Below are 54,320 nucleotides of genomic sequence, written 5' to 3' on the forward strand. Positions count from 1 at the left end.
GGACCCGGGGGCCGGGGCGCCGGCGGTCGGCGTGGGGGGCGGCGGGGCGGGCAGCGGGCGGGGCAGCTGGCGGCCGAGGGCCTCCAGCCGCTCACGGCTGCGGGCATCGAAGCTCATCGGGGCGGGCTCAGCTGCAGTTCAGTGTGTCGCGGGGGAGGCGGCCACTGACGGGGTTGGTGCCGCTGGCGGCGGCACAGAGGCTGGGGAGGGCATCACCGCGCAGGGGGACGTTGGTGAAGTCGGCGCCGTCGATGAGCACGCCGCGGAACTTGGTGTTGAAGGCGAAGGCGTCGTCGAGGCGGGCGTTGCGCAGGTCGGTGCCCTCGAACACGGCCGAATCCAGGGTGGCGTCCCGCAGGTCGCTGCCGCTCAGATCAGCGTCCTGGAGCTTGGCGCCGAACAGGCTGGCGCCGCGCAGGTCGGCCCCCGAGAGATCGGCGTCCCGCAGGTTGGTGAGGTTGAAGGTGACGCCGCGCAGGTCGGCGCCGTGGAAATCGGCACCGATCAGCACCTGCTTGGCGTAGTCCATCGCCGCCGCCACCGGCATGGGACGGGCCAGCAGCAGCAGTCCATCCAGCAGCAGGGCCAGCAGCAGGGCCAGCAGCAGGCCCGGGAACCGGGACGGGGAGAGGGGGCGCGTCATCGGCGATGAAGCGGAGAAGGCCAGCCTAGGCAAGGGCTCCACGCCGCTCCAAGGCCTGTGGAGGGGTGCCGAAGGGAAGGGGGCGACTAGCGTGATGCAGGACCGCATCGGCGGCCCGTTCGCTCTCCGCACCCATTGATGACCAGGGACTTCCAGCCCAGGGGCTTCCGGCGATCAGGGCCCGGCCGCTGGCCCCGCACCACGGCAGCGGGACAGCGATGCTGAGCAGCGTCGCCGGGGCAGGGGAGGCGGGGGCCGGGGCGATCGAGGGCCTGCTGGAGAGAATCGAGCGGCCGGCGGCCCTGGCGGACGGACAGGGGGTGATCCTGGCGGCGAACGGGGCCTTCTGCCGGCGTTCGGGGCTGGAGCCGGCGGCGCTGCGCCAGCGGTCCCTGCAGGAGCTCTGTGCCGCCGACGTGGCACCGCTGCTGGCGGGGAGCGTGGCGACCCTGCGCAGTGATCTGGTCGGTGGGCCGCGGGCCGAAGCGGCGATTCCCCTGTTCCTCACCCGCCTGCCCTCCGGTGTCGGGCCGGGGACGGTCTGGTGCCTGCTGGAGCTGCTTGACCAGCGGGTGAATCTGGCGGATCTGGATGGCCTGGTGGCCGACCGCTATGCAGACGGTGCCGTGCTGATGCATCTGCAGGTGCTGCAGCTCGACCTGGTGCGCGGCCGGCTGGGCATCGCCGCCTGCGAGGCGCTGATCGAGGAGATCGCCCACCGGCTGGAGGCGGCGCTTCCGGCCGGGGGATTCTTCTCCCGCCAGGGCGGTGACCGCCTGCTGGCCCTGGTGCCGGGAGCGATGGGCATCGACGCGGTGCGCGACATGGCCGGCGGGCTGCTGGCCAGTCTGGAGAGTCCCACCACGGTGCTGGAGCACGTCATCGAGCCGTCGCTGAACGTGGGCATCAGCCGCGCTCCCGATGACGGCAGCGAGTTTCCGCTGCTGCTGGATGCCGCCACCCGGGCACTGGAGGAAACCCACCGCCAGCCCTTCCCCAGCTGCTGCATCGCGGCGCCGGTGGAGCGGTCGGTCCAGCTGCAGGAGCTTCTGGCCCGCCCCCTCGCCCTGGCGATCGAGCAGGAGCAGCTGGAGCTGGCCTTTCAGCCGATCATCGAGCTGGAATCCGGCCGGGTGATCGCCGCCGAGGTGCTCTGCCGCTGGGATGACCCGGTGCTGGGCCGCCAGTCCCCCGCCGACTTCATCGACGTGGCCGAGGCCACGGCCCAGATCTCCTCCCTGGGGCGCTGGGTGATGGAGCGGGCGTTTGAGGCCCTGCACCGCTGGGACCTCGCCGGGCTGCAGCTCGGGCGGATCTGCGTGAACGTCTCGCCGCTGCAGGTGCAGGACCCGACCTGGAGCAGCGACCTGCTGATGGCCCTGGAACGCCACCAGCTGACGCCCGACCGCATCGTGCTGGAGCTCACCGAAGGCAGCATCCTGGAGATGTCCACCCATGTGGCCGACCAGCTGCGGGACCTGAGGCGGCAGGGGTTCGCGCTGGCCATGGATGATTTCGGCACCGGCTATTCCGGCCTGCAGCGGCTCACCGAGCTGCCCTTCAGCGAGGTGAAGATCGACCGGAGCCTGATCTCCGCGATCGACTACGACCAGCTGCAGCAGGCCATGCTCAGCGCGGTGATCCGGCTCAGTGACGCCACCGGGATCATGGTGGTGGTGGAGGGGGTGGAACGCTCCCGGCAGCGCCAGATGCTGCTCACCCTCGGCTGTCGCCACGGCCAGGGGTACCAGCTCTCGGCCCCGCTCTCCGAACAGGAGCTGGAGGCCCTGCTCCAGAGCCAGATCACACCGGAGGCCTGAGGGGATCCCCGGGATGGTCTGGAGCGTCCCCCTGCTGCAGTCCATCGACATCGGCGATGGGCGCTCCGTGGCGGGGCTCTCCAAGGCGATCCAGCTGTCGGTGGCGCCGGTGTTCCTGTTCACCGGTGTCACCGGGCTGCTGAGCCTGTTCAGCTCCCGGCTGGCCCGGATCATCGACCGCACCCGTGTGCTTCAGGAGGCCCTGGCGAAGTGCCGGGCGAAGCCGGATCCCGATCCGGAGGAAGGGGATCGGCTGGAGCTGGTGCTGGCGGTGCAGCGCCGCCGCACCTTCCTGATCAACCGGGCGATCCTGGCGGTCACCGTCACCGCCCTGCTGGTGGCCGCGGTGGTGGCGGTGCTGTTCATCAGCGCGGTGGCGGCCCTGGATGTCACGGCCATCGTGGTGCCCCTGTTCGTGGCGGCCATGGGGGCCATGATCGTGGGCCTGCTGCTGTTCCTGCTGGAGGTGCAGCTGGCCATCAGCCAGAACCCGCGTCGGTACTACTGAGCCTGGCGCGGTACCGGCACCTGGTGGGCCGTGAATGGTTAGATCCGATACAGTTTGGCCATGGCTCTGGCCTTCCTCGTCCCCCTGATCCAGTCCCAGAGGCGCAAGGGGCGGGCCTATCAGCCCAGCTTCCGGCCCACCGAGGTGCTCCTCTCCTGGACCGGTGCCCTGGTCGCCATCACCCTGCTGGGCCTGATCAGCGCCGCCAGCCGCTACCCGCTCGTCGCCGCCCCGCTGGGGGCCTCCAGCGTGCTGCTGTTCGGGCATCCCGAGAGCCCCCTGGCCCAGCCCCGCAATCTGCTGCTGGGCAACGGGCTGGCCGCCCTGGCGAGTGTGGTCTGCGTCGCCTGGCTGGGGACGGCCCCCTGGGTGATGGGGCTGGCGGTGGCGCTGGCGATCGCCGCCGGACAGCTGCTGCGCTGCCTCCATCCCCCCGCCGGCGCCGTCGCCCTGCTCGGGGTGCTGCTCCACGCCGGGCCGTCGTACGTCGTCGCGCCGGTCCTGGCCGGTTCCCTGGTGCTGCTGCTGGTGGCGCTGGGCTTCGGCTGGCTGATTCCCGGCCGTCGCTACCCGCATCACTGGTTCTGAGGCCCTGATCGCCGCCACCCGCCGCTGGTGGCGGCCACCGGGAACCCTGGGGCAGAGGATCCCCTGCCCATGGCCCCCGGCCCCGCCCGCTGCCGCAGCGCCGCCCAGCGAGACGGCGCCTGGGCGGAACAACGGGTGCTGCGGCTGCTGCGGCGGCGCGGCTGGGAGCTGCTGGAGCGCAACTGGCGCTGCCGTTGGGGGGAACTGGACCTCATCGTCCGGAAGCCGGGGCGCCTGCTGCTGGTGGAGGTGAAGGGGCGTCGCGCCGGCAGCCTGGATGGCAGCGGAACGGCGGCCCTGCGCTGGCAGAAGCGCCGGCGGCTGGCGCGGGCCTGGGACTGCTGGCTGGCGGCCCACCCCCGCTGGGAGCGGACGCCGGTGGAGCAGGTGGCGGCCCTGGTGCCGTTGCCGCCGGCCCGGGCTCCGGTGCGATGGGTCCGGCTGGGGGACTGAAGCGAGCCTCCGAAGGTCCGCCGCTCCGGCGGGGGAGAAGGGGGCTCAGGGCTGGGCGGGGGCCGGGGCGGCCGTGGCCGGCGTGGCGGCCGGGGTCGGGGCTGGCGTCATCGTGTAGTACACGGTGCAGCGGTAGCGGGTGTTGTCCAGACCCACCTCCAGGTCCTCGCAGACGGTGCGGGTGACCGTGGCGCCCTTGGGCACCTGGCTCCTGGCCTGCTGCCGGGTCGCCTGACGGTCGAAGATCGATTCGGCGGTGACGCTGCCGGCCCGGGCGGGTCCCGCCGGCAGGGCCACAACGGCGGCCAGGGCACCGGCCACCAGCGCACCGGCCAGCAGGGGCCCCGCCAGCAGGGGGCCGCTGCGCCTGGCGTCGCTGCGTCGCAATGTCTGGGCCATGGGGGGAGAAGCAAACGCTGCTCCTGCTCTAGCCAGGCCGGACGGCGCTGCAATCTGGGGAGACCTGCCGGCGCCTCCATGACCTTCAGCGGCCACCGGGCCCGTAAGCGCTTCGGGCAGCACTGGCTCACCGATGGCCAGGTCCTCGATCGCATCGTGGCCGCCGCCGAGCTGCGGAGCGACGACCACGTGCTGGAGGTCGGCCCGGGCCGGGGCGCCCTGACCGAACGGCTGCTGGCGTCGCCTGCGGCCTCGCTGCTGGCGGTGGAACTGGACCGGGACCTGGTGACGGGCCTGCGGCAGCGGTTCGCTGGCGACGGGCGCTTCACCCTGATCGAGGGGGACGTGCTGGAGATGGCGCTGCCCTTCCCCGACCGTCCGGCGCCGACCAAGGTGGTCGCCAACATCCCGTACAACATCACCGGACCGCTGCTGGAGCAGCTGGTGGGGCGTCTGGGCCGGCCCGCCCCCTGCCGCTTCGAGCGCCTGGTGCTGCTGGTGCAGCAGGAGGTGGGCCAGCGGATCCGGGCCCGGCCGGGCAGCAGCGCCTTTTCGGCCCTCAGCGTGCGCCTGCAGCTGCTGGCCCGCTGCCGCAGCGTCTGCCCGGTGCCGGCCCGCTGCTTCTCCCCGCCGCCGAAGGTCACCTCGGAGGTGATCGTGATCGAGCCCGTCCCGCCGGAGTCGCTGCCGCCGCTGGACCAGGCCCTGGCGGTGGAGCGGCTGCTGACGCGCTGCTTTGCCGGACGGCGCAAGATGCTGCGCACCACCCTTGCGGGCCTGCTGCCGGCGCCCCAGCTGCTGGAGGTGGCCGCCGCCGCCGGTGTCGATCTGCAGCAGCGGCCCCAGGAGCTGGGGCCCGAGCGCTGGCTGGCCCTCGCCACCGGCTTGAATCGGGCATCGAGCGCCGATCCCGGCAGAGCGTGATCCCGATGGCAGATGTGACGGTGCGGGCCCCCGCCAAGATCAACCTGCACCTGGAGGTGCTGGGTCTGCGGCCGGACGGCTACCACGAGCTGGCGATGGTGATGCAGAGCATCGACCTCGCCGACACCCTGGTGCTGCGCACCACCGCCGACGCCATGATCCGGCTGCGCAGCGACAACGCCGACCTGCCCAGCGACGGCACCAACCTGATCGTCAGGGCGGCCGAGCTGCTGCGCTCCCGGGTGGGCCTGCCGGAACTGGGGGTGGACATCACGCTGCACAAGCGCATCCCCATCGGCGCCGGCCTGGCGGGGGGCTCGAGCGATGGGGCCGCCGCCCTGGTGGGCCTTGACGCCCTCTGGGGCCTGGCCCTGGGCTCGGAGCGGCTGCACGGGCTGGCGGCCGAACTGGGATCGGACATGCCCTTCTGCCTGGAGGGCGGCACCCAGCTCTGCTTCGGCCGCGGGGAGCGGCTCGAGCCCGTGACGGCGCAAGGGGCGCCCGGCCAGGCGGTGCTGCTGATCAAGCATCCAGAGGCCAGTGTCTCCACCCCCTGGGCCTACGGCCGCTGCCGGGACCTGCGCGGTGATTTCTATCTCGACGCCGAAGCCGACTTCGAGCAGCGGCGCCAGGCTCTGCGTCAGGGCCCCCTGGTGACGGCCCTGGCCGGCCGGGGCCCGCTGCCCCACCTGCGCAACGATCTGCAGGCGGTGGTGGAGCCGGAGGTGGCGAGCATCCGCGCCGGCCTCGACCTGCTGCGCCGCGGCCCGGGGGCCCTGGCCGTCGCCATGAGCGGCTCGGGGCCGAGCCTCTTCGCGCTCCATCCGGATCTGGCCACGGCCGAGGCGGCCCGGGAGTCCCTGGCGGAGCCGCTGGAGGCCCTGGGCTTCGACGCCTGGTGCTGCCGCTGCGGCGGATCCGGTGTCAGCCTGGTGACGGATGGATCCGCGCCATGACCGACGAACGACCCGCCCCGCCGCCGCGCAAGGGACCCCTCAGTTTCCTCTCCGGTGCCCTCACCAGCGGACTGCTGGCCTGGTTGAGCCTGGGGGTGAGCCAGCGGGTGGTGGGCTGGTACGTGACCCATCCCCCCCACTTCGACTCGGCCTTCGCCCAGAGCATCGCCACCGCCATGAAGACCCTGATGGTGGGGATGTGCTTCCTGGCCACCTTCACCTTCGCCTTCATCGGCCTGGGGCTGTTCCTGGTGTTCATCCGCAGCCTTTGGCCGGCCGAGGCCGAATCCCCTTCCTAAGCTGCCCCCCTGCCGTCCCTCCCGCCGATGACACCCCACGACCTGGGTCTGCTGGTGGTCCTGCTGCTGCCGGGCATGCTCCTGTCGGTCCTGCTGCTCAGCACCTTCGCCGCCGGCGGCTGAGATAGGTTGGCCGCGCACAGGCCCCTGCTCCGTGGCTGAAACTCTTCTGTTCAACGCCCTGCGCGAAGCCATCGACGAGGAGATGGCCCGCGACCCCCATGTCTGTGTCATGGGAGAGGACGTGGGCCATTACGGCGGCTCCTACAAGGTCACCAAGGACCTGTTTGAGAAGTACGGCGAACTGCGGGTGCTGGACACCCCCATCGCCGAGAACAGCTTCACCGGCATGGCCGTCGGTGCCGCCATGACCGGCCTGCGGCCGATCGTGGAGGGCATGAACATGGGCTTTCTGCTGCTCGCCTTCAACCAGATCTCCAACAACATGGGGATGCTGCGTTACACCAGCGGCGGCAACTACACGATCCCGGCGGTGGTGCGCGGACCCGGTGGCGTCGGCCGCCAGCTCGGCGCCGAGCACAGCCAGCGCCTCGAGGCCTACTTCCATGCCGTGCCCGGCATCAAGATCGTGGCGGTGAGCACCCCCACCAATGCCAAGGGCCTGATGAAGGCCGCCATCCGCGACAACAATCCGGTGCTCTTCTTCGAGCACGTTCTTCTCTACAACCTCAGCGAGGAGATCCCCGAGGGCGACTACATCTGTGCCCTCGACCAGGCCGAGGTCGTCCGTGAAGGCAAGGACGTCACGATGCTCACCTATTCGCGCATGCGCCACCACTGCCTCAAGGCGGTGGAGCAGCTGGAGGCCGAGGGTGTGGATGTGGAACTGATCGACCTGATCAGCCTCAAGCCCTTCGACATGGAGACCGTCGCCCGCTCGATCCGCAAGACCCATCGGGTGGTGGTGGTGGAGGAATGCATGAAGACCGGCGGCATCGGCGCCGAACTGATCGCCCTGATCACCGAGCACTGCTTCGACGACCTGGACGCCCGGCCGGTGCGCCTCTCCTCCCAGGACATCCCCACCCCGTACAACGGCAACCTGGAGAACCTCACCATCATTCAGCCCCACCAGATCGTTGCCGCGGCGCACGATCTGAAGGCGGGTCGACGCTGAGATGGGACGCCAACAGGGCTGGTTCGCCCTCATCCTGGCCCTCACCATCGCCTCCGGGGCCCTGCTGGCCAACTACGGCCTGCAGCTCGGTCTCGATCTCCGCGGCGGCAGCCAGCTCACCCTCCAGGTGATGCCGGCCGGCGCCATCACCCGGGTGGATGCCGAGCAGCTGGAGGCCGTCAAGGACGTGCTGGAGCGCCGCATCAACGGCCTGGGCGTGGCCGAATCCACCCTCCAGGCCGTGGGCAGCGACCAGCTGGTGCTGCAGCTGCCGGGTGAACAGGATCCCAGCCAGGCGGCCCGGGTGCTGGGCAGCACGGCCCTGCTGGAGTTCCGGGCCCAGAAGCCCGGCACCGAGCAGGAGATGCAAGGCCTGCTGGGCCTCAAGCGCCAGGCCGAGTCGGTGCTGCGCTCCAAGCGGCCCCCCTCCGCCCTCGACGACCCCACGGCCCCGCCACCGCCGGCGCCGGTCTCCCTGTCGGCGGAGGACCTGGCCAAGGCGCTCACCTCCCTCGGGATTCAGGTTCCCCCCGGCACCAGCGAGGTCGACCAGCTGGAGCTGCTGCTGCGGGAAACCAATCGCCGCATCCTCTCCCTCTACGGCCCTCCCCTGATCACCGGCAAGGACCTCACCAGCGCCGGCCGCCAGCAGCAGGCCACCGGCACCGGCTGGGAGGTGACCCTGGGCTTCAACCGGGAAGGGGGTGAGAAGTTCGCCGCCCTCACCCAGTCGATCGCCGGCACCAACCGGGTGCTCGGCATCGTCCTCGATGGCCGCTCGATCAGCGAGGCCAGCGTCGGCGAGCAGTTCAAGGTGGCCGGCATCACCGGTGGATCCGCCTCGATCACCGGCAACTTCAGCGCCGAGGAGGCCCGCGACCTGGAGGTCCAGCTGCGGGGGGGCTCCCTGCCCCTGCCGGTGAAGATCGTCGAGGTGCGCACCGTCGGCCCGTCCCTGGGCGCCGAGAACATCCGCTCCAGCCTCGTGGCCGGCCTCTCGGGCCTGGCCCTGGTGGCGGTGTTCATGGCCGTGGTCTACCGCCTGCCCGGGATGGTGGCGGTGCTGGCCCTGAGCCTCTACGCCCTGTTCAACCTGGCCATCTACGCCCTGATTCCCGTCACCCTCACCCTGCCGGGGATCGCCGGCTTCATCCTGTCCATGGGGATGGCGGTGGATGCCAACGTGCTGATCTTCGAGCGCATCAAGGAGGAACTGCGGGCCGGCAACACCCTGATCCGCTCCATCGACACGGGCTTCTCCCTGGCCCTGTCCTCGATCATCGACGGCCACGTCACCGGCCTGATCAGCTGCGCCGCCCTGTTCTTCCTCGGCACCGGCCTGGTGAAGGGCTTCGCCGTCACCCTGGCGATCGGCCTGCTGCTCAGCCTGTTCACCGCCCTCACCTGCACCCGCACCCTGCTGCGGCTGCTGATGAGCTACCCGGCCCTGCGGCGCCCCACCTACTTCCTCCCCGCCCGCCAGCTGCCGCCCGTCCGGGCCGGCGCGGCCCCGGCGGGCGTGGCCTGAATGTCTCCCATGACCTCCGTCCCCTCCCCCCGCTTCCGCATCAACCGCCACCGGCGGCTGGCCTGGCTGGGCTCGGGGCTGGCCTGCGGCCTGAGCCTGCTGGGGCTGGCCCTCTGCTGGCTGAACCCGGCCATCGGGGCCCCCCTGCGACCCGGCCTCGACTTCACCGGCGGCACCCAGGTGCAGGTGGAGCGGGACTGCTCCCCCTGCAAGGCCGTGACCCCCGCCGAGGTGCGCCAGGGCCTCAGCCGCCTCACCCTGCCGGCCCCGGAAGGGGAGCGTCCCCCCAGCCTGGGCAGCGCCTCGGTGCAGGTGCTGGATGGCGGCCGGTCCCTGCTGCTGCGCCTGCCGGCCCTCGACGCCGACCAGAGCACGGCCCTGGTCGGCGACCTGGCCGCCCGGTTCGGGCCGCTGCGCTCCAGCGGCACCTCGGTCAACACGATCGGTCCCACCCTGGGCTCGCGGCTGCTGCGCGGCAGCCTCATCTCCCTGCTGGTGAGCTTCGTGGCGATCTCCGCCTACATCACCTTCAGCTACAGCGGCATCTTCGCCGGGCTGGCCCTGCTGTGCCTGGCCCACGACGTGCTGATCACCTGCGGACTGTTCGCCTGGCTGGGCCTGCTCCAGGGCATCGAGGTCGATTCCCTGTTCGCGGTCTCCCTGATCACGATCGCCGGCTATTCGGTCAATGACACGGTGGTGGTCTACGACCGGATCCGTGAGCAGCGCCGCACCCTCGGGGAGCTTCCCCTGGTGGACCAGGTGGATGTGGCCGTGGATGCCACCCTCACCCGCTCGCTCTACACCTCCTTCACCACCCTGCTGCCGCTGGTGGCCCTGATCTTCTTCGGCGGCAGCACCCTGTTCTGGTTCGCCGTGGCGCTCACGGTGGGCATCGCCGTCGGCAGCTGGTCGAGCATCGGCCTGGCCCCCACCCTGCTGCCGGTGTTGTCGAAGCGATGAGGGGCCCCGAGCGCATCGAGGCGACCCGGCGTGGCTGGCCCCTGCTGCCCGTGGTGCTGCTGGTGCTGGCCCTGATCGACCTGCGGGTGGAGCTGATCCTGCTCTGGGACCACCTCACCCTCACCTCCCTCACCGCCGCCGTCCGCTCCCACCTGCTGGCCGTCACGGTGCTGGTGGCCCAGCCCTCCCTCTGGCACCACTACCGCCGCGCCCGCGGCTGAAGCGATCAGGCCCCAGGGCTGATCCGGGCGTTCAGGCCCGGTCCCAGCGGTCCATCACATCCCGGACCAGCACCTCTTCGCAGACCACCTGCAGGACCACCACCAGGGGCAGGGCCAGCAGCAGGCCGGGCAACCCCAGCAGGGCCCCCAGGCTCAGCTGGGCCATCAGCGCCACCGTGGGCAGCAGGTTGACGGTGCGGCTCAGGAGCACCGGGGTGAGCAGGAAGGCCTCGCCGTTCTGGAGAAGCAGCCGCAGCACCAGCACCTGGACCACCTTGGCCGGCGAGATCAGCAGGGCCACGGCCAGGGGCAGCAGGGTGGCGGCCGTGGGCCCGATGGTGGGCACGAAGGTGAGCAGGCCGCAGACCAGGCCGCTCAGCAGGGCCAGGGGCACCTGCAGCAGGGCCAGGCCGGCCCAGGTGGTGACGAACACCACCGTGCCTGAGATGGTCATGCCGGCCAGCCAGCCCCCGAGGGCCTCACGGCATTCCCCCAGCAGTTCCTGCATGCGCGGCCGGTAGAACCGGGGTGTGGCGGCGACCAGCAGGCGCTGGTGGCTGGCGGGATCGAGGGCCATCAGGATCGCCAGCAGCAGCATCAGCAGCAGCTGGATCGTGCTGTTGGCGGCGCCGCCGGCCACACCGAGCAGCTGGCCGCCCAGGGGCTGCAGCCGGTCCCAGAGGGTTCCTTCGGCCAGCTGCCGCTCCAGGTCCCGCAGCAGGGGGGTGCTGGGCACCACCTTGCCGAGCCGCTGGATCAGTTCGGGCACCAGCTGGCTGAACTGGCGGACCTGGTCGATCAGTTCCGGCAGCAGCAGATTGGCGAGCAGCCAGCCGATCGTCAGCAGGACCAGCAGCACCAGCGACAGGGAGGCTCCCCGGTTCAGGGGGGTGAGCCGGCGCAGCAGGCTGGTGGGCACATCGAGGGCCACCGCCAGTACCACGGCTCCGAAGAGGATCAGCAGCACCCAGCGCAGTTCCCACAGCAGCAGCAGCAGCGCCACCAGGGCCAGGGCCCCGAGCAGGGTGCGTGCCTTCATGTCCGCCGCCGTTCCCGCTTCCAGGGATCGAGGATGTCATGGATCAGCACATCCCGCAGCAGCACCTGGAGACAGACCGCCAGCGGCAGGGCCAGCAGCAGGCCGAGGGGACCGAACAGCAGGGTGAACAGCAGCTGGGCGGTGAGGGTGAGCCCGGGCAGCAGCTGCAGCTGGTGGTGCATCACCGAGGGGGTGATGACGTAGCTCTCGAGGTTCTGGATCAGGACGTACACCAGCAGCACGGCCACGGCCTTCCAGGGGGCATCCAGCAGGGCCACCGACATCGGGAAGATGGTGCTGAGCGTGGGCCCCACATTGGGGATGATGTTCAGCAGGCCGGCCAGCAGGGCGTTGGCCGCCACCAGCTTCACGCCCAGCAGGGACAGGCCGATCGCCGCCAGCAGGCCCACGCAGAGGGAGCTGATCAGCACCCCCACCATCCAGCTGCTCAGGGCGGTGCCGCAGGCCACCAGCACCTGGCGCAGGCGCCTCCGGTAGAAGGAGGGGGCCAGCAGCAGCATCGCTTCCCGGTAGGCGGTGGGCTGGGCGGCCACCATCAGGGAAACGGCCACCACGAACAGGGTCTGGAGCAGACCGGCGCCGAGGTTGCCGGCCACCCCCACCAGGCCGATGGCACCGCCGCCGAGCCGGCCCAGCAGATCGGGAGGCAGGGAGTTGGGAACCGACAGGGTCGATTTGATCCAGTCCAGGCTGCCGTCCCGGCGGCCGTAGAGCATCTGGGAGGCGCCCTCGAGGGCCTGGCGCAGCAGCTTCAGCAGCTCGTCCCAGGCCCGAGGCACCTGCAGCACCAGCTGCCGGAACTCGCTGATGAAGGGTGGGATCACCACCGTGGCGACGATCAGCACCACCAGGCTCACCAGCACCAGGGCCAGCAGCAGGGCGAGGGGCCGGGCGACGCCGATCCGCTCCCGGATGGCGCCCACCAGGGTGCAGAGGGCCATGGCGAGCACCACGGCGGCGAACAGCAGGATCAGGGCGTCACGCAGGCTCCACAGCAGCACCAGCGCCGCCAGCAGGGCGATCAGGCCCAGCCACTGGCCGAATTTCAAACCTCCTCCTGAGCCTCCTCGGCCGGCTCGTCGCCCTGGCCGGCGAAGCCCAGGCCGTGGCCGTCGGCGTAACGCTGGGCGAAGCGCATGAAGCGCTCGAAGTCGGCGGTGCTCTTCCAGGTGTAGGTGGCTTCCAGGGCGCTGGCCTTGCCATTGACGAAGCGGGCCTTCACCTCCCGGGTCACCATCTCGCCCTCCTCATCCAGCATGAACATGCCGGTGATGTCCCCCACCGACTGGGGCGCCAGGGCTTCGGGCTCCTCGAACACGAAGGTGGCCTGACCGGTGCGGCCATCCCGTGAGCGGGTCAGGCGGATGTCGGGCACGACCGTCTCGTCCACCCCGCGGAAGAACTGAATGGCGGCGGCCATGGCACTCGCTCAAAAGGTGACTTTAGGCAGAGCCCGTCCCCGCTCCCATGGCGGCGCAGACCCCAGGCCAGGGCCCATCGCTCCTGACATAGTGGGACCCACCCTGCTGCCTCTCCGGCCGGTCGTCTCCCCCATGCTCTCCGGTCCTCCGGTTTCCAGCACCGTCGATGCCGATCAGCTGCTGGAGCGCTTCCTTTCGGGCTCGGCCCGTCAGCGCCGCAGCCTGCTGTCCAGCCTCGGTCAGGCCGGCGACGCCCTGCTGGATCGGATCCCGGACCGGCTGGACCGCCTTGACGCCACCGGAGACGACTGGGCCGCCGGCCACCTGATCCAGCTGCTGCTGGCCTCCGGTGACACCGTTCGCCAGGAGGCCCTGCTGGCCCGCCATCCGCAGGGCTGGCTCGCCGTCACCAGCGTCGCCGGGCTCGACTACGGGCCGCTGCAGCACCATCTGATGCGGCAGGCGTTCGAGGAGGCCGACCGGCTCACCAGTGACCACCTGCGGCAGCTGGCCGGCGAGGGGGCCGTGCGCCGCGGCTACGTCTATTACAGCGAGGTGGCGACCATGCCCGCCATCGATCTCACCAGCCTCGACCGCCTCTGGACCTGCTACTCCCAGGGGCGCTTCGGCTTCTCCACCCAGGCCCGGCTGCTGCAGGCCTGCCAGGGGCAGTGGGAACGTCTCTGGCCCCGCCTGGGCTGGAAGACCGACGGCACCTGGACCCGCTACCCGGGGTCCTTCCAGTGGACGATCGACGCCCCCGAGGGCCACATGCCCCTGATCAACCAGCTGCGGGGGGTGCGCCTCATGGACGCCCTTCTGCAACATCCCGCCATCCAGGCGCGCCTGGAGGAGGCAGCGGCGGGGCGCCCGCGTTAGGTTCCAGTCAGGCGAATGGGACCACCTGCTTCATGCAGCTCCGCTGGGCCGACTACATCACCCCCTCCACCCTGCAGCTGGGCCCGCTGGTGGAGCTGCTCCTTGAACCCATCGGCTGCGCCCTGCGCCAGGCGGAGCTGCAGCTCGGTCTCCAGGAGGCCCTGGTCAACGCGGTGCGCCACGGCAACGGCTGCGATCCGGGCAAGTGCCTGAGGATCCGTCGGATCGTCACACCGCGCTGGGTGGTGTGGCAGGTGCAGGACGAGGGGCCCGGCCTGCCCGTCCATGCCCGCCAGGCCTGTCTGCCCTGCCAGGAGGATGCCCCCTCCGGCCGGGGCCTGTTCCTCATTCACCACTGCTTCGACGACGTGCGCTGGAGCGGTCGCGGCAACCGGCTGCAGCTTGCGGCCCGGCGGGCCGCGGTCAGCGCCCGTGGGCAGGACAGCCCGGATCGCTGATCTCGGCCCGGAGCCAGGCCTGGGCGTTCTCCAGCAGGGCGATGGCGCGCAGGCGGCCATCGCTGGGCGCGGTGGCGCCGGGGTCATCGGCGGCGAGCAGCTGCACCAGCGCCGCCGCCAGCTGTTCGGCGGCCCGCCGGGGGCGCTGACGCTTCAGGGCGTGCCACTCCCGATCGCCGATGCTGAGCTGGCGGTGCAGGCGCTCGGCCAGGGGCAGGGCCTCGGCGGGCCAGGAGCGGCTCGCCGGGAGGGCGGCGCGCGCGATGGAGGGCGATCCGGCTGGAGCGGCGGGGGCTTCCACTGGACGATCGGACCGAAGTGGATCCATCCTGTCGCTCCAGGCCTCGCCCTGTCGATCGCGCCGCCATGAGACGTCCCCAGCGCCCCCGCCGCCCCCCGTCCCCGGGAGTGCTCCACCACCTGGCGGCGGTGCTGAGCCTGGCCGGTCGCTCCGGGGCGGTGGCCGCCAGCGGCGTCAGCCTGCGCCGCAGGCGCCAGCGGCTGGAGCTGGCCCAGCGGCTGCTGGACCCGCTTCCGGAGGCCCTGCTGCCCCGCGGGCGGCACGGTGATCGCTTCTGGACGGCCCTGCGCTGGGGCGGGCTCGGGATGCTGCTGGCCTGGCTGCTGCGGCCCTGACTCAGGCGCTGGCCTCCGCGACGAACTCGAGCGGATGGGGGCGGTGCTCGAGGGCCTCCATGTCCGAACGTTTCAGGGCGATCCAGTCATCGAGCAGCTCCCGGCTGAAGACATCGCCGGCCAGCAGGTAGTCCTGGTCGGCGGCCAGGGCCGCCAGGGCGGCGCCCAGGTCGGCGGGAAGGCGCTGCCCATCGGCCGGATCCGGAGGCGCCATCGTCGGGGCGGGCTCCCGATCGGCGGGGGGGCCGGGATCGATCTGGTGGCGCACCCCGTCGAGGCCCGCCAGCAGCATGGCGCTGAAGGCCAGGTAGGGATTGGCCAGCCCGTCGGCCTGGCGCAGCACCAGCCGCCGCCGGCCGGGGTCCCCGTCCGGCTCGGGAACCGCGACCGTGGTGGCCGGGTCGTTGCGGGCGTAGGCCAGGCGGGCCGGCGCCTGGGGGCCGCTCCCCAGCCGCCGGTAGCTGTTGGTGCCCGGGTTGGTGAAGGCGGCCAGGGAGGGACCATGGCGCAGCAGCCCCCCCAGGTACCAGCGGGCGGTCTGGGACAGGTCGCCGTAGGTGCCTTCCCCGGCGAACAGGGGATGGCCGGCCCTCCACAGGCTCTGGTGCACCGCCAGGCCGGCGCAGGTGGGCTCCAGGGTGGGCCTGGGCAGGAAGGTGGCGCTCCAGCCGTGACGGCGGGCCACGTTCCGCACCACGTAGCGGCTCACCATCAGGGCGTCGGCGGTCCGCAGCGGATCGCCGCTCGCCAGCGTCAGGCTCTGCAGGGGGCCGCCCGGCGGCTGGTGCGGCAGGCGGGCCCGGATCCCCAGGGCCGCCAGGGTGTGTCCCAGCTCGTTGTGGAGCACCTGGGTGATGGCGCTGCCGCGGGCGACCCGGTAACCGCAGCCGAGATCGTCGGCCTGGGACGTGAGCTCCTGGAACAGGAAGTAGCCGGCTTCGGCGCCGAAGCGGGCGGCGTCGGCCAGTCCGCTGCCCGCCAGCAGGGCCTGGGCGTGGGCCGCGACGGTGCGCGTGCAATGGCGCAGACGCCCGGCGCTGTCGGGTGGCCCCTCGACGGCGGCGATCAGGCTCAGGCTCCGGGGGGAAAGAAAGGGGTCGATCCAGGCGCTGGCCGGGTCGGGGTGGAGCACCAGGCCGTCGAGGGCCAGGCCGTGGTGGAAGGCCCCCTCTCCAAAGCGATGGGCCTCCAGCCCGATCGACCGCCAGCGCCCCGCCAGGTCCGTCACCTTGAGGTCGATGCGCTCGATGCCGTCGTCCCCGAGGCGGCGCAGGACGTCCTGGGCGGAGGTGGCCATGGCGGGGGCGGGGGGGAAGGCTGCCGCCACGATGGTGCCCCCCCGATCGGCCGGTGGCCGCGTAACCGTTTCTGTCAGATTCCCCAGAACCAGCCGCAGCACAGGAATCTGGCGGATTGCGAGTGCTACCTTCCGCTTCAGGTGCGTCGATCCGTTTCGTCCATGCGAGATGCCATCACCGGTCTGATCGGTCGCTACGACCAGCTGGGCCGCTATTTCGATCGCTCCGCGATCGATCGGATCGATTCCTATTTCGGTCAGGCGGAGTTGCGGCTGGCTGCTGTCGAGCTGATCAACCGGGAAGCCGCCACCATCGTGCGGGAGGCGGCCCAGCGCCTCTGGCTGGAGGACCCTGAACTGCTGCTCCCCGGCGGCAACGCCTACACCACCCGGCGGCTGGCGGCCTGCCTGCGCGACATGGATTATTTCCTGCGCTACGCCAGCTACGCCCTGGTCGCCGATGACTTCACCATCCTCGACGAGCGGGTGCTCAACGGTCTCGACGACACCTACAAGAGCCTGGGGGTGCCCACCGGTCCCACCGTCCGCAGCATCGCCCTCCTCGGTGAGGTGATCGCCGAGATGCTGGCCGATGCCGGCATGGCCGACACCGGCCTGGTGCGGGCTCCCTTCGAGCACCTCTGCCGCGGCCTCTCCTCCAGCAATGTCCGGGCCCGCTGAGGCGACCGTTTCCTAATCTCCCTTCACCTCTGCCGCCCCGCCAGGTCTTGCCTCCTCTCCCAGTGCCTCCATCCGTCAGCAGCGTCCACCGCCTCACCCTGGACCCCATTGCCACCCCCGAGCGTCTGCTGCTCGGTCCGGGTCCCTCCAACGCCCACCCCACGGTGCTGCAGGCCCTGGCCCGGATGCCGATCGGCCACCTGGATCCCCTCTACATCGATCTGATGGGTGAGGTGCAGGAACTGCTCCGCTACGCCTGGCAGACCGACAACCGGCTCACCATCCCGATGAGCGGCACCGGCAGCGCCGCCATGGAGGCGACCCTGGCCAACACCATCGAACCCGGCGACAAGGTGCTGGTGGCGGTGATGGGCTACTTCGGTCAGCGCCTGGTCGACATGGCCGGTCGCTACCGGGCCGAGGTGGCCACCATCGAACGGCCCTGGGGCGAGGCCTTCGACCTGGCCGAGATCGAGGCGGCCCTGATCGCCCACAAGCCCGCCATCCTGGCCATGGTCCACGCCGAGACCTCCACCGGGGTCTGCCAGCCGATGGAGGGCATCGGCGAGCTCTGCCGCCGGCACGACTGCCTGCTGCTGCTGGATACGGTCACCTCCCTCGGGGCGGTGCCGCTGCACATCGACGCCTGGCAGGTGGATCTCGCCTACAGCTGCAGCCAGAAGGGCCTCAGCTGCCCCCCCGGACTGGGCCCCTTCACCATGGGCCCCCGGGCCGAGGCGAAGCTGGCCGCCCGCACCGGCAAGGTGCCGAACTGGTACCTGGATGTCTCCCTGCTGAACAAGTACTGGGGCAGCGACCGGGTGTACCACCACACGGCGCCGGTGAACATGAACTTCGGCATGCGGGAAGCCCTGCGGCTGCTGGCCGAGGAGGGGCTGGAGGCCGCCTGGGCCCGCCACCGCCGCAACGCCGAGCGTCTCTGGGCCGGCCTGGAACGGCTGGGCCTGGAACTGCACGTCAGCGAACCCCTGCGGCTGGCCACCCTCACCACGGTCCGGATTCCGGAAGGAGTCGACGGCAAGGCCTTCAGCCGCCACCTGCTCGATCGCTTCGGCATTGAAGTGGGCGGCGGGCTGGGGGACCTGGCCGGCAAGGTGTGGCGCATCGGCCTGATGGGCTACAACAGCACCCCGGAAAATGTCGACCGGCTGCTGGCCATCTTCGAGAGCGAGCTGCCCGCCTTCCGCCCGTCGCCGGCGGCGGTCGCGGCCGGTGTCGCCTGAGTCAGGCAGGCCCCTCTCCCCCGGTCCGTAACGCCTGCCTGGCCCGGCGCCGCTGCCGGAACCAGGTCTCCAGCTGCTCCCCGGCCCGCTCCCCCAGCACGCCCCCCCGCACCACCATGTGGTGGTGGGCGCTGGGGTGGCGCGACAGATCCAGGCTGCCGCCGAGGCCGCCCCGCTTCGGATCGGCCGCCCCGTAAATCACCGTGCCCACCCGCGCCTGGATCAGGGCGCCGGCGCACATCGGGCAGGGCTCGAGGGTCACCAGCAGGGTGCAGCCATTGAAGCGCCAGTCGCCCCGGGTGGCCGCTGCCCGGCGCAGGGCCAGCAGTTCGGCGTGCCCGAGGGGGTCCGCCCGCCGGTGGCGCCGGTTGCTGCCCCAGCCCACACAGCGGCCGGCCTCATCCAGCAAGGCCGCCGCCACCGGGATCTCCCCCCCCGCCCCGACCACGTCGGCGAGGCGCAGCAGCCGCTCCATCCACAGCAGGCTGGCGGCGTCATTCAGCATGGACGCGTCATGCAGGATGAAGTCCTTCTAGCCATGCCTCCGGAGGGGCAAGCGGCAGAATGCCGAAGCCCCCACCGTCGCCGTTGGCCAGCGTCCCCCCCGCCCCGCGGCCAGCGCCGCCCCCCAGGGAGTGCGGCTCCTTCGTGGATCCGTTCCAGGTGGATCCGGCCCTGGAGGCTTTTCTGCAGCAGGCGTCCGGCCTGCTGTGCCGCTGGCTGGGTCAGGCCGGCCACGGCACACCCCTGCCCGGGCTGAGCGTGCTGCCGGTGGTGGAGCCGGAGGCCGAGGGCCTGGGCAGCGACCGGCTGCTGGCCGATCTGCAGCTTGTGATGGAGGGGGCCTACAACCCCAACCATCCCGGCGCCCTGGCCCACCTCGACCCGCCGCCCCTGTCGGCCTCGATCGTGGCCGACCTGATCTGTGCCGGGCTGAACAACAATCTGCTGGCCGAGGAACTCTCCCCCAGCCTGAGCCGCCTGGAGCGGGCCCTGTGCGCCTGGATCGCGGGACGTCTCGGCCTGCCCGAGGGCTCCGGCGGTGTGGCGGCCAGCGGCGGCAGCCTCAGCAACCTGATGGCCCTGGTCACCGCCCGCCACCGGCGGGGTCTGGCCTCCCGGAGCGACGCGGTGGTTCTCTGCAGCGAGGAGGCCCACGTGTCCCTGATCAAGGCCGTGGCCGTGATGGGCCTGCCGGCCGAGGCCCTCGTGCGGCTGCCGGTGACCGCCGCCGGCGCCCTCGACCCCCTGGCCCTCGAGGAGAGGCTGGCCCGCCTCGATCGGGCCGGCGTCCCCGTGATCGCGGTGGTGGCGACCTCCGGCACCACCGTGCGGGGCGCCCTCGATCCCCTGGAGCCCATCGCCGCCCTTTGTCGTCGCTACGGCCAATGGCTGCATGTGGACGGGGCCATCGGGGCGATCTTCGCCTTCAGCGAGCGGCTCGCTCCCCTTCTGGGCGGCCTGGGGCTGGCCGATTCGATCACGGTCAATCCCCAGAAGCTGCTGGGCATCACCAAGACCTCCTCCCTGCTGCTGCTGGCCAACCCCCGCCACCTCCAGCGCGCCTTCAGCACCGGCCTGCCCTACATGGAGCCCAGCTGGGGCGGCGGCCACCAGGGGGAGGCGGGCCTCCAGGGCACCCGGCCGGGGGAGATCCTCAAGCTCTGGCTGGGGCTGCGTCAGCTGGGCCTTGACGGCATGGCCGCCCTGATTGACGCGGCCGTCCAGCGCCGCAGGGAGCTGGAACGGCGGCTGCGGGCCATCGGCGGCCTGGCCCTCTGCAGCGGCCCCCTGCACCTGCTCGCCTTCCGTCCCGAGGGCTCAGGCGCCGCCGGCGCCGAGCGCTGGAGCGCGGCCACCCGGGCGGCCCTGCTGGGGGAGCAGCTCATGCTGTCGCGGCCCGTCTACCGGGGGCTCCACCACCTCAAGGCGGTGCTGGGCAACCCCCACACCGGCAGTGAGCACCTGGAGCGCCTGGCGCTCGTGGTGCAGCGGAGCCTGGCGGAGGCCCACCATGGCTGAACCGAACCAGACCCCCGTGCCGCCGCCGCGCCCCGCCACCGACCGCCGCGGCCGCTGGGTGGCGATCCTCACCGGGGCCCTCTCGATCCTGATCGGGGTGGCCTACCTGGTGCTGATCACCGTCCTGGATTCCCGCGGTCCTCTCCAGCCCCCGCCCCCCGAGGCCCTGGGCGTGGCGGCAGCCGCCGCGCCTGCCGCTGCTGCAGCGGTTCCACCACCCGGCTGAGGGCCGTCTCCAGGAAGCGGCGCAGCATCCCCTCCCGCTGGTTGAGGTCGTACTCGCGCTGCAGCACCTCCTGCAGTCCGCCATCCCCCCAGTCCTGGTTCTGGCGGAAGTAGGTGATGAAGCTGCGGCCGGCCACCCGCGTGAGCCAGGCGGCGCTGACGGCTTGCACCGCCCGGCTGACGACCAGGGCGGGCAGGTTGAGGCTCAGGGCCGAGGTGATCAGGCCCACTCCCCCCTTGACCAGGCCCAGTCCCGCCAGGGTGCGGCCCACCGACAGGGCCAGATCCTGGGCGCTCTCTCGGCTGAGGCTGACGCCATAGACCCGGCCGATCTCCACCACCATCTGGGCGTTCACCGCGGCGGTGGCGAGCAGGTCGATGCCCGGCAGCGGCGTCACCATCACCACCCCGGCGCCGATCCACATGTAGCGGTCGACGATCGTGCTCGCATCGCTGCGGCGCTGGCGATCGAGCAGATCCTGGCTGGCCTGGCTGAGGCGACGGCACTGCAGCAGCAGGTTGTCGGCGATCAGTTCCTCCCCGTCGGCATGCAGGACGGCGGCGATGCGGCGCAGCAGGGCCTCCACCTCCGGCTCCGGCTGCAGCGGCCGGCCGCCTGGCATCGGCACGCTCTGGGGGGCGGCGCTGACGGGGATCACATCCTCGGGACCAAGGCGCGCGGCGGTGCGCTGCCGCAGCAGCGCCAGCAGGCGACGCTCCTCCTCCTCGCCGCGCAGGTCGCATTTGTTGAGCACCACCAGCAGTCGCTTGCCCAGCCCCGCCAGGGCCTCGAACACCTCCAGCTCGCTGGCGCGCAGGTCGCCGTCCAGCACCAGCAGCAGCAGGTCCGCCCGGGCGGCCAGCTCCCGGGCCAGGCGCTCCCGTTCCCGGCCCCGGCGGCCCGCTTCGAGAATGCCCGGGGTGTCCTCCAGGATCACGGCCCGGCTCAGATCCCGCAGCCGCAGTCGGTAGCGGCTGGCGGCGGTGGTGGAACCCATCGGTGCCCCCACCTCCCCCACCAGCTCCCGCAGCAGGGCCCGGATCAGGGAGGTCTTGCCGGTCGAGCCGGTGCCGAACACGACGATCACCAGGTCGCCGCGCTCCAGCTCCGCCTCCATCCGCTGCCGTTCCTGGCGCAGGGCCTCCCGCTCCACCGCGTCGCGCACCTGGGCCAGGGTGCGGTCGATGGCGCCCAGGTTCCGCTGGGCCGCCTCCCGGCGGCTGGAGGGGACCGCCGCCGGGGCGGATTTCCCGGGGCCCATCGTGCCGCCCTGCCGCAGCCGCCGCAGCCAGGGCCAGCCCACCTGGGCCAGGGCCACCGCCAGGGCCGCCAGCAGGATCAGCATCAGCGGCCCCACCATCCAGTAGGGCAGCCAGGTGCTCAGGGTCCACTGCAGCTGCTGGATCGCCTGCAGCACCAGGCCCAGCACCACCAGCACCAGCAGACCCAGAAAGACCCAGATCCAGAGCCGCGGCGGCAGTTTCACGGTCCCGGCGGTGCGGAACGCACGATCTCGCCGAACAGGGAGGCCGCCAGGGCGCTGCTGGCGGCGCTGGGGCTGTTGTCGTCATTGCCCAGCCAGATGCCGATCACCCACTGGCGCCGGGGGGCGTAGCCCACGAACAGCAGGTCCCGGCCCTCGTTGGTGGTGCCGGTCTTGCCCCAGCTGCCGGCGCCCACGTAGGCGGCGCTGCCGGTGCCGCCGCTGACCACCGCCTCCAGCAGGGTCCGCATCGCCTTGGCGGTGGCCGGGCTCATCACCCGCCGTCCCGGGTTGCTGACGGCCCTGGAGCTGCCGGCGGAGGCCCGGCAATCGGCCCCGCCCGGCGCCCCCCCCGTCCGGGGGGCGGGGCAGGCCTCGGCGTCGGTGAGTCGCCGGATCGTGGTCGGGGCCCGCCAGAGTCCATCGGCGGCGACAGCGGCGTAGGCAGCGGTGAGCTCCAGCAGGGTCACCTCGCTCTGGCCCAGGGCCAGTCCCGGCACCGGCGCCAGGGGGCTGGTGAAGCCCAGGTCCCGGCCCTTGCTGACAACGGCATCGAGCCCATCCTTGCGGGCCAGCCGCAGGGCGGCGGTGTTGCTGCTGATCGCCATGGCCTGGCGCAGGCTGAGGCTGCCGCCGCAGCCGCTGCTGAAGTGCTGGCCGCCCCAGTCCAGCGGCCCGCAGCCGACCCGGTCCCCGGGCCGGGCGCCCCGCTCCAGGGCGACGACGTAGGGCACCAGCTTGAAGGTGCTGCCGGGCTGGCGCAGGGCCATCGAGGCCCGGTTGAACTGGCTCTGCAGGTAGTCCCGGCCGCCGGCGATGGCGCGGATCCCGCCGCTGCGGCTGTCGAGCACCACCACCGCCCCCTGGCTCACCCCCAGGGATCGGCTGGCGTCGATGCGCTGGCGCAGCAGCAGCTCGACCCGCTCCTGCAGCAGCGGATCGAGGTGGGTGTCGATCAGGAAGTTGCCCTCGGCGGCCACGGCCTTGCCCACCTGGTTCTCCAGGTCGCGGCGCACCTGGTCGGTGTAGAAGGGCGCCCCGCGCTGCTGGGCGGAACGGCAGGCATCCGCGGCCAGCCGGATCGGCTGACGCCGGGCCCGCCGGGCCTGGTCGGCGGAGATCCGGCCGGTGGCGGCCATCTTGTCGAGCACCTGGTTGCGGGAGGCCAGGGCCGCCGCGGGATCGACGCAGGGGTCGTAGCCGTTCGGGGAGGGGAGCAGGCCCACCAGCAGGGCGGCCTCCTCGAGCTTCAGCGCCGAGGCGGGGCGACTGAAGAAGCGCCGGGAGGCGTCCTCGAATCCCCAGACCGCCCCGAGATAGACCCGGTTGAGGTAGCTGAGCAGCAGTTCCTCCTTGCTGAAGCGGGCCTCCAGCTGCAGGGCCACCAGCAGCTCCCGCCACTTGCGCCCCAGGGTCTCCCCCTGCCCCACCTGCTCCGGGTAAAGGCTGCGGGCGATCTGCTGGGTGAGGGTGCTGCCGCCCTCGAGCACCCGGCCGCCCAGGAGGTTGGTGACCAGGGCCCGGGCGGTGCCGATCGGGTCGACGCCCGGATGCCACCAGAAGCGGTTGTCTTCGCTGGCCAGCAGGGCATCGATCAGCAGCGGCGGATAGGCCCCCAGCTCGGGAAGCTCGCGACGCTTGCGATCGGCCACGGAGGCCACCGGTCGGTCGTTGCGGTCGTAGAGGAGCAGGGGCCCCCGCACCGTCGCCAGGCTGCCCCGGGTGGGCACCTGCAGCAGGGACAGGGCCAGCAGCAGGCTGCCGCCGCCGGCCACGGCCACCGCGACCCGCGCCCCCCAGCCCGCCAATCGGTCCAGCCGGGTGCCGCCGTCCTGTTCGAACAGGAGGGTGGGCAGATCCGCCTGATCGGCGGGCCCGAAGCGCACCCGGTCCCCCTCCCGCAGCACCAGCTCCCGCACCCGCCGTCCCCGCCACCAGAGCCCGTTGGTGGAGCCGGCGTCGCTCAGCAGCCAGTGACCGCCGTGGTTCTCCAGCAGGGCGTGGTGGCGGCTGACCGCCGTGTGGTCGATGACGATGGCGTTGTCGGCGGCCCGGCCGATCCGGTAGACGCTGCCGTGCAGGGGCTGTTCCAGATCCGGCAGACCGGGCCGCAGCACCGTGAGCCGGGGGCCGGGGCCCCGGGGCCGCAGCCTCTGCTCCAGCCCTTCAAGGATGGCGGTCGGCATGGGGTCGCAGCAGGTCGATGAGGAAGCAGGCGACGGCCAGGTTGATGGCGACGTCGGCGAGGTTGAAGATCGGGAAATGGATCGGGACGAACTCCAGGAAGTCCACCACGGCCCCGTGGCGCCAGCGGTCGATGCCGTTGCCGACGGCGCCCCCGAGCAGAAGACCGAGGGCCAGCACGTTCCAGAGGCCGGCGGGGGGACGCCAGAGGATCCAGAACAGCAGGCCGAGGCTCACCAGGGCGCTCACCAGACCCAGCTGGTTCGGGGCCCCGGCGAAAAGGCTGAAGGCCGCTCCGGTGTTGCTGACGCGCTGCAGTTGCAGCAGGCCAGGCAGCAGCGGCTGGATGCTGCCGCTGGCCAGGTGCTCAAGGGCCCAGCGTTTGCTGAGCTGATCCAGCCCCACAGCGAGGGCCGCCAGCAGCAGGGGGGCCAGCCGCGGTCGCAGCGTTCGCGCCATCACGAGGGCACCAGCAGCAGACGGCGCAGCAGCCAGGCCAGGACGCCGGCGGAGCAGCAGAGCAGCAGCTGGGGCAGCAGGGCCAGGCTGTAGCCCACCACCAGCGTCAGGGTGCCGCCGCCCCAGCGGCCGGCCAGGCTGCCGAGGAGCAGGTTGGCCAGGCCGCAGAGATGGAGCACCACCAGACCGATGGCGGCGGCGCCGGCCAGGGTGAGGGGGTCGTCCATGCCCGGCTGGCGGGCCAGCTTGCCGGTGATCCAGGCGGCCGGCAGGAAGCCCGCCAGGTAGCCGAAGCCCGGATCGAGCAGGTAGCCGATGCCGCCCCCTTCGTGGAACACCGGCAGCTGGAACAGACCGACACTGAGATAGGCCACGGCGGCCAGGGTGGCACTGCGGGGGCCGCAGACCAGGGCCGTCAGCAGCAGGGCCGGCACCTGCAGGGTGATGCCGAGCGGACGCACGGCCCAGCCCGTCGCCTCATGGACCGGAAAGGCCGCCGGCACCAGACCGCCGACAAGAATCAGGAGCAGGCCGGCGATCGCTCCGCTCCAGGTGGCAAGGGCCCGCAATGCACCGTCCATGGCTGGCGCCCATCCTGCTGCAGCTAGGTTCGGCTGAGAAGGGCCCCCCCCGCCCGCCCGCCGGGCACCCGAAGCGCCGGACCCCCCGCCCCGATGCCGGATTCCACCCCCACCGAGCCGTCCGCCCCCGAGGCGGCCACCATGGCGACTCCCGAGGCGACCCCCGAGGCGACCCCCGAGGCGACGGCGCCGCCGGATCCGCCGGTGGAGATCCACCTGGGGGATGCGGTGCGGCTGCGCCAGCCGCTGCGCTACCTCAAGACCGCCGACCCGATGCCGATGCTGCGCCCGCCGGACCTGGTGGATCCCGGGGAGGTGGGGCGCGTGGTGGAGATCAGGGCCCTGGATCTGCGGGCCATCCGCTTCCGCCGCGGCACCTTCCTGATCAACGCGACGGATCTGGAGCCCGCTCCGGCCGACGGCTGAGGTCGTGGTCGAGCCAGGCCCGGTGCGCCCGCTCCAGGGCCGGTGCCGGGCCCACCAGGCTCAGGGACGGGGTGGTGAGCCAGCGACGGGCGGCGGCGCGCAGGTCCTCGGCGTCGAGGCTCGGCGCCCGCTCCAGCACCCGGCGCACGTGGTCGGCGGGCAGGCCGTGGCTGAGCACCAGGGCCTGCCGTTCGGCGATCTGGGAGCAGGTCTGTCGCCCCATGGCGTCCTGCCCCTGGAACTTGGCCAGAGCCAGCAGCCGAGAGCTTTCATCGAGGCGCTCGCTCAGCAGCCGCTGCCATTCGTCCAGCAGGCAGGTGGTGGCCTCCGCCACGCGCTCAGCCGAGGTGGACAGGTGCATGACGAACGGCGGTGCCCCGCTGTGGGCCGGCAGGTGCACACCGACGTCGTAGGCCAGGCCGCGCTCCTCCCGCATCGTGACGAACAGGCGGCTGGACATGCCGAGGCCCAGGTGGGCCTGCAGCAGCCGCAGGGCCAGGGCGTCGGGATGGGCCAGGGGAACGGTCGCGGCCCCCAGCATCAGCACCACCTGCTCGGTGTCCTGTACCTGCTGGGCGTGGTGGCCGGTGGCCGGCGGCGGGCCGTCGAAGGGCCGGAGCCGGGGCGGGCGGGTGCTCCAGGGCGCCACCGCCAGCTCGCGCTCCAGCACCTCCCCCAGGGCTGGCGGGGCATCGCCGCAGAGCACCAGGACGGCGCCGTCGCTGCCGAGCCGTTCCACCAGGGGCCGCAGCTCCTCCGGCCCGAGGCCGGCCAGCTCGGCTTCGATCCCGAGCGGGTCGTGGCCGTAGGGGCCGTCGCCGTAGAGCAGCCGGCGCAGCTGGTCATGGGCCAGCTGGAAGGGGTCCTCCTTCTGGCGCTGCAGCAGCTGCAGGTTGAGCTGGCGCTCGATGGCCACCTGGTCGGCCGCGAGCCGGGGACGCCGGGCCATCGCCAGCAACAGGGGCACCAGGGTGGTGGCGTCGTCGGCGGCGCACTTCAGGGCCAGCACCAGGCCATCCTCGTGGGCTTCCACCCGCAGGGCCGCACCGGCCCCCTCGACACAGTCGGCGAGGGCCTCGGCATCGAGCGCGCCGCAGCCCCGCGTCATGCTGCCCGCCAGCAGCTGGTGGGCGCCGCGGGCGCCGGCGGGGTCATGGCCGCTGCCGCCTGGAATGGCCAGGCGGGCCGCCAGGATCGCCGGTCCGGGTCGGTGCAGGACCCGCAGTGGCAGGCCGCCCTCCAGGGTGCGGCTGTCCTCGCCGCCGGTCGGGGGGCTGCCAGGCGTGGGCCTGCCGGGGGGGTGGTTGCCGGGGGGTGGGGCGATGCTCATGCCGGCACCGCCTCGAGCACGCAGGCCCGGGCCGGATCCAGCAGCGGCAGCATCTGCTCCTGGAGCCGCTCCGGCGACCAGCGCTCCAGCAGTTCCAGGGGATGGCCGAGAGCCTGGGGCCGGCCCCAGAGGCGGCCACTGCCGATCAGGGAGGCCACGCCGCCGGGGGATTCCAGGGAGAAGCGGTAGCCGTTGGCGACAAGGCGCCGGGCCCGCCCCCATTCCTGCGCACCCAGGACGTCCTGGCGGAGCTCCTGCCACACCTGATCGATGGCCTGCCGCACCTCCCCCAGCTCCTCGGGATCGCAGACGGCCTCCAGCAGGGCGATGCTGCCGCCCTCCATGGCATGGAGATCCAGATCGATGCTCTCCACGATCTGCAGCTGCTCCCGCAGTCGCTCCACCAGGCGGCTGCGGCGCCCTTCCGCCAGCACGGTGGTGCCCAGGTCGGCCCCGGCCATGGCCTCCAGATCGGCGGCGGGCGGCAGCCACCACAGCATCAGCAGCCGGGCGGCCTCGAGCCGCGGCACCGCCAGCCGATGCAGCCCCGGGGTGACCCGCAGCTCCGCCGGCACCATCGGCACGTCGCTCGCCGCCAGGGAGGCCAGTGGACCGCTCGCGGCCCGCTCAATCAGGGCGCCGTCGCCGACGGCCCCGGCCAGAGACAGCACGCAGCGGCCGGCGGCGTACTGGCGCCGGTGGAACGCCGCCATGGCGGCCGGGTCATGGTCGAGCAGCTCCTGGCGCCGCCCCAGGATCGGCCGTCCATAGGGGTGGTCGGGACAGGCCAGGGACAGCAGCCGCTGCAGGGCCACCTCCTCCGGCTGGTCCTCGCTCTGGGCCAGCTCCTCCAGTACCACCTGCCGCTCCATGGCGAAGCTGTCGGGGTCAAGCCGGGGCTGGAGCACCAGATCCATCAGCAGATCGAGGGCTTCGGCCGCCCCCTCCGGCGGCATCAGGGCGTGGAAGTGGACGTCATCGAAGCCGGTGGCGGCGTTGCTGCTGCCCCCCAGGGCCTCGATGCGGCGGTCGAACTCCCCGGCCGCCAGCCCGTCGCTGCCCTTGAACACCATGTGCTCGAGGAAATGGGCCAGGCCGCTCTCCGAGGGCCCCTCGAAGGCGCTGCCGGCGCGACACCAGAAATCCAGGCAGACCAGGGGGGCATCCGGCAGGTCGAGCTGCACCAGTTCGACCCCGTTGGCGAGGGTGTGGCTGACGGGGGCGGCCAGACCGGGCAGCAAGGACCCGCAACAACCCAGGGAATCGCTCACGGATGCATGGCAGGATCCGCATTCTGCTGTGACGCCGTGTCCATGGGTGAGGTCGCTCCGGCCGTCGACGGTGGCATCCATCCCCTGGTGGATGCCCTGGCGGAGCGGATCCGGCTCTGTCGCAACGCTCTGCCGGATCTGGCCCCCCTGGCGATCGACCCCGAACTGGAGGCGATCAGCGGCAGCCTGGACGGGGATGCCCTGTTCATCCGCAACGAGGTGCATCGCTGCCGGGGCCTGCGCAAGCTGCACCTGGAAACGGCGCGCCTCGGGGCCGGGCTGCAGATCCTCCATTGCGTCTTCTTCCCCGACCCCCGCCACGACCTGCCGGTGTTCGGCGCCGACATCGTCGCGGGTCGGGGCGGGGTGAGCGCCGCGATCGTCGACCTCTCGCCGGTGGGGGAGACCCTGCCGGAGCCCATCTCCGAGGCCCTGGCCGGTCGCGACCGGCCCGCCTTCGCCCAGGTGCGCGAGCTGCCCCCCTGGGGCTCGATCTTCTCCCCCCACGTCCTGTTCGTGCGGCCGGAGTCGGAGGCGGAGGAGCGGGGGTTCGTCGAGGAGGTGGCCACCTTCCTCGGCGTGCTGGCGGCAGCGGCCGCGACCAGCCCTTCCCAAGCTCCTGACGATCCAGCTACGGTTGCGCGATGGCGCGGGCAGCTGAGGTATTGCAAGCAACAGAAACAAAACGACAAGACCCGGAGGGTGCTGGAGAAGGCCTTCAACCCCCAGTGGGCCGACCGCTACATCGAGGACCTGCTCTTCGACGACCCACCGGTCCCCTCCGCAACGGCCTGATCGTTGCCGGCGTGGTCGGCCTGGTGGTGGGAGGTGTCGTGCTGTATCAGCGTCTCCAGCCCGCCAGACCCCCGGCGGCCGCCGTCGCCCGGCCGCCGGCGCCGGTGGAGGCCGTGGCGGCCCTGGGGCAGCTGGAGCCCGACGGTGACGTCCGCGTCCTGGCGGCGCCGATCACCGGCATCGGCGGCAGCCCCCGCATCACCGAGCTGCTGGTGGCGGAGGGCGACCGGGTGCGGGCCGGCCAGCTGCTGGCCCGCTTCGACAACCAGCCGCTGCAGCGGGCGGAGCTGGAGCTGATCCGCACCCGGATCGCCAACCTCAGCCGCCGCCTCACGATCCAGACCCGGGACCTGGCGCGCTACCGCCGCCTGGCCAGTGACGGTGCCTTTTCCGCCGCCGACCTGGATGTGCTGGAGCAGCGCACGCTCGAGCTCCAGGGCCAGCTGCAGGAGGCCAGGGCCTCCCTGGTCAAGGCCGGCACCGATCTGGTCAACACCGAACTGAGGGCCCCGATCGACGGCACCGTGCTGCGCATCCAGTCCCGCGTCGGCGAACGACCCGGCGACAAGGGCATCCTCGAGCTGGGGGCCAGCGACCGCATGGAGGCCTCCGTGGAGGTCTACGAGAGCGACATCGACCGGGTCCGGGTCGGCCAGGCCGTCACCCTGACCAGCGAGAACGGCGGCTTCGACGGCACGCTCCGGGGCACCGTGCGGCGCATCAGTCCCCAGGTCCGCCAGCGGGAGGTGCTCTCCACCGATCCCACCGGCGATGCCGATGCCCGCGTCGTCGAAGTGCGGGTGCGTCTCGATCCCCAGGATGGAGCCCGGGTGGCCGACCTCAGCGGCCTGAAGGTCATCGCCCGCATGCAGCCATGACCCTCTGGCAGGGACGCCGCATCCCGCTGGCCTGGCTGCTGCTCACCCGCCAGCCGATGCGCCTGGCGGTGGCCCTGGCCGGGATCACCTTCGCCGGGATCCTGATGTTCATGCAGCTGGGCTTCCGCGACGCCCTGTTCGACTCCAGCGTCACGGTGCACAAGCTGTTCGACACCGATCTGGTGCTGCTCAGCCCGCGCACCAAGAGCTCGATCAGCATGGCCGGCTTCCCCCAGCGTCGTCTGGTGCAGGCGATGGCTGATCCGGACGTGACCGGCACCACACCGGTCCACTGGAACCTGCTGCTCTGGCGCAACCCCCAGACCAAGGGCACGCGCTCGATCCTGGCCCTGGGGTTCGAGCCCCGGGATCCCCTGTTCATCGACCCGGCCGTGACGGCCATGGCGCCGCGCCTCACCCAGAAGGGCCGGGTGCTCTTCGATGACCAGTCCCGGGACGAGTTCGGTCCGGTGGCCAAGTGGTTCCGCGAGGGGCGCACCGTGGAGAGCGAAGTGGCCGGCAAACGCCTGAGGGTGGCGGGCCTGTTCACCGCCGGGGCCTCCTTCGGCGCCGACGGCAACATCCTCACCAGCCGGGAGACCTTCCTCAGCCTGCTGCCCAACACGCCGCCGGGCAGCATCGAACTGGGCCTGATCCGCCTGCGCCCCGGGGCCGACCCCGCCCGGGCGGTGCAGCGCCTGCAACGCCTGCTGCCGGAGGACGTCACCGTGCTCACCAAGCAGGGCTTCCTGGATCTGGAGATGGACTACTGGCGCACCAGCACCGCCATCGGCTTCATCTTCACCCTCGGCGCCGCCATGGGCTTCGTGGTGGGCTGCGTGATCGTCTATCAGATCCTCTACTCGGATGTGAGCGACCACCTGCCGGAGTACGCCACCCTGATGGCCATGGGGTACAGCCTGCTCACCCTGCTCGGCGTGGTGGCCCGTGAGGGGCTGCTGCTGGCGATCTTCGGCTACCTGCCGGCCTACGCCGCCGGTCAGGTGCTGTACGCCGCCATCCATGCCGCCACCAAGCTGCCCGTGGCGATGGCCGGCGACCGGGCCATGACCGTCTTCCTGATGATCCTGGTGATGTGCATGGGATCGGCGGCGATGGCGATGCGCAAGCTGGGCGACGCCGATCCGGCCGACATCTTCTGAGCCGAGCCTGCTTCCGAACCGATGACCACCCTCCTGCCCGGAACCGCCCCAGCCGCCGCCACCAGCGGCGATGGCCCCGCCACGGTCGCGGTGCGGGGCCTCAGCCACTGGTACGGCACCGGCGCGATGCGGCGCCAGGTGCTGCAGGGCATCGACCTGGAGATCCACCCCGGCGAGGTGGTGCTGCTCACCGGTCCCTCGGGTTGCGGCAAGACCACCCTGCTCACCCTGGTGGGGGCCCTGCGGCAGGTGATGGAGGGGTCGGTGCGGGTGCTGGGCTGCGAGCTGAACGGCTCCAGCCGCCATGAGCGCCAGCTGCTGCGACGCAGCGTCGGCATGATCTTCCAGGGCCACAACCTGCTGCGCTGCCTCACCGCCGAGCAGAACGTGCAGATGGGGGCCGACCTGCTGCCCGATCTGAGCTATCGCGCCCGCCGCGACCTCTCACGGGAATGGCTGCGGGCCGTGGGCCTCTCCGATCACCTGGGCAAGCTGCCCCACGACCTCTCCGGCGGCCAGAAGCAGCGGGTGGCCATTGCCCGCGCCCTGGCCGCCCACCCCCGCCTGCTCCTGGCCGACGAACCCACCGCCGCCCTCGACAGCCGCACCGGCCGCGAGGTGGTGGAACTGCTCCAGCGCCTGGCCCGCGACGAGGGCTGCGGGGTGCTGATGGTGACCCACGATCCCCGCATCCTTGATGTGGCCGACCGCCTGGTGCGGATGGAGGACGGCCGGCTCTGGGCCCAGGAGGCCGTGGTCGGGTGAGTAGGGTGGAATCTTCCAGTCTTTTCAAGGCTCCCATCCCCTATGTCGAAACGCAGGAATCTCAAGAAGGAAAAGCAGGAGCGCAACCGGGCCTACGCCCGCAAGTTCAAGAAGCGCAAGCTGCGCAACGACGGCCGCGGTGAAGGGGCCGGCAACGGTGTGACCGGCACGGCCAACAACGGCGGCGCCGCCGACTGACCGGACCGGTCCGGCCATGGCGGCACCGGGGGGATTCGCTGCGGATCCCCCCTTTTTCATGGCCCCTCCACCGTGGTCTCCCCACCGTGGTCCTTACACCGTCACCCGATGTTCATCAGCGTCGTCATCCCCACCTACAACCGGCTGCCGATCCTGCGCCAGTGCCTGCAGGCCCTGGAGCGCCAGGAGACCGGCGGCCCCCTGCAGGCCTATGAGGTGGTGCTCGTTGACGACGGCTCCACCGACGACACGGTGCGCTGGCTGGATGCCCACGCCACTGCCTTTCCCCATCTGCGGCTGATCCGCCAGGACCACGGCGGTCCGGCCGAAGGGCGCAACCGCGGCGTGGAGGAGGCCCGTGGCGATGTGATCGTCTTCATCGACAGCGACCTGGTGGTGACGGAGCGGTTCCTGCTGCACCACGCCACAGCCCTGGCCCGGTCCTGGGATGAGAGCGGCGACCGGCTCTGCTTCACCTACGGCGCCGTGATCAACACTCACAACTTTGACGACCCGACCACCGAGCCCCACAAGCTGCGGGACCTCTCCTGGGCCTACTTCGCCACCGGCAATGTGGCGATCGACCGCCGGGTGCTGGAGCAGTCGGGCCTGTTCGACACCGGCTTCCGTCTCTACGGCTGGGAGGACCTCGAACTCGGCGAACGGCTGCGCCGCATGGGCGTGCGGCTGGTGCGCTGCCCCGAGGCGGTGGGGTACCACTGGCATCCGCCCCTGAGCCTCGAGCAGATTCCCGATCTGGTGCGGGTGGAGCGGGAGCGGGCCCGGATGGGTCTGGTCTTCTACCGCAAGCACCCCACCTGGCGGGTGCGCTTCATCATCCAGTACACCTGGCTGCACCTGGTGCTCTGGGAGCTGCTCACCCTCGGCGGCCTGATCAATGAACGCAGCCTGCGGCCCCTGCTGCGCTGGCTGATCCGCCGTGGCCAGGCGGGCCTGGCGATGGAGCTGCTGCGGCTGCCCCTCAACCGCTTCGGGGTGCGGGCCCTCCACGCCGAAGCCCGCCAGCAGGGCCATTTGGTAGGTTGACGGGGTAACCCCAACACCGCACACCTGCACGTTTCGGGTGATCCGCTGCCCTTCCTGTGGCGCGGCATCCCTGGCAGGTGGAGGCCAACCCGAAACCCCCCCAACCCCATGGCTGTCGTCACTCTCTCCGAGATGATGGAGGCTGGTGCCCACTTTGGACACCAGACCCGTCGCTGGAATCCCAAGATGTCGCGCTACATCTATTGCGCGCGCAACGGAGTCCACATCATCGATCTCGTGCAGACCGCCGTCTGCATGAACAACGCCTACAAATGGACCCGCAGTGCCGCCCGCAGCGGCAAACGCTTCCTGTTCGTCGGCACCAAGAAGCAGGCCTCCGAGGTCATCGCCCAGGAAGCGGCCCGCTGCGGCGCCTCCTATGTGAATCAGCGCTGGCTGGGCGGCATGCTCACCAACTGGAGCACGATGCGGGCCCGCATCGACCGTCTCAAGGACCTGGAGCGGATGGAGTCCTCCGGCGCCATCGCCATGCGGCCCAAGAAGGAAGCTGCCGTGCTGCGTCGTGAACTCGACCGCCTGCAGAAGTACCTCGGCGGTCTGAAGAACATGCGCCGGCTGCCCGATGTGGTGGTGCTGGTGGACCAGCGCCGCGAGACCAACGCCGTGCTCGAGTGCCGCAAGCTCGACATCCCCCTGGTGTCGATGCTCGACACCAACTGCGACCCCGATCTCTGCGACGTTCCCATCCCCTGCAACGACGACGCCGTGCGTTCCGTCCAGCTGGTGCTGGGTCGGCTGGCGGATGCCATCAATGAAGGCCGCCATGGAGCGCAGGATCAGCGCGGCGGCGACGACGACGCCTGAGCCGTTCTCTCCCTCCCGACCTCCCCCACTCCCACCCCATGGCTGAGATCACAGCGAAGCTCGTCAAGGACCTGCGCGACAAGACCGGCGCCGGCATGATGGACTGCAAGAAGGCCCTCACCGAATCCGGCGGGGATGCCACCAAGGCCGCCGAATGGCTGCGCCAGAAGGGCATTGCCACCGCCGAGAAGAAGGCCGGCCGCACGGCGGCCGAAGGGGCCGTCGGCAGCTACATCCACACCGGTGCCCGCGTCGGCGTTCTGGTGGAGGTGAACTGCGAGACCGATTTCGTGGCCCGCGGTGAACTCTTCCAGGAGCTGGTGCGCAACGTGGCGATGCAGATCGCCGCCTGCCCCAACGTGGAATACGTCAGCACCGACGACATCCCCCCCGAAGTGGCGGAGCGCGAGAAGTCCATCGAGATGGGTCGCGACGATCTCGCCGGCAAGAAGGAGGAGATGAAGGTGAAGATCGTGGCGGGGCGCATCGGCAAGCGCCTCAAGGAACTGGCCCTGATGGACCAGCCCTTCATCCGCGACAACACCGTGACCGTGGGTGAGATGGTCAAGTCGGCCGCCGGCAAGACCGGCGAGAACATCCGCGTGCGCCGCTTCACCCGCTACACCCTCGGCGAGGGCATTGAGGTGGAGCAGTCGGATTTCGCCGCCGAAGTGGCGGCGATGGGCAAGGCGGCCTGAGCCGGAGCCGTTGAGCGACCCGTCCGATTCGATCGATCTGCCGGGTCAGCTCCAGGCCCTGTCCCGGCGGCTGAGTCAGTCGAACCCGGAGCTCTACCGCCACGTCGCCCTGTACCTGCAGGTGCTGCGCCAGGTGCTGCCCCAGCAGGTCCGCCAGGCCTGCTTCCATCTCGCCACCCAGGTCCACCCGCTGCGCTACAGCGAGCTTCCGGTTGAGCGCCGGCGCCTGCTGCATGGCCAGATCCAGGAGCTGGTGGGACGGTGCTGCAGCCTGCTCACGGTGGAGCAGCTGGTGATCCTGGCGGCCCAGATCTCCCGGGAACGCCAGCGGCGCGACCGTCATGAGCGGGAGCAGCTGCTGGAGGAACTCACCTGGGAGGGGGACGGCGGGGCCGGGGAGCCGGAGCCCCTGCCGCCCGGTTCGGTGCAGATCGCCTTCGCCCCGCCCCTGGCCGGCGGATCCTTCCTCTGGGGGCCCCTGGGCCGTGGCGAGGCCCCCCCGCCGGACCGAGACGAAGGGCGGCGGGGCGATCCGGACGACGGGCCTCCGCAGCATCGGGACGGCGCCCAGCCCGAGGACCCTGACGAGGATCCCGATGAGGACTCCGAGGCGGATTCCGAAGATGACGCCCCGGACGGGACCCCGGGAGGGTCCGGGCCGGAACCGGCGGACACCCTGTGGCAGGCGGGACGACTGCCTGACGATCCCGAGCGGGTGCTGCGCTGGATGGACGGCATGGAGCTGGCTCTGGGCCGGCGCCTGCGCAACCTCTCCCACGCCGTCAATGTCGAGCTGCTGCGCGGCGGCGTCAGCCGCAGCCTGCTGCCGGTGAGCCTGCTGGATGCGGTGCTGGCCGGCCAGCTCGAGACCATGGCCGCCCCCGCCAACCTGATGCGGCTGCCCCTGCCCTTCCCTGGCGCCCGTGCCCCCCAGGCCCAGACCCTGGCGGTGCTGCTGCGGCCCACCGATCTGGAGCTGGAGGAGCCCCGCCTGCGCACCTGCCGGCGGCGGCTGCAGCAGCATCGTCAGGAGGTTCGCAGAATGGCCCAGCAGTTCCGTCGCCTGCAACGGCGGTTACGGATCCATCAGGCCGAACAGCTTTGGCTGCAGGACATCCGCCCCCCATCGATTCCGAACGACTGAACGGCCCCCCCTCCGTGGAGGGACCGGCGCTGCCGTCGCCGGAGGTCCTGGAGAGCTGGTGCACGCCCCTGCAACTGGCCTGCCGCCTGGAGGCCGAAGCCGGCTTCGGCGATCTCCAGGGCCGTCGCGACCGGTTCAGCGGCTTCCTCGCCACCACCCTGGCGGTGCCGCCTGAGGGGCTCGAGCCCGCCGAGCGCCAGCAGCTGGCCGCCCTCGCCCGGGACGCCGCCGGCTACGGCGATCTGGCGCTGGCGGGTCGCCAGACCCTGGTGCGGCGCCTGCGGCAGGCGCTGCACGAGCTGCGTCGCCGGCGGCAGGAGGTGCGGCCCGTCGGTCCCCCACGCCTGCGGCTGGCTCCCGCCGGACCGGCGGCGGTGCCGAACGGCGGTGGCCCCCGGGGGCTTGATCCCCCGACGCCCCTGGCGGAGGTGCCCGGCATCGGAGTGAAGACCGCCACCCGTCTCGCCGCCCTCGGCCTGCTGGTGGTGCGCGACCTGGTGCACCACTACCCCCGCGACTACCTCGATTACGCCCACCTGGTGCGGATCGCGGCCCTGGAGCCGGGGCGGACCGCCACCATCGTGGCGACGGTGCGCCGCTGCCATGCCTTCGGCAGCCCCCGCAACCCCAACCTGGCGATCCTGGAGCTGCAGGTGCAGGACGTGACGGGCCGGCTGCGGGTGACGCGCTTCTTCGCCGGCCGCCGCTTCAGCAGCCCGGGCTGGCTCAAGGCCCAGCAGCGGCTCTACCCGGTGGGGGCCACGGTGGCCGTCAGCGGCCTGGTCAAGGACAGCCCCTACGGCCCCTGCTTCGCCGACCCGCTGCTGGAGGTGCTGGAGGCCCCCGGAGCGCCGGTGCGATCGGAGCGGATCGGCCGGTTCGTGCCCGTCTACGCCCTCACCGAGGGGCTCAGCGGCGAGACCCTGGCCCGGGCCATCGCCGCGGTGCTGCCGGCGGCGAGCCGCTGGCCCGATCCCCTGCCGGAGCCCCTGCGCCTGGAGCTGGGCCTGGCGCGCCGCGGTGAGGCGCTGCTGGGGCTCCATCGGCCCGCCGACCGGGAGGAGCTGCAGCGCTGCCGCCGGCGCCTGGTGTTTGATGAGTTCCTGCTGCTGCAGCTGGCCCTGGGGCAGCGGCGGGAGCGCCTGCGCCGCGCTCCGGCCCCGCCGCTGCTGCTGCCCAGCGGCGGCGAGGACCTGGTCAGCCGCTTCCTCGACCTGCTGCCCTTCCCCCTGACCGGCGCCCAGAGCCGCGTGCTGGCGGAGATCCGCGCCGACATGGAGCGCCCCCAGCCCATGGCCCGGCTGGTCCAGGGGGACGTGGGCAGCGGCAAGACGGTGGTGGCCCTGGCGGCCCTGCTGGGGGCCATTGCCGCCGGCTGTCAGGGGGCCCTGATGGCACCCACCGAGGTGCTGGCGGCCCAGCACTTCCACAAGCTGGCCGGCTGGCTGCCCCAGCTCGACGTCAGCATCGAGCTGCTCACCGGCTCCACCCCCGCCCGCCGACGCCGCCAGGTGCTGCAGGACCTGGTCAACGGCCAGGTGAAGCTGCTGGTGGGCACCCACGCCCTGCTCGAGGATCCGGTGCAGTTCGACCGACTCGGCCTGGTGGTGGTGGATGAGCAGCATCGCTTCGGGGTGCGGCAGCGCAATCGGCTGCTGGCCAAGGGGCTCCAGCCCCACCTGCTGACGATGACCGCCACCCCCATCCCCCGCACCCTGGCCCTCTCGATCCACGGCGACCTCGACCTCAGCCAGATCGATGAGCTGCCGCCGGGCCGCACCCCGATCCGCACCCGCCTGCTGCGGGGATCGGAGCGCGCGGGGGCCTGGGAACTGGTGCGCCAGGAGGTGGCCCAGGGGCAGCGGGCCTACGTGGTGCTGCCCCTGGTGGAGGAATCGGAAAAGCTCGACCTGCGCTCCGCCGTGGAGGTGCACCGCCACCTCGATGAGGAGGTGTTCCCCGAGCTCACGGTGGGCCTGCTGCACGGGCGGATGACCGGGGAGGAGAAGCAGCGGGCCATCAGCGCCTTCCAGGAGGGGCGCTCCCAGGTGCTGGTGTCCACCACGGTGGTGGAGGTGGGGGTGGACGTACCGGAGGCGAGCGTGATGGTGATCGAGCACGCCGAGCGTTTCGGCCTGGCCCAGCTGCACCAGCTGCGGGGCCGGGTGGGCCGGGGGGCCGCCGCCTCCCATTGCCTGCTGCTGCACGAGGGCGACAACGCCATGGCCCGCCAGCGGCTGGAGCTGCTGGCCCGCAGCAGCGACGGCTTCGAGATCGCTGAGATGGACCTGCGGCTGCGGGGCCCCGGCCAGGTGCTCGGCACCCGCCAGTCGGGCCTGCCGGACCTGGCCCTGGCCAGCCTCAGCGACGACGGAGCGGTGCTGGAGGAGGCGCGGCTGGCGGCACGGCGGATCCTGGCGGAGGACCCGGACCTGGCCCGCCACCCGCACCTGCGCGGGGCCCTCGAGGCCCAGCGGCGCCGCTCGGTGGAGGCGGCCCAGTTGAATTGATCCAGACCACCGGGCCCACCGGTCCGACCCGCGCCCGCCTCCCCCATGCCGCCCCTGCGCCCCTGGAGCCCGATCCCCATCGCCGATGCCGGCGAGCCCCTGGAGGACCTGCCGCCGGGCCTGTGGCGCCTGGAGCCCCACCCCTACCAGGCCCTGGGGGCGCCCTATGGCCCCGCGGCCAGCCCGTTCCGGCTGCGCCGGGGGGTGATCGAGCGGCTGGAGCGGGCCCAGGAGCGGCTGCGGCAGCACCGGCCCCAGTGGCGGCTGGCCATCTTCGACGCCTGGCGACCCCTCGCCGTGCAGGCGTTCATGGTGCGCCACGCCTTCCGTGCGGCCTGCCGCGACCGGGGCCTCGACCCGGAGGCCTTCGGCCTCCCCCAGCAGGCCGTGGCGGCGGAGGTGGATCGCTTCTGGGCCCCACCCAGTGCCGATCCGGCCACCCCGCCCCCCCACAGCACCGGGGCCGCGGTGGATCTCACCCTGGCCGAGGCCAGCGGACGCCCGCTGGCCATGGGCGGCGAGATCGATGCGATCGGAGCCATCTCCGAGCCCGAGCATTACGCGGAGGCCGCCCCCGGCAGCGAGGCCGCCGATTGGCACGAGCGGCGCCGGCTGCTGGCGGCGGTGATGGAGGAATCAGGCTTCGCCCAGCACCCCAACGAGTGGTGGCATTTCAGCCACGGCGACCAGCTCTGGGCCTGGCGCCGCGGCGAACCGCAGGCGCTCTACGGGGCCGTCGCGGGAAGCGTGGCCGGTGCCGCGGAAGGTGCCGGCTGAGCGGTGCCGGGTGCCGGGGCGCTGGTCACCGGGATCACGGTGCCCGGCAGGGTCAGGCCCAGTTCCCGGAACAGCACGCTGGCCTGGGGGCGGGTCAGCAGTCCCTTCTGGACGCAGCGCTTGAGGCTGGCCAGGGTCATGTCGTCCTGGACGCGGCGCAGTTTGGCCAGCACCGCCGGGCTCTGGTCGGCGAAGGGCTGCAGATGGGCCTTGTAGGCGGCCCTGATGGCATCCGGCTGGCAGGCCAGGGGATCGGACTGGAAATACTGCACCGGGGCCTGGGGCGCACGCGGGCGTTCCGCCGCCTCACTGGCCTGCCCCGGTCCCGGCAGCAGACCCGCCAGCACCGTGCCGAGCAGGGAGCCCAGCAGAGTCTGGATGGGGCCGGCGCAGGGGCGGCCCATCAGGCGGCGGCCAGCAGCTGGCCGACCCGTTCAGCGCCGATCCGCTCGACGAAGTCGCCGAAGCGGCTGCGGGTCCCCCCCTCGTCGCGCCAGGCCACCAGCAGCGGCTCCAGGGTGGCCTCCAGCTTCTCCAGGGGCATTTTCTCCAGATAAGGACTGGCCAGCCGGGTCAGGCCGTGGCTGCCGCCGAGCCACAGCTGGTAGGTGTCGACGGCGCTGCCCACCAGACCGATCTCGGCCATGTAGGGGCGGGCGCAGCCGTTGGGGCAGCCCGTCATGCGCACCAGCAGGGGTTTGCTGATCTCCAGCCGCTCCAGCAGGGCCTCGAGGCGATCGAGCACCCCGGGGAGGATCCGCTCGGCTTCAGTGATGGCCAGGCCGCACAGGGGCAGGGCGGGGCAGGCGAGGGCATGGCGGGCCAGGGGCGCCGGCGCCTCGGGGGCGGTGAGGCCGAGGGCCGCCAGACCCTCCCGCACCGACCCCCGCTGGGCGCTGCCGATGTTGCAGAGCAGCAGGTCCTGGTTGGGGGTGAGCCGCACCTCCAGCTGGTAGGTCTCGATGAGACGGCGCAGGCCGCTCTTGAGCTCCCCCTGCAGGCGGCCGCACAGCACCGGCAGGCCCACGAACCAGAGGCCCGGCGACTGGCGGTGCCAGCCCAGGTAGTCGGTGAGCACGGCGGGGGGCTCCCGCCGCATCCCCTTGATCGGATGGGGAAAGTAGCGGCCCAGCTCGGTGCGGAACCAGTCCACCCCCCGGTCGTGGATCAGATACTTCATCCGGGCGTGGCGGCGCTGTTCCCGGTCGCCGTGGTCGCGCTGCAGGGCCACGATCGCCTGCACCAGCTCCAGCACATGGGCGGCGGCCACGTAGCCGAGGGGATCGGCCGTGCGGGCGAAGGTCTCCTCCTTGTTGTGGGTCCGCCCCATGCCACCGCCCACATAGACGTTGCAGCCCAGGGGCCGGCCGGAGGGGTCGCTGAACAGCACCAGGCCGATGTCCTGGGTCAGCAGGTCCACCGAATTGTCCCCGGGGACCGTGACGGCCACCTTGAACTTGCGCGGCAGGTAGGTGGAGCCGTAGAGCGGTTCGGCCGCGTCACCGCTGAACACGGGACCGCTCTCCTGGAGCCTGCGCGCCTTCTTCACGGGCCCTTTGGGCTTGATCCGGTAGCTGAGGTCCCCGTCCACCCAGAGGTCGAGATAGGAGCCCTCGGCGGCCTGGGGGGCCAGCAGGTCGGCGATCTGATCGGCCAGCAGGCGGGCCTCCGGGTAGCCATCGCGCTCGAACGGAGCGGCCGGGGCCATCACGTTGCGGTTGATGTCCCCGCAGGCCGAGAGGGTGGAGCCCAGGGCCCGCACGATGCCGCCGATCACCTCCTTGAGATCGGTCTTCTGGACCCCGTGCATCTGGAAGGCCTGGCGCGTCGTGATCCGCAGGGTGCCGTTGCCCAGCCGGTCGGCGAGGGCATCGAGCGCCAGGTAAAGGGAGGTGGGGATGCGCCCGCCGGGGTTGCGCAGCCGCAGCATCATCTGCCAGTCCTTGTCAGCTCCCTTGCGACGTTTGTCCCGGTCGTCCTGCTGGTAACTGCCGTGGAACTTGAGGATCTGAACGGCAGGATCGGTGAAGCTGGGCAGATCGTTGCCCAGTTCGCCCGCCAGGGGATCGTGCAGGTGGCCGCTGCCGGCCTTGAGTGCCTCCTGCTTGGTGGGGGGCTTGGCGGGGGGAGCCGATGGGAGCGACGTGCTGTCGGCGACCGTCGTCGAGGACATCGGCATGGGGACGGGTATCTGAACTGAAACTAGCGAACGGGACGGGGCGCCCCGCCGGAGGTTCCGGCCGTTTCCCTCCTTTGCATACAGTCGCGTTCTGCCCGCTCCCCTGCATGGCCACCTTTCTTCTGGAGATCGGAACCGAGGAACTGCCGGCCGACTTCGTGCGCCTGGCCCAGCCCCAGCTGCAGGCGATCGTGGCCCGCGACCTGCAGGAAGCCCGCCTCGCCTGCGACGCCATCCGAACCGGCGGCACCCCCCGGCGCCTGGCCGTGACCGTCACCGGCCTGCCCCGCCAGCAGGAGGATCTGGTCGAGGACCGCAAGGGTCCGCCGGCCCAGCAGGCGTTCCGCGATGGCCAGCCGACCCAGGCCGCCATGGGCTTCGCCCGGCGCTGCGGCTGCAGCCCCGACCAGCTGGAGATCCGCGACACCGACAAGGGCCCCTTCGTCTTCGCCCGCACCACCGAGGCCGGCCGCCCCACCGCCGAGGTGCTGGCCGGCTGCATCCCTGGCTGGATCCGTTCCCTGCAGGGGCGGCGCTTCATGCGCTGGGGCGCCGGTGATGGCCGCTTCAGCCGGCCCCTGCGCTGGCTGGTGGCGCTGCTCGATGAGGCGGTGGTGCCGGTGGCGCTCAGCGACGTCGATCCGCCCCTGGCCAGCGACCGCCTCAGCCGCGGGCATCGCCTCCATCCCGGGACCGTGACGATTCCCTCCGCCGCGGGCTACGCCGCCGCCCTGGAGGCGGCCGATGTCCAGGTCGACCGGGAGGCCAGGGGTGCCGCGATCCGCACCGCCCTGGAGGCGGGGGCGACAGCGGCAGGAGCCGAGCTGGATCTGCCGGAGGCCCTGTTCGATGAACTGGTCGACCTGGTGGAGTCCCCCCGCCTGATCGAGGGCTCCATCGACACCGACTACCTGGCCCTCCCCCCGGAGGTGCTCAGCACCGTGATGCGCTCCCACCAGCGCTACGTGCCCCTGCGCCTGGCGAACGCCGCGGCCGATCCCCTGGCCCTGGAGGCCGGCGAGGCCCTGATGCCCCGCTTCCTGTGTCTGTCCAACGGCCTGGTGGCCGCCGCTGACACGATCCGGCGCGGCAATGAGCGGGTGCTCCGGGCGCGGCTGGCGGACGCGGCCTTCTTCCTGGCGGCCGATCGCCGCCAGAGCAGCGCCGAGCGGGTCGAGGCCCTCGATCGGGTCACGTTCGCCGAAGGGCTCGGCAGCCTGGCCGACCGCAGCCAGCGCCTGGCCTGGCTGGCGGATCGGCTCTGCCGTCGCCTGCCGCTGGCTGACACCGCCGCCGTGGCCGCCCGGCGGGCCGCCCCCCTGTGCAAGCACGATCTGGTGAGCCAGATGGTGGGGGAATTCCCGGAGCTGCAGGGGGTGATGGGGGCCAAGTACCTGCTGGCGGAGGGCGAGTCCCGCGCCGTGGCCCTGGCGGTGCTGGAGCACTACCAGCCCCGCGGTGCCGGTGACGCCCTGCCGGGTTCCGAGGCGGGGGCGGTGCTGGCCCTGGCGGAACGGCTGGAGCTGCTGCTCAGCATCTTCGCCAGGGGCGAGCGGCCCAGCGGCTCCTCCGATCCCTATGCCCTGCGCCGGGCGGGCAACGGACTGCTGCAGATCCTCTGGGATCGGGACTGGTCGCTCGACCTGGTGGCCCTGATGGCCGAGGCCACGGCCCACTGGCAGCCGTTGCTGCCCGAGCTGGCGGTGCAGCCCCTGACCCTGGCCGCCGACCTGCTCGACTTCCTGCGCCAGCGGCTGGCCAGCCTGCTGGAGGAGGAGGGCTTCGGTGCCGATCTGGTCCAGGCGGTGGCCGGCGATGGCGTCTCCCTGGAGCGGCTGCTGCGGGACCCGGCTGATGCCCGGGCCCGGGTGGAGCTGCTGCGGCGCCTGCGCAGCGAAGGCAGCCTGCCCCTGGTGCAGGCGGTGGTGCAGCGGGCCTCCCGGCTGGCGGAGCAGGCCGACCTGGCGGCGGATCAGGTCAACCCCCAGGGGGTGGTGGATCCGGCGTTCTTCGCTTCTCCGAGCGAGGCGGCCGTGCTGGCGGTGCTGGAACGGCTGGGGGTCCATGCGGCCGCCAGTGGCACCAGCCGCTACGAACCGCTGGCCCGGCTGCTGGGGGAGAGCGGCACCACCCTGGCCGCCTTCTTCGATGGCCCCGACAGCGTCATGGTGCTGTGCGACGAGCCCGAGGTGCGCCGCAACCGGCTGCGGCTGCTGGCGGTGCTGCGCAACCAGGCCTCGGTGCTGGCCGACTTCAGCCGTCTGGGGGGCTGACCCGTCCGGCGTTTCCCCCGGGCGCCCGGGGCCCGGTTCATGCCAGCAGGGCCACCTCGATGCACAGCCCGGGTCCGAAGGCCATGGCCAGGCAGGGCCCGGACGCACCGCTGCGCCGCAGGCGTTCGAGGATGAACAGAAGCGTCGGGGACGACATGTTGCCGTAGTCCCGCAAGACCGACCGCGAGGGTTCGATCAGACCTGGATCGAGATCCAGGCCCTTCGTGACCGCCGAGAGGATCCGGGGTCCACCGGGGTGCACGGCCCAGCAGCCGATGGCGTCAAGGCTCAGGCCGTGGGTGGCCAGCCACTCCTCCAGCCAGGGCCGCAGATGCTCGCCGATCAGGCCAGGGACCTGCGGGGAGAGGCCCATGGCGAAGCCGTGGTCCCCGATCTCCCAGGACATGGCCTCCGTGCTGGCGGGCACCAGCAGAGAGCCGCTGGCGATCAGCCGCCCCAGCGGTGCCGTGGCCGGTCCCCCCGGCGCCGGCGGCTCCCCTGTGACCACCAGCGCGGCGGCGCCATCGGCGAACAGGGCATTGGCCACGATCCGCTCCCCATCCCAGCCGTACTGGAGATGGAGGCTGCAGAGCTCGACGGCGCACAGCAGCACGCAGGCCTCCGGCTGGGCCCCGGTGAACCCGGCGGCGACCCTCAGACCGTTGAGCGCCCCGTGGCAGCCCATGAACCCCACGTGGGTGCGGGCCACCCCGGCGTCCAGCGGCAGGGCGGCCATCAGGGCCAGGTCGACGCCGGGGGCATGGAAGCCGCTGCAGGAGACCGTGATCAGATGGGTGATCCGCACGGCGGGCAGCCGGGCCTGCGCCAGGGCCGCCTGGACGGCCCGCAGGGCCAGGGGTGGTGCTTCGATGGCGTAGCGCCGCATCCGCTCCCCGGTGCCGGGGCTGGTGGCCCCGAAGAAGGTCTGTCTGGGGTCGCTGCCGTGGGGCTGGAGCAGGACGCTGTGGCGGCTGGTGACGCCCGAGCGGCGGTGCAGGGTCTCCAGCAGGCGGCGCTGGCCTGGGGAGGGCATCTGGTGGGGCAGGGCCACCTCGGCGGCGATGGCGGCGGCATCGGCCTGGGCGATCCGTTCGTGAGGCAGGGCCGTGCCCAGCCCCTGGATGGTCAGGGACATGGCTCGGGGACCAGCGACTTCAACCCGGCGCCATCGAAGGGGTGCAGGAAGGGCGCCGCCAGGGCCGGCCAGCGCTCCACCGCCGCCAGGGCGCAGCGGCTGAGGCCAGGCCGGCGCAGGGCGAAGGCGAGGCCCCGGCAGAGCCGCTGGCGCGATCCGATCAGCCGTCCGTACCGGCGAACCCATTGCCGCTCGAGCTCCCTGCTCCAGTGGTGCTGTCCCTGCACGACCAGGGGCACCGCCGCCAGGGCCCCCAGCAGGGCCCAGCCCATCCCCTCCCCCGTGAACGGTTCGACGTAACTGGCCGCGTCCCCCAGCAGCAACAGCCGCTCGGCCGCCGGGGGCCAGCACTGGGCGGTGAGGGCCGGGGTGGCCAGCCAGGCGGCGGCATGGGCCTCGGGAACGGGCTCGAAGCCCGCTTCCGCCAGCACGCCCGCGGCGGCGGCGGCCGCTCCACCGGTCCGGATCAGATGGTCCCGATCGAAGGCGGCCGCCAGATTGGTCGCGCCGGTTTCGGTGCGCACCAGTCCCACATAGCCATGGCGGCCGATCGCCATGTGGATCGTGCCCCCGCCGTAGCTTCTTGCCCCGGTCTCCAGACGGCAACCGGCCCCGACCCTGGAGTGTGGCTGGACCCGGCGGCGGATCCCGACGGCAGGGGTCAGTCCCGGGCTGCCCAGCCCGGTGGCCACCAGCACCACCCGGGCGCTGGTGGTTTCAGCGGCGCCGCCGCTGCGCAGCCGCACCTCCCGGCCACCGGGGCAGGGGCCGGCCACCGTGGCTGCGGTGCCCGTCCGCCACACCGCGCCCTCGGCCACCGCCGCCTCGCCCAGGGCCAGGTCAAGGCGGCCCCGGGAGAGGGAGCGGCCCAGGGGCAGCTCCAGTTCCAGCTGACGGTGCTGCAGTCCGAGGTGCAGGTGGGTGAGGGGCACGCCTCCCAGGTGGTCGACCAGGTCCGGCAGGCCGGCCCGGGCCAGGGCCCGGAGGGCCACCCCGTCGAGACAGGTGCCGCAGACCTTCCAGCGGGGAAAGGCCCGCTTCTCCACCAGCAGCACCCGCAGCCGTTGCCGTGCGAGCTGGTGGGCCGCCAGGGCCCCGGCGGGCCCGGCCCCGATCACGACCACATCCCACTGGGGAGCCGTCATGGCGTCTCCATCGCCTGCTCGGGACGGCGCCAGCTGAGCAGGAAGCGCTCGGGCCAGTGGCGCGTCAGGCGGGCCCCCCGCAGGCCGGCCCGATCCGCCAGATCAACGGCCTCGTCCACCCGGAAGGCCCCCTGCACGGACACGGGACCATCGAAATGAACGATCGGCGAGCGACTCAGCAGCCGGCAGCCCACCCAGGCCAGCCCGTAGCCCAGGGGACTGCGGATCAGGTCGTTCACCAGCACCAGGTGGCGGCTGCTCTGACCCAGGCGGCGGAGCAGCTCGACGGCGTCGGTGTCCTCGAGATGGTGCAGGAACAGGCTGCAGACCATGACGTCGTAATCCGCCGGCAGGGGATCCACCAGCACATCAGCCTGGAAAAAGCTGCTGCCCTTCGGGGGGCCGGCGCCATGGCCGCTGGCGATGGCCACCGCCTGCGCGCTGCGGTCGCAGCCGTCCACCTGCACGGCCAGTCCGCTCCTGCGGCAGCGTTCCGCCAGGGCGATGGTGTTGTCGCCGCCTCCGCAGGCCACATCCAGGATGCGCAGGGGCCGATCGGAGCCGAGGGCGACGGCCAGGGCCTGGACCGGCCTGAACAGGCACCCCACGGCGCCGCTGATGGCATTGATCCGTCGCAGACCCTGGAGGGCCTGCCCGTGGGCAGCGGCGTCGATGCCGTCCTGGTCCATCCACTCCGGCTGTCGGTTCCGCTCCCCCAGGGGCTGCCAATGCATCGGTGATCGTCGCTGCGGGTGGGGCGGCATCGTTGTGGGTGGGGAATCGCCTGGATCGGAGGCCTCCCAGGATTTCGGAGCAGGGTCTCCTGGCAGGGACCTTCAGCGGGCGTCCCCTAACTTGTCTGTTCGCTCCGACCGCTGGCCGAGGGGCCACCACTGAAATTGCCGATGCTGTTCGACGGTGTTCTGATTGTTCTCCTGATTCTGATCAACGGGATCTTTTCGGGTTCGGAATTGGCCATGATGTCGGCTCGGAGATTGCGCCTCGAGCACCAGGCGGAGGCCGGAGACCACAAGGCGGAAGTGGCTCTGAAACTAATCCGATCCCCCAACGATTTTCTCTCGACGGTGCAGATCGGCATCACATTGATCGGCATTCTCAGTGGTGCCCTGGGCGGTTCACGGGTGGCCGAGGGCCTGCGGCCGCTGCTGGAGGCCGTACCCCCGCTGCGGGCCTGGGCCGATCCCCTGTCCCTCGGACTGGTGGTCACGCTGATCACCTTCCTGTCCCTGGTGCTGGGGGAGCTGGTGCCCAAGCGCATCGCTCTGCATGACCCGGAGCGCATCGCCTGCCTGGTGGCCCCCGCCATGCGGAGCCTGTCGCGCTGGATGGCCCCCCTGGCCCATCTGCTCGGCTCCTCCACCGATCGCCTGCTCAGCCTGATCGGCATCGGCGAGGGGGGCGAACCGGAGATCACCGAAGATGAGATCAGGACCCTGCTGCGCAGAGGAACGGAGTCCGGCCTGTTCGAGGCGGCCGAACATGCCATGGTCGAGCGGGTGTTCCGGCTGGCCGACCGCCCCGTCAGGGCGATCATGACCCCCCGCACCGATATCCGCTGGCTTGATCTCTCCGATTCCCCCGAAACCCATCTGCAGCAGGTGATCGAGGGAAACCATTCCCTGTTCCCGGTGGCCCGCGGCAGCCTCGATGCCTGCGTGGGGGTGGTGCGCGGCCGGGCCGTTCTGGCGGCCCGGCTCACCGCGGCCCCCGGCCCGGTGGAGACCCTGGTCCAGGCCCCGCTCTACGTGGGGGAGAGCACCCGGGCCCTGAAGCTGATCGAGCAGTTCAAGAGCTCCGGCATCCACATTGCCCTGGTGACCGACGAATTCGGGGGCATCGAAGGGCTGGTGACCCTGAATGACGTGATGGAGGCGATCGTCGGCGACCTCTCCTCGGCCACGGACAAGGATGACCCGATGGTCATCGTCCGCCAGGATGGGTCCTGGCTGCTCGACGGGGCCCTCGACATCGCCGACTTCGAGGATCTGGTGGACCGACGGCCTCTGGCGGAGGAACTCCGGGGCGGCTACCAGACCCTGGGCGGCTTTGTGATGCACGTGCTCGAACACATCCCCAGGGCGGGGGATGTCTTCACGTGGGAAGGGCTGCGGATCGAAGTCGTCGACATGGACGGCAACCGGGTCGACAAGCTGCTGGTCAGCCGCCTCGACCCGGCCCCGGAACTGCCCTGATCAAGCGAGCTTCACACCGCGATCCTCACTTGGCCACCAGCACCGGCTCCTTTTTGGAGCCGGCATCGGGATCCGTGCCGGCATCCGGGTCGGTGGGGGGGGTCGCGACGTGGACACCGGCCGGCTTCATCGCCGAGCGGGGCTCGGCGGCCGCCAGGATCGCTTCGGCCTCCTCCACCGAGCGCACGGCGCTGGGCACCGGCTTGTAGCCGGCGGGAGCCAGGGCCTGGCCCCGCAGTACCGCCCCCAGGGTGAGCACGGTGAGCTTGATCTGCTGCCAGGGATTCATCGCCACCACCCGCTTGTAGAGGTAGCTGTCGAAGGTGAGGCGCTGCACGTCCTTGTCGTCGCACATCTCGACGAACGCCTCACGGGCGGCATCGTTGCTGTAGAAGATGTTCTGGAGCAGTTCCAGCACCTTGTAGGTGGCGCCGTACTTGCGGTCCCACTTGCGGATGTAGACCTTGAGATCCTTCTCGGTGGGGATACGGCTGCCGGAGGCGCTGGCGGCGACGATCTCCTCGGCGCACATGCGGCCGCTCTTGGCGGCGAAGTAGATGCCTTCGCCGGAGCTCTTGGTGACGTAGCCGGCGGCATCGCCCACCAGGGCCATGCGGCCCACCACCCGCCGGGGGCGGGGATGCTCGGGGATGGGGTGGGCTTCCACCTTGATCACCTCACCCCGCAGCAGACGGCGGCTGGCCCGCTCACGGATGCCCTTCTGGAGCCCCTTGATCAGGGACTGGTTGGCCTGCATGGTGCCGGTGCCCACCGCCACGTGGTCGTACTTGGGGAAGACCCAGGCATAGAAATCGGGAGACACGTCGGTGCCGACGTACATCTCCGCGAGATCCTCGTAGTAGGCCATCTCCTCGGCCGGCAGCCGGATCCGCTCCTGGAAGGCGATCGCGACGTTGTAGTCGCCAGCATCCATGGCCTTGGCCACCCGGCTGTTGGCCCCATCGGCGCCGACGATCAGATCCACCTCGAGGGTCTTCAGCTCACCGGTGGGGCCGCCGGAGGAGTAATCGGCGTAGTGGAGGGTGTAGGGACCCTGGCGCTGGCTGCCGGTGTCGATGCTCTGCACCAGGCCGTTGACCAGGTGGGCGCCGAGTTCGGCGGCCCGGTTGCGCAGGAAACCGTCGAGCACCTCCCGGCGGCACATGCCGATGTATTCGTTGCTGTTCTCCAGGTGGATGTCCACCTCCCGGTTGGAGGGGGAGATCATCCGCATGTTCCGCACCTTGCGGTCGATGATCGATTCCGGCAGATCGAATTCCTCCACCATGCACAGGGGGATCGCTCCACCGCACGGTTTGGCGTTGTCGAGCTTGCGCTCGAACAGCCAGGTCTCGATGCCGGCCTTGGCGAGAACTTCCGCAGCACAGGAACCGCTGGGGCCGCCGCCCACGACTGCCACTCGCAACATCTTGAAACCTGCTCCGCCATTGGGATGTGGGGTGGAAGCTAACACTGCTGAACCGGTGACTGCCCGGTATGGAATCGACTGAAATGAGCTCCCACCTAAGATCGAGGGTCGCTCGCGGCTGAGGGAATGCCCGCCCACGCTCCGCCGAGGCCCGTCGCTGCTGGCCGGCCGCTGACGCCAGCCGCCGCCGCCAGCCGCTGATGCCCCTTGGTGACGACATCCCGCTGGCCCGGCGCTCCACGCCCCCTCCGCGCCGGCCGGCCTCCGTTCCCAGGCGGATCGCCCAGGTGGTGCTCAGCGGTGCCCTGCTGGCCGGCGGCAGCGTGCTGCTGCTGATCGGCCCCCTGCGCTCCTGGATCACGCCCACCCCCGTGCCGGGACTGTCGGCCCGTCTGGGGCCGGATGGCCGGCTCCTCGGCCACTTCCCCTATCCCGAAGCCGACCCCGCCGAGCTGGTGGCCATCGCCCCCGGACTGCGCCTGCGGCCGGAGGCGGCCCGTGCCCTCGAGGCCATGCGGGCCGCTGCCGATGCCGACGGTGTCGTCCTGACGGTGCTCAGCGCCTGGCGCAGCGTCGATCTGCAGAAGCAGCTGTTCTTCGATGTCAAGGCCGAGCGCAACCAGACCTCCGCCGACCGGGCCCGGGTCAGTGCGCCGCCCGGCTTCTCCGAGCACAGCACCGGCTTCGCCGTCGATCTGGGGGATGGCCGCCTGCCGGCCACCAATCTCAAGGAGAGCTTCGAGTCCACCGAGGCCTACCGCTGGCTCGATCGCCACGCGGCCCGCTTCCACTTCGTGCGTTCCTTCCCCAGGGGCAACCCCCAGGGCGTGAGCTACGAACCCTGGCACTGGCGCTTTGAAGGTTCCACCGAAGCCCTGGAGATGTTCGAGCCGGCCCAGCGTCTGGCCCGCTGAGCCGATGGGTTCGGGGACCCGCCGCCGGGCTCCCAGGAGGGGGTGGGAGTAGGATCAAGATTCGCTTCAACGTTCGCCACATGTCCCACCGGGCCGGCGCGGCAGGGTTTCCCAAAAAACCCTGACGAAGCGTCAGAGCGCTGGTCGGTCCCTGTTCAGGGCCACTTCTGGGCCACGGACACACCCTGTCCCGTCCAGTTCAACGCCCAGCTGAACGCCACGTTGGCAGCGACATGTCTTTTTCGTTTCGCCATCAACGCCCCGTTTCCCTGGAGACGACCACCGTCGATTCGATTCCGACGATCCCCTTCCCACACCTTCGCAGGACGACATCCCCATGAGCGGCGACATCAAAGGCGCCCCGATACGCAATATCGCGATCATTGCCCACGTCGACCACGGCAAGACCACCCTGGTGGATGCCCTGCTCGAGCAATCCGGCATCTTCCGCGAAGGTGAAGCGGTGCCCACCTGTGTGATGGATTCCAACGACCTGGAACGGGAGCGGGGGATCACGATTCTCTCCAAGAACACCGCCGTCGATTACAACGGCATCCGCATCAACATCGTCGACACCCCTGGTCACTCCGATTTCGGTGGTGAGGTGGAGCGGGTGCTGGGCATGGTGGATGGCTGTCTGCTGATCGTGGACGCCAATGAGGGGCCCATGCCCCAGACGCGCTTCGTGCTCAAGAAGGCGCTGGAGAAAGGTCTGCGGCCGATCGTGTTCGTCAACAAGATCGACCGGGCCCGCGTCGATCCGGAACAGGCGGTCGACAAGGTGCTCGATCTGTTCATCGAGCTCGGCGCCGACGACGACCAGTGTGATTTCACCTATCTCTTCGGCAGCGGCATGGGCGGTTACGCCAAGCCCGACATGGCCACCGAGAGCGACAACATGAAGCCGCTCTTCGACGCCATCCTGCGGCATGTGCCGCCGCCGGTGGGGGATCCCGCCAAGCCCCTGCAGCTGCAGGTCACCACCCTCGACTACTCCGATTTCCTGGGCCGGATCATGATCGGCCGGGTCCACAACGGCACGATCACCGGCGGCCAGAACGTCGCCCTGATCCGCGACGACGGCAGCATCAAGCGCGGCCGGATCAGCAAGCTGCTCGGCTTCCAGGGGCTGCAGCGGGTCGAGATCCCGGAAGCCCGGGCGGGTGATCTGGTGGCCGTCGCCGGCTTCGACGAGGTCAACATCGGCGAGACCATCGCCTGCCCCGACCACCCCGAGGCCCTGCCGCTGATCAAGGTGGACGAACCCACCCTGCAGATGACCTTCGTCGTCAACGACTCCCCCTTCGCCGGCAAGGAAGGCAAGTTCGTCACCAGCCGCCAGCTGCGCGACCGCCTGCAGCGGGAGCTGCTCACCAACGTGGCCCTGCGGGTCGAGGACACCGACTCCCCCGACCGCTTCTCGGTCTGCGGCCGTGGTGAGCTGCACCTCGGCATCCTGATCGAGACGATGCGTCGCGAGGGCTTCGAGTTCCAGGTGTCCCAGCCCCAGGTCATCTTCCGCACCATCGACGGCACCCCCCACGAGCCGTTCGAAACCCTGGTCATGGACGTGCCCGAGGAGGCCGTCGGCAGCTGCATCGAGAAGCTCGGCATCCGCAAGGGCGAGATGCAGAACATGGAAGCCACCAGCGATGGCCGCACCCAGCTGGAGTTCGTGGTGCCCTCCCGCGGCCTGATCGGCTTCCGGGGCGATTTCATCCGCGCCACCCGCGGCGAGGGGATCATGAGCCACTCCTTCCTCGATTACCGCCCCATGCAGGGCGACTTCGACGCCCGTCGCAACGGCGTACTGATCGCCTTCGAGGAGGGCACCGCCACCTTCTACGCCCTCAAGGGTGCCGAGGACCGGGGTCAGTTCTTCATCACCCCCGGCACCAAGGTCTACAAGGGGATGATCGTCGGTGAGCACAACCGTCCGCCCGACCTCGAACTCAACGTCTGCAAGGCCAAGCAGGTCACCAACATCCGCTCGGCCGGTGCCGAGGTGCTCGACACCCTCCAGTCACCGATTCAGATGACCCTGGAGCGGGCCCTGGAGTACATCGGCCCCGACGAGATGCTGGAAGTCACCCCCGAATCGATCCGGCTGCGCAAGATGCCGGTGAAGAAGCCCGCCAAGCGTTGAGTCCCGGCGCCCCATCCGCCGATGAGGAAACCCTGCTGCAGGCCGACCCCCGCCTGCGGCAGGCCGTCGAGCACTTCAATGCGGCCGCGTGGTACGCCTGCCACGACGGCTTCGAGGAGCTCTGGCACGAGACCCAGGGGCCGATGCGGCCCGTGCTCCAGGGTCTGCTCCAGATCGCCGTGGCCGAGCTGCACCTGGAACGCGACAACCGCCGCGGTGCCACGGTGCTGATGGGCGAGGGGCTGGGCCGCCTGCGGGGCTGCGGCGACGAAGCCCTGGGCCTGGCCCTCGGCCCGGTCCGGCTCCGGGCGGCCCAGCGGCTGGAGGCCCTGCAGCAGCAGGCCGACCTCACCGGTCTGCCCCTGCCGCGCCTGGAACTGGCGCGGGGAACGGGCACGGCGCCGGTACATTGAGCACACTCAAGGCCTCCACGATTTCCACCTTGACCCTGCCCCCCCGCCCACTGCTGTTCGTGCTCGCCGCGGGGTGCGTGGGCGCCGCCCTGCTGGTGCTCCCGTCCCGCCCCGTCGCGGCCCAGGCGCCGACCGCCACGGCCCAGGCGCCACGCCCGAAGGCGCCCGCCACCGGCATGGTCACGATCGAGTCCGATGTGCAGCAGGCCGACAACCAGAACGGCATCGTCACCGCCACGGGCAACGTGCGCATCGTCTATGCCGATCGCGGCATGACGGCCACCTCGCGCCAGGCCCAGTACTTCAGCAACGAGGGGCGCCTGGTGCTCACCGGCGACGTCGATGTGATCGACACCGATGGCCAGCGCCTGCGGGCGGAGCGGCTGGTCTATCAGCTCGACAGCGAGCGCATGCTGGCGGAACCGCCGGCCGGCAAGCAGGTCTTCAGCAAGTTCCGCCTGCAGCAGCAGGGCACCTCCAAGCCTGACGCAGCCAAGCCTGCTCCCCCCAAGCCGTGAGCCTGGTTCTGGAGAGGGTGGCCATCACCCTCGCCGGCCGCCCCCTGGTGACCGACGTGAGCCTGGATCTCCACCCAGGGGAGGTGGTGGGGCTGCTGGGGCCGAACGGGGCCGGCAAGACCACCACGTTCAACCTGATCACCGGCCTGCTGCGGCCCGACTGCGGTGAGGTGCTGCTGGATGGGCAGTCGGTGGCCCACCTGCCCATGCCCCGCCGTGCCCGTCTGGGCATCGGTTATCTGCCCCAGGAGGCGAGCGTGTTCCGCCAGCTCAGCGTCCGCGACAACCTGATGCTCGCCCTGCAGGAAAGCGGCTCGGAGCCCGCCGGACGCCGTCGACGTCTGGAGGTGCTGATCGAGGACTTCCACCTGAGCGGCTTCCAGAACCGCCGCGGCTACCAGCTCTCCGGAGGGGAGCGGCGCCGCTGCGAGGTGGCCCGGGCCCTGGCGGTGGGGGACCAGGGCCCCCGCTACCTGCTGCTGGACGAACCCTTCGCGGGGGTGGATCCCATGGCCGTCGCCGATCTCCAGGCCCTGATCGACAGCCTGCGCGGCCGTGGCATGGGCGTGCTGATCACCGATCACAACGTCCGGGAGACCCTGGCGATCACCGACCGGGCCTACATCCTGGCCGATGGCAGGATCCTTGCCTCCGGTGCCTCCCATACCGTGGCCAACGATCCCCTGGTGCGGCGTCACTACCTCGGCGAGGGCTTCCAGCTTTGAAGGGGGCCCTGCTGGAGAAGCGCCCCACCTGGCTGCAGCTGCCGGGCGGCGAGCGGCTGCGTGACTGGAAGCGGGTCCCCCGCTGGCGGGACCTGCCCCTGCTCGACCGCTGGCTGCTGCAGGAACTGCTGGGCCCGTTGCTGTTCGGCATCGCCGCCTTCACCGCCGTGTCCCTGTCGGTGGGGGCGGTGTTCGAGCTGGTGCGCCGGGTGGCCGAGTCGGGGCTGCCGGTGATGGCGGCCATCCAGGTGCTGCTGCTGCGCCTGCCCTCCTTCCTGGTCCTCTCCTTCCCGATGGCCACCCTGATGGCCACCCTGCTGGCCTACAGCCGC

The 54,320-nt window shown here is 71.6% G+C and carries 57 protein-coding genes (1 of these 57 running past the window's edge); 37 read left to right on the plus strand and 20 right to left on the minus strand.

Features of this window, described 5'->3' with window-relative positions:
• Positions 1–127: 127 nt before the first annotated feature.
• Positions 128–643, minus strand: coding sequence for a pentapeptide repeat-containing protein (locus KBY81_RS02420; RefSeq protein WP_315858464.1), 516 nt, complete (start codon positions 641–643; stop codon positions 128–130).
• 218 nt (positions 644–861) lie between these two features.
• Between KBY81_RS02420 and KBY81_RS02425 the strand changes: the two genes are divergently transcribed.
• From KBY81_RS02425 to KBY81_RS02440, 4 genes are all read left to right on the plus strand, one after another.
• The gene (locus tag KBY81_RS02425; RefSeq protein WP_261357017.1) at positions 862–2,463 is read left to right on the plus strand and encodes a bifunctional diguanylate cyclase/phosphodiesterase; all 1,602 of its coding nucleotides are present in this window, start codon (positions 862–864) and stop codon (positions 2,461–2,463) included.
• 13 nt (positions 2,464–2,476) lie between these two features.
• Positions 2,477–2,971: a DUF2721 domain-containing protein gene (locus tag KBY81_RS02430; RefSeq protein WP_106219911.1), complete on the plus strand. Its 495-nt coding sequence runs from the start codon at positions 2,477–2,479 to the stop codon at positions 2,969–2,971.
• 60 nt (positions 2,972–3,031) lie between these two features.
• Positions 3,032–3,559, plus strand: a complete 528-nt coding sequence (locus KBY81_RS02435) for an HPP family protein (RefSeq protein ID WP_106219912.1) — start codon at positions 3,032–3,034, stop codon at positions 3,557–3,559.
• Positions 3,560–3,628: 69 nt separating this feature from the next.
• Entirely contained in the window at positions 3,629–4,012 is a 384-nt protein-coding gene (locus KBY81_RS02440) for a YraN family protein (protein ID WP_106219913.1), read from the plus strand.
• Between the two features lie 45 nt (positions 4,013–4,057).
• Here the strand turns inward: KBY81_RS02440 and KBY81_RS02445 are convergent, their stop codons facing one another.
• Positions 4,058–4,411 carry a hypothetical protein gene (locus KBY81_RS02445; protein WP_181280001.1) on the minus strand — a complete coding sequence of 118 codons (354 nt, stop codon included), beginning with the start codon at positions 4,409–4,411 and terminating at the stop codon, positions 4,058–4,060.
• Between the two features lie 78 nt (positions 4,412–4,489).
• On the opposite strand from KBY81_RS02445, the gene rsmA reads away from it, so the two are divergent.
• The 7 genes from rsmA to KBY81_RS02480 all read left to right on the plus strand — a co-directional run bounded on the left by rsmA (position 4,490) and on the right by KBY81_RS02480 (position 10,440).
• Positions 4,490–5,335: a 16S rRNA (adenine(1518)-N(6)/adenine(1519)-N(6))-dimethyltransferase RsmA gene (rsmA, locus tag KBY81_RS02450; protein ID WP_254975487.1), complete on the plus strand. Its 846-nt coding sequence runs from the start codon at positions 4,490–4,492 to the stop codon at positions 5,333–5,335.
• Positions 5,336–5,340: 5 nt separating this feature from the next.
• A complete protein-coding gene (gene ispE, locus KBY81_RS02455; protein WP_254975488.1) occupies positions 5,341–6,291 on the plus strand; it encodes a 4-(cytidine 5'-diphospho)-2-C-methyl-D-erythritol kinase in 951 nt (316 codons plus the stop codon).
• Positions 6,288–6,590, plus strand: coding sequence for a DUF3082 domain-containing protein (locus KBY81_RS02460; protein WP_094584495.1), 303 nt, complete (start codon positions 6,288–6,290; stop codon positions 6,588–6,590). The genes ispE and KBY81_RS02460 overlap by 4 nt, the downstream gene beginning before the upstream one ends.
• A 154-nt stretch (positions 6,591–6,744) precedes the next feature.
• Complete coding sequence (locus KBY81_RS02465) at positions 6,745–7,728, plus strand: pyruvate dehydrogenase complex E1 component subunit beta (RefSeq protein ID WP_254975489.1); 984 nt, start codon at positions 6,745–6,747, stop codon at positions 7,726–7,728.
• Position 7,729: 1 nt separating this feature from the next.
• Entirely contained in the window at positions 7,730–9,256 is a 1,527-nt protein-coding gene (gene secD / locus KBY81_RS02470; protein ID WP_254975490.1) for a protein translocase subunit SecD, read from the plus strand.
• A 9-nt stretch (positions 9,257–9,265) separates the two neighbouring features.
• Positions 9,266–10,219, plus strand: coding sequence for a protein translocase subunit SecF (secF, locus tag KBY81_RS02475; RefSeq protein WP_254975491.1), 954 nt, complete (start codon positions 9,266–9,268; stop codon positions 10,217–10,219).
• On the plus strand, positions 10,216–10,440 hold the full coding sequence (locus KBY81_RS02480) for a hypothetical protein (RefSeq protein ID WP_106219919.1): 225 nt from the start codon (positions 10,216–10,218) through the stop codon (positions 10,438–10,440). The genes secF and KBY81_RS02480 overlap by 4 nt, the downstream gene beginning before the upstream one ends.
• A gap of 31 nt (positions 10,441–10,471) precedes the next feature.
• On the opposite strand, the gene KBY81_RS02485 is transcribed toward KBY81_RS02480, so the two are convergent.
• Genes KBY81_RS02485 through psb28 form a run of 3 tightly spaced genes read right to left on the minus strand, consistent with a single transcriptional unit; the run spans position 10,472 to position 12,920 of the window.
• Positions 10,472–11,479, minus strand: coding sequence for an AI-2E family transporter (locus tag KBY81_RS02485; protein WP_254975492.1), 1,008 nt, complete (start codon positions 11,477–11,479; stop codon positions 10,472–10,474).
• On the minus strand, positions 11,476–12,549 hold the full coding sequence (locus tag KBY81_RS02490) for an AI-2E family transporter (RefSeq protein WP_254975493.1): 1,074 nt from the start codon (positions 12,547–12,549) through the stop codon (positions 11,476–11,478). Before KBY81_RS02490 ends, KBY81_RS02485 begins: the two co-directional genes overlap by 4 nt.
• Entirely contained in the window at positions 12,546–12,920 is a 375-nt protein-coding gene (psb28, locus tag KBY81_RS02495) for a photosystem II reaction center protein Psb28 (RefSeq protein ID WP_015108118.1), read from the minus strand. The genes KBY81_RS02490 and psb28 overlap by 4 nt, the downstream gene beginning before the upstream one ends.
• A 133-nt stretch (positions 12,921–13,053) precedes the next feature.
• Between psb28 and KBY81_RS02500 the strand changes: the two genes are divergently transcribed.
• Both KBY81_RS02500 and KBY81_RS02505 read left to right on the plus strand, forming a co-directional pair.
• Positions 13,054–13,800, plus strand: a complete 747-nt coding sequence (locus KBY81_RS02500; RefSeq protein ID WP_254975494.1) for a GUN4 domain-containing protein — start codon at positions 13,054–13,056, stop codon at positions 13,798–13,800.
• Positions 13,801–13,832: 32 nt separating this feature from the next.
• Entirely contained in the window at positions 13,833–14,258 is a 426-nt protein-coding gene (locus tag KBY81_RS02505) for an ATP-binding protein (protein ID WP_106219922.1), read from the plus strand.
• Here the strand turns inward: KBY81_RS02505 and KBY81_RS02510 are convergent.
• Positions 14,224–14,586, minus strand: coding sequence for a DUF6439 family protein (locus tag KBY81_RS02510; protein WP_254975495.1), 363 nt, complete (start codon positions 14,584–14,586; stop codon positions 14,224–14,226). The genes KBY81_RS02505 and KBY81_RS02510 overlap by 35 nt on opposite strands.
• A 38-nt stretch (positions 14,587–14,624) precedes the next feature.
• Between KBY81_RS02510 and KBY81_RS02515 the strand changes: the two genes are divergently transcribed.
• Complete coding sequence (locus KBY81_RS02515) at positions 14,625–14,894, plus strand: hypothetical protein (protein WP_146134540.1); 270 nt, start codon at positions 14,625–14,627, stop codon at positions 14,892–14,894.
• A 1-nt stretch (position 14,895) separates the two neighbouring features.
• On the opposite strand, the gene KBY81_RS02520 is transcribed toward KBY81_RS02515, so the two are convergent.
• Positions 14,896–16,191, minus strand: a complete 1,296-nt coding sequence (locus tag KBY81_RS02520; protein WP_254975496.1) for a glutamine synthetase family protein — start codon at positions 16,189–16,191, stop codon at positions 14,896–14,898.
• Between the two features lie 162 nt (positions 16,192–16,353).
• Here KBY81_RS02520 and KBY81_RS02525 point away from each other — a divergent pair, with 162 nt between their 5' ends.
• Positions 16,354–16,872 (plus strand): allophycocyanin subunit beta, encoded by a 519-nt coding sequence (locus KBY81_RS02525; protein WP_254971219.1) that lies wholly within the window; start codon positions 16,354–16,356, stop codon positions 16,870–16,872.
• 62 nt (positions 16,873–16,934) lie between these two features.
• Complete coding sequence (locus tag KBY81_RS02530; RefSeq protein WP_254975497.1) at positions 16,935–18,116, plus strand: alanine--glyoxylate aminotransferase family protein; 1,182 nt, start codon at positions 16,935–16,937, stop codon at positions 18,114–18,116.
• 1 nt (position 18,117) lies between these two features.
• On the opposite strand, the gene KBY81_RS02535 is transcribed toward KBY81_RS02530, so the two are convergent.
• Positions 18,118–18,621, minus strand: a complete 504-nt coding sequence (locus KBY81_RS02535) for a nucleoside deaminase (RefSeq protein ID WP_106219928.1) — start codon at positions 18,619–18,621, stop codon at positions 18,118–18,120.
• A gap of 83 nt (positions 18,622–18,704) precedes the next feature.
• Between KBY81_RS02535 and KBY81_RS02540 the strand changes: the two genes are divergently transcribed.
• Entirely contained in the window at positions 18,705–20,138 is a 1,434-nt protein-coding gene (locus KBY81_RS02540; protein ID WP_254975498.1) for a pyridoxal-dependent decarboxylase, read from the plus strand.
• Between the two features lie 116 nt (positions 20,139–20,254).
• On the opposite strand, the gene KBY81_RS02545 is transcribed toward KBY81_RS02540, so the two are convergent.
• The 4 genes from KBY81_RS02545 to KBY81_RS02560 are packed head-to-tail and all read right to left on the minus strand — an operon-like array spanning position 20,255 to position 25,071.
• Positions 20,255–21,850: a DUF697 domain-containing protein gene (locus KBY81_RS02545; RefSeq protein ID WP_254975499.1), complete on the minus strand. Its 1,596-nt coding sequence runs from the start codon at positions 21,848–21,850 to the stop codon at positions 20,255–20,257.
• On the minus strand, positions 21,847–24,033 hold the full coding sequence (locus KBY81_RS02550) for a transglycosylase domain-containing protein (protein WP_254975500.1): 2,187 nt from the start codon (positions 24,031–24,033) through the stop codon (positions 21,847–21,849). Before KBY81_RS02550 ends, KBY81_RS02545 begins: the two co-directional genes overlap by 4 nt.
• Positions 24,014–24,490: a signal peptidase II gene (gene lspA, locus KBY81_RS02555; RefSeq protein WP_106219933.1), complete on the minus strand. Its 477-nt coding sequence runs from the start codon at positions 24,488–24,490 to the stop codon at positions 24,014–24,016. Before lspA ends, KBY81_RS02550 begins: the two co-directional genes overlap by 20 nt.
• Positions 24,490–25,071, minus strand: a complete 582-nt coding sequence (locus tag KBY81_RS02560) for a biotin transporter BioY (RefSeq protein ID WP_181280005.1) — start codon at positions 25,069–25,071, stop codon at positions 24,490–24,492. Before KBY81_RS02560 ends, lspA begins: the two co-directional genes overlap by 1 nt.
• 93 nt (positions 25,072–25,164) lie before the next feature.
• Here KBY81_RS02560 and KBY81_RS16585 point away from each other — a divergent pair, with 93 nt between their 5' ends.
• Positions 25,165–25,497 carry a DUF3148 domain-containing protein gene (locus tag KBY81_RS16585; RefSeq protein WP_315858465.1) on the plus strand — a complete coding sequence of 111 codons (333 nt, stop codon included), beginning with the start codon at positions 25,165–25,167 and terminating at the stop codon, positions 25,495–25,497.
• Here the strand turns inward: KBY81_RS16585 and KBY81_RS02570 are convergent.
• Positions 25,457–26,827, minus strand: a complete 1,371-nt coding sequence (locus KBY81_RS02570; RefSeq protein ID WP_254975501.1) for a pitrilysin family protein — start codon at positions 26,825–26,827, stop codon at positions 25,457–25,459. The genes KBY81_RS16585 and KBY81_RS02570 overlap by 41 nt on opposite strands.
• Positions 26,824–28,068 (minus strand): pitrilysin family protein, encoded by a 1,245-nt coding sequence (locus tag KBY81_RS02575; RefSeq protein WP_254975502.1) that lies wholly within the window; start codon positions 28,066–28,068, stop codon positions 26,824–26,826. Before KBY81_RS02575 ends, KBY81_RS02570 begins: the two co-directional genes overlap by 4 nt.
• A gap of 72 nt (positions 28,069–28,140) precedes the next feature.
• On the opposite strand from KBY81_RS02575, the gene KBY81_RS02580 reads away from it, so the two are divergent.
• The 11 genes from KBY81_RS02580 to KBY81_RS02630 all read left to right on the plus strand — a co-directional run bounded on the left by KBY81_RS02580 (position 28,141) and on the right by KBY81_RS02630 (position 38,898).
• Entirely contained in the window at positions 28,141–28,893 is a 753-nt protein-coding gene (locus tag KBY81_RS02580; protein ID WP_254975503.1) for a phycocyanobilin:ferredoxin oxidoreductase, read from the plus strand.
• Positions 28,894–28,904: 11 nt separating this feature from the next.
• Positions 28,905–29,771 (plus strand): efflux RND transporter periplasmic adaptor subunit, encoded by an 867-nt coding sequence (locus KBY81_RS02585; protein ID WP_106219938.1) that lies wholly within the window; start codon positions 28,905–28,907, stop codon positions 29,769–29,771.
• On the plus strand, positions 29,768–30,934 hold the full coding sequence (devC, locus tag KBY81_RS02590) for an ABC transporter permease DevC (RefSeq protein WP_254975504.1): 1,167 nt from the start codon (positions 29,768–29,770) through the stop codon (positions 30,932–30,934). Before KBY81_RS02585 ends, devC begins: the two co-directional genes overlap by 4 nt.
• A 21-nt stretch (positions 30,935–30,955) precedes the next feature.
• Positions 30,956–31,699, plus strand: a complete 744-nt coding sequence (locus KBY81_RS02595; RefSeq protein WP_254975505.1) for a DevA family ABC transporter ATP-binding protein — start codon at positions 30,956–30,958, stop codon at positions 31,697–31,699.
• A gap of 42 nt (positions 31,700–31,741) precedes the next feature.
• Positions 31,742–31,897 (plus strand): hypothetical protein, encoded by a 156-nt coding sequence (locus KBY81_RS02600; RefSeq protein ID WP_011293689.1) that lies wholly within the window; start codon positions 31,742–31,744, stop codon positions 31,895–31,897.
• A 108-nt stretch (positions 31,898–32,005) separates the two neighbouring features.
• The gene (locus KBY81_RS02605; protein WP_254975506.1) at positions 32,006–32,944 is read left to right on the plus strand and encodes a glycosyltransferase family 2 protein; all 939 of its coding nucleotides are present in this window, start codon (positions 32,006–32,008) and stop codon (positions 32,942–32,944) included.
• A gap of 108 nt (positions 32,945–33,052) precedes the next feature.
• On the plus strand, positions 33,053–33,769 hold the full coding sequence (rpsB, locus tag KBY81_RS02610) for a 30S ribosomal protein S2 (RefSeq protein ID WP_015108141.1): 717 nt from the start codon (positions 33,053–33,055) through the stop codon (positions 33,767–33,769).
• 38 nt (positions 33,770–33,807) lie between these two features.
• A complete protein-coding gene (tsf, locus tag KBY81_RS02615) occupies positions 33,808–34,467 on the plus strand; it encodes a translation elongation factor Ts (RefSeq protein ID WP_106219942.1) in 660 nt (219 codons plus the stop codon).
• Between the two features lie 10 nt (positions 34,468–34,477).
• Positions 34,478–35,611 (plus strand): hypothetical protein, encoded by a 1,134-nt coding sequence (locus KBY81_RS02620; RefSeq protein WP_254975507.1) that lies wholly within the window; start codon positions 34,478–34,480, stop codon positions 35,609–35,611.
• A 14-nt stretch (positions 35,612–35,625) separates the two neighbouring features.
• Complete coding sequence (gene recG / locus KBY81_RS02625) at positions 35,626–38,121, plus strand: ATP-dependent DNA helicase RecG (RefSeq protein WP_254975508.1); 2,496 nt, start codon at positions 35,626–35,628, stop codon at positions 38,119–38,121.
• 45 nt (positions 38,122–38,166) lie between these two features.
• On the plus strand, positions 38,167–38,898 hold the full coding sequence (locus KBY81_RS02630; RefSeq protein ID WP_254975509.1) for a M15 family metallopeptidase: 732 nt from the start codon (positions 38,167–38,169) through the stop codon (positions 38,896–38,898).
• On the opposite strand, the gene KBY81_RS02635 is transcribed toward KBY81_RS02630, so the two are convergent.
• Together KBY81_RS02635 and sir are read right to left on the minus strand one after the other, a co-directional pair.
• Positions 38,847–39,302: a hypothetical protein gene (locus KBY81_RS02635; RefSeq protein ID WP_254975510.1), complete on the minus strand. Its 456-nt coding sequence runs from the start codon at positions 39,300–39,302 to the stop codon at positions 38,847–38,849. The two genes, KBY81_RS02630 and KBY81_RS02635, sit on opposite strands and share 52 nt — an antisense overlap.
• Positions 39,302–41,071: a sulfite reductase, ferredoxin dependent gene (sir, locus tag KBY81_RS02640; protein ID WP_254975511.1), complete on the minus strand. Its 1,770-nt coding sequence runs from the start codon at positions 41,069–41,071 to the stop codon at positions 39,302–39,304. The genes KBY81_RS02635 and sir overlap by 1 nt, the downstream gene beginning before the upstream one ends.
• Positions 41,072–41,184: 113 nt before the next feature.
• On the opposite strand from sir, the gene glyS reads away from it, so the two are divergent.
• Positions 41,185–43,350 (plus strand): glycine--tRNA ligase subunit beta, encoded by a 2,166-nt coding sequence (glyS, locus tag KBY81_RS02645; RefSeq protein WP_254975512.1) that lies wholly within the window; start codon positions 41,185–41,187, stop codon positions 43,348–43,350.
• 37 nt (positions 43,351–43,387) lie between these two features.
• Here glyS and KBY81_RS02650 read toward each other — a convergent pair whose 3' ends face one another.
• Genes KBY81_RS02650 through KBY81_RS02660 form a run of 3 tightly spaced genes read right to left on the minus strand, consistent with a single transcriptional unit; the run spans position 43,388 to position 46,364 of the window.
• Positions 43,388–44,485 carry a type III polyketide synthase gene (locus KBY81_RS02650; RefSeq protein ID WP_254975513.1) on the minus strand — a complete coding sequence of 366 codons (1,098 nt, stop codon included), beginning with the start codon at positions 44,483–44,485 and terminating at the stop codon, positions 43,388–43,390.
• On the minus strand, positions 44,476–45,630 hold the full coding sequence (locus KBY81_RS02655) for an NAD(P)/FAD-dependent oxidoreductase (RefSeq protein ID WP_254975514.1): 1,155 nt from the start codon (positions 45,628–45,630) through the stop codon (positions 44,476–44,478). The genes KBY81_RS02650 and KBY81_RS02655 overlap by 10 nt, the downstream gene beginning before the upstream one ends.
• Positions 45,627–46,364, minus strand: coding sequence for a methyltransferase domain-containing protein (locus KBY81_RS02660; protein WP_254975515.1), 738 nt, complete (start codon positions 46,362–46,364; stop codon positions 45,627–45,629). Before KBY81_RS02660 ends, KBY81_RS02655 begins: the two co-directional genes overlap by 4 nt.
• Before the next feature lie 171 nt (positions 46,365–46,535).
• On the opposite strand from KBY81_RS02660, the gene KBY81_RS02665 reads away from it, so the two are divergent.
• The gene (locus KBY81_RS02665) at positions 46,536–47,843 is read left to right on the plus strand and encodes a hemolysin family protein (protein ID WP_254975516.1); all 1,308 of its coding nucleotides are present in this window, start codon (positions 46,536–46,538) and stop codon (positions 47,841–47,843) included.
• 25 nt (positions 47,844–47,868) lie between these two features.
• On the opposite strand, the gene chlP is transcribed toward KBY81_RS02665, so the two are convergent.
• On the minus strand, positions 47,869–49,272 hold the full coding sequence (gene chlP, locus KBY81_RS02670; protein ID WP_254975517.1) for a geranylgeranyl reductase: 1,404 nt from the start codon (positions 49,270–49,272) through the stop codon (positions 47,869–47,871).
• Positions 49,273–49,472: 200 nt separating this feature from the next.
• On the opposite strand from chlP, the gene KBY81_RS02675 reads away from it, so the two are divergent.
• From KBY81_RS02675 to KBY81_RS02700, 6 genes are all read left to right on the plus strand, one after another.
• Positions 49,473–50,186, plus strand: coding sequence for a D-alanyl-D-alanine carboxypeptidase family protein (locus tag KBY81_RS02675; RefSeq protein WP_254975518.1), 714 nt, complete (start codon positions 49,473–49,475; stop codon positions 50,184–50,186).
• 337 nt (positions 50,187–50,523) lie between these two features.
• On the plus strand, positions 50,524–52,332 hold the full coding sequence (gene typA / locus KBY81_RS02680; RefSeq protein WP_106219954.1) for a translational GTPase TypA: 1,809 nt from the start codon (positions 50,524–50,526) through the stop codon (positions 52,330–52,332).
• Entirely contained in the window at positions 52,329–52,745 is a 417-nt protein-coding gene (locus KBY81_RS02685) for a DUF309 domain-containing protein (protein ID WP_106219955.1), read from the plus strand. Before typA ends, KBY81_RS02685 begins: the two co-directional genes overlap by 4 nt.
• Positions 52,746–52,774: 29 nt before the next feature.
• Complete coding sequence (locus KBY81_RS02690) at positions 52,775–53,263, plus strand: LptA/OstA family protein (RefSeq protein ID WP_254975519.1); 489 nt, start codon at positions 52,775–52,777, stop codon at positions 53,261–53,263.
• Positions 53,260–53,988: an LPS export ABC transporter ATP-binding protein gene (gene lptB / locus KBY81_RS02695; RefSeq protein ID WP_106219957.1), complete on the plus strand. Its 729-nt coding sequence runs from the start codon at positions 53,260–53,262 to the stop codon at positions 53,986–53,988. The genes KBY81_RS02690 and lptB overlap by 4 nt, the downstream gene beginning before the upstream one ends.
• Before the next feature lie 56 nt (positions 53,989–54,044).
• On the plus strand, positions 54,045–54,320 hold the beginning of the coding sequence (locus KBY81_RS02700) for an LptF/LptG family permease (protein ID WP_181280028.1). The gene runs 885 nt beyond the window's last position; only the first 276 of its 1,161 coding nucleotides appear in the window; it begins with the start codon at positions 54,045–54,047; its stop codon lies off the right edge, out of view.

The organism is Cyanobium sp. Lug-B (genome assembly GCF_024345635.1).
In the GTDB taxonomy this organism is placed as follows: Bacteria; Cyanobacteriota; Cyanobacteriia; order PCC-6307; family Cyanobiaceae; genus Cyanobium; species Cyanobium minutissimum.

Excerpts from the sequence above, each read along its gene's own strand:
- KBY81_RS02420 (WP_315858464.1), bottom strand. The coding sequence starts at position 643 with ATGACGCGCCCCCTCTCCCCGTCCCGGTTCCCGGGCCTGCTGCTGGCC.
- KBY81_RS02425 (WP_261357017.1), top strand. The coding sequence starts at position 862 with ATGCTGAGCAGCGTCGCCGGGGCAGGGGAGGCGGGGGCCGGGGCGATC.
- KBY81_RS02430 (WP_106219911.1), top strand. The coding sequence starts at position 2,477 with ATGGTCTGGAGCGTCCCCCTGCTGCAGTCCATCGACATCGGCGATGGG.
- KBY81_RS02435 (WP_106219912.1), top strand. The coding sequence starts at position 3,032 with ATGGCTCTGGCCTTCCTCGTCCCCCTGATCCAGTCCCAGAGGCGCAAG.
- KBY81_RS02440 (WP_106219913.1), top strand. The coding sequence starts at position 3,629 with ATGGCCCCCGGCCCCGCCCGCTGCCGCAGCGCCGCCCAGCGAGACGGC.
- KBY81_RS02445 (WP_181280001.1), bottom strand. The coding sequence starts at position 4,411 with ATGGCCCAGACATTGCGACGCAGCGACGCCAGGCGCAGCGGCCCCCTG.
- rsmA (WP_254975487.1), top strand. The coding sequence starts at position 4,490 with ATGACCTTCAGCGGCCACCGGGCCCGTAAGCGCTTCGGGCAGCACTGG.
- ispE (WP_254975488.1), top strand. The coding sequence starts at position 5,341 with ATGGCAGATGTGACGGTGCGGGCCCCCGCCAAGATCAACCTGCACCTG.
- KBY81_RS02460 (WP_094584495.1), top strand. The coding sequence starts at position 6,288 with ATGACCGACGAACGACCCGCCCCGCCGCCGCGCAAGGGACCCCTCAGT.
- secD (WP_254975490.1), top strand. The coding sequence starts at position 7,730 with ATGGGACGCCAACAGGGCTGGTTCGCCCTCATCCTGGCCCTCACCATC.
- secF (WP_254975491.1), top strand. The coding sequence starts at position 9,266 with ATGACCTCCGTCCCCTCCCCCCGCTTCCGCATCAACCGCCACCGGCGG.
- KBY81_RS02480 (WP_106219919.1), top strand. The coding sequence starts at position 10,216 with ATGAGGGGCCCCGAGCGCATCGAGGCGACCCGGCGTGGCTGGCCCCTG.
- KBY81_RS02485 (WP_254975492.1), bottom strand. The coding sequence starts at position 11,479 with ATGAAGGCACGCACCCTGCTCGGGGCCCTGGCCCTGGTGGCGCTGCTG.
- psb28 (WP_015108118.1), bottom strand. The coding sequence starts at position 12,920 with ATGGCCGCCGCCATTCAGTTCTTCCGCGGGGTGGACGAGACGGTCGTG.
- KBY81_RS02500 (WP_254975494.1), top strand. The coding sequence starts at position 13,054 with ATGCTCTCCGGTCCTCCGGTTTCCAGCACCGTCGATGCCGATCAGCTG.
- KBY81_RS02505 (WP_106219922.1), top strand. The coding sequence starts at position 13,833 with ATGCAGCTCCGCTGGGCCGACTACATCACCCCCTCCACCCTGCAGCTG.
- KBY81_RS02510 (WP_254975495.1), bottom strand. The coding sequence starts at position 14,586 with ATGGATCCACTTCGGTCCGATCGTCCAGTGGAAGCCCCCGCCGCTCCA.
- KBY81_RS02515 (WP_146134540.1), top strand. The coding sequence starts at position 14,625 with ATGAGACGTCCCCAGCGCCCCCGCCGCCCCCCGTCCCCGGGAGTGCTC.
- KBY81_RS02520 (WP_254975496.1), bottom strand. The coding sequence starts at position 16,191 with ATGGCCACCTCCGCCCAGGACGTCCTGCGCCGCCTCGGGGACGACGGC.
- KBY81_RS02525 (WP_254971219.1), top strand. The coding sequence starts at position 16,354 with ATGCGAGATGCCATCACCGGTCTGATCGGTCGCTACGACCAGCTGGGC.
- KBY81_RS02535 (WP_106219928.1), bottom strand. The coding sequence starts at position 18,621 with ATGCTGAATGACGCCGCCAGCCTGCTGTGGATGGAGCGGCTGCTGCGC.
- KBY81_RS02550 (WP_254975500.1), bottom strand. The coding sequence starts at position 24,033 with ATGCCGACCGCCATCCTTGAAGGGCTGGAGCAGAGGCTGCGGCCCCGG.
- lspA (WP_106219933.1), bottom strand. The coding sequence starts at position 24,490 with ATGGCGCGAACGCTGCGACCGCGGCTGGCCCCCCTGCTGCTGGCGGCC.
- KBY81_RS02560 (WP_181280005.1), bottom strand. The coding sequence starts at position 25,071 with ATGGACGGTGCATTGCGGGCCCTTGCCACCTGGAGCGGAGCGATCGCC.
- KBY81_RS16585 (WP_315858465.1), top strand. The coding sequence starts at position 25,165 with ATGCCGGATTCCACCCCCACCGAGCCGTCCGCCCCCGAGGCGGCCACC.
- KBY81_RS02570 (WP_254975501.1), bottom strand. The coding sequence starts at position 26,827 with ATGAGCATCGCCCCACCCCCCGGCAACCACCCCCCCGGCAGGCCCACG.
- KBY81_RS02580 (WP_254975503.1), top strand. The coding sequence starts at position 28,141 with ATGGGTGAGGTCGCTCCGGCCGTCGACGGTGGCATCCATCCCCTGGTG.
- devC (WP_254975504.1), top strand. The coding sequence starts at position 29,768 with ATGACCCTCTGGCAGGGACGCCGCATCCCGCTGGCCTGGCTGCTGCTC.
- KBY81_RS02595 (WP_254975505.1), top strand. The coding sequence starts at position 30,956 with ATGACCACCCTCCTGCCCGGAACCGCCCCAGCCGCCGCCACCAGCGGC.
- KBY81_RS02600 (WP_011293689.1), top strand. The coding sequence starts at position 31,742 with ATGTCGAAACGCAGGAATCTCAAGAAGGAAAAGCAGGAGCGCAACCGG.
- KBY81_RS02605 (WP_254975506.1), top strand. The coding sequence starts at position 32,006 with ATGTTCATCAGCGTCGTCATCCCCACCTACAACCGGCTGCCGATCCTG.
- rpsB (WP_015108141.1), top strand. The coding sequence starts at position 33,053 with ATGGCTGTCGTCACTCTCTCCGAGATGATGGAGGCTGGTGCCCACTTT.
- tsf (WP_106219942.1), top strand. The coding sequence starts at position 33,808 with ATGGCTGAGATCACAGCGAAGCTCGTCAAGGACCTGCGCGACAAGACC.
- KBY81_RS02630 (WP_254975509.1), top strand. The coding sequence starts at position 38,167 with ATGCCGCCCCTGCGCCCCTGGAGCCCGATCCCCATCGCCGATGCCGGC.
- KBY81_RS02635 (WP_254975510.1), bottom strand. The coding sequence starts at position 39,302 with ATGGGCCGCCCCTGCGCCGGCCCCATCCAGACTCTGCTGGGCTCCCTG.
- sir (WP_254975511.1), bottom strand. The coding sequence starts at position 41,071 with ATGTCCTCGACGACGGTCGCCGACAGCACGTCGCTCCCATCGGCTCCC.
- glyS (WP_254975512.1), top strand. The coding sequence starts at position 41,185 with ATGGCCACCTTTCTTCTGGAGATCGGAACCGAGGAACTGCCGGCCGAC.
- KBY81_RS02650 (WP_254975513.1), bottom strand. The coding sequence starts at position 44,485 with ATGTCCCTGACCATCCAGGGGCTGGGCACGGCCCTGCCTCACGAACGG.
- KBY81_RS02655 (WP_254975514.1), bottom strand. The coding sequence starts at position 45,630 with ATGACGGCTCCCCAGTGGGATGTGGTCGTGATCGGGGCCGGGCCCGCC.
- KBY81_RS02660 (WP_254975515.1), bottom strand. The coding sequence starts at position 46,364 with ATGCATTGGCAGCCCCTGGGGGAGCGGAACCGACAGCCGGAGTGGATG.
- KBY81_RS02665 (WP_254975516.1), top strand. The coding sequence starts at position 46,536 with ATGCTGTTCGACGGTGTTCTGATTGTTCTCCTGATTCTGATCAACGGG.
- chlP (WP_254975517.1), bottom strand. The coding sequence starts at position 49,272 with ATGTTGCGAGTGGCAGTCGTGGGCGGCGGCCCCAGCGGTTCCTGTGCT.
- KBY81_RS02675 (WP_254975518.1), top strand. The coding sequence starts at position 49,473 with ATGCCCCTTGGTGACGACATCCCGCTGGCCCGGCGCTCCACGCCCCCT.
- typA (WP_106219954.1), top strand. The coding sequence starts at position 50,524 with ATGAGCGGCGACATCAAAGGCGCCCCGATACGCAATATCGCGATCATT.